Source organism: Rummeliibacillus sp. TYF-LIM-RU47 (genome assembly GCF_008638315.1).
GTDB lineage: Bacteria > Bacillota > Bacilli > Bacillales_A > Planococcaceae > Rummeliibacillus > Rummeliibacillus stabekisii.
In genome coordinates, this window is the sequence record NZ_VVIR01000001.1 from 1,609,837 (window position 1) to 1,667,507 (window position 57,671).

Sequence of the window (57,671 nt, forward strand, 5' to 3'; positions counted from 1 at the left end):
CTCTTTTATTAGTTTATTTTCTGCACGAAGTTTATCTACTTGTTTTAATAAACGTTCGATTGAAGAAATTTGTTTTCTCTTTTGAGTGTCCATTGCTTGAATATTTTCATGATAGGATTTTAATTTTCTTTCATTTTCTCTTTTTAGCTTTAAAATTTCTAGAGAAAGTTCCTTTTTTTGTTTTACTAATTGCATATTTTCTCTTTCTAATCTTAGTACTAATGAGTTATAATCACTATTCCTGAGTCTATTAGCTTCATTTTTATATTTCGCTAATTCGGCTTTTAAAAAGATTATCATTTGCTGCAATTGAATAGGATCTTTATTTTTCACTGCCTCATTATCCATTCTTGCATCTCCATTCACGATAACTTTTCAAGTAACCTAATCACTTCTTCAAACTGCTCCTTACTATCCCCTATAGCTTTATCCAGCTGCTTGATAATCTTTCTATCTATTTTTTTATGATTAATACTTAGAGGTTTTTTCTTCTCATCTGATATTAAATAGGCAATCAATAGATTCAATGTGCTTTTTTCAAGATAAGCAAAGCTATTATTATTCTCCTGAGAAATATTAGTAAGGTGTTCCCTCATAAGATCATGGACGTAATTCATTTTTTCAAACTCACTCATAAATATCCTCCTGTGCTGGACTAATTCCATTGAGATTAATAGGATTTAATACCGTTATACCTTCTTTAAACTGATCACAATATGTAACACCCATAATACTTCCTGAATAGGATAAATTATGTGCCCATTTTATCTGAAAGTTTGAGAATGACAGTGTTTCATTAGGCTCAATCGCTGTTTTCCCTACAGGTTTAAGCCAAAATTCATCTTTACTTGATTGATCATTGAATCGCTCCCAGCTACCGGTCGCTTTTAATTCTGTGGCGAAATGTTCATTAACATACCTTCCTGAGAAAGAGAATGGAGAATTTTCAGGGAGCTTAATTAGTATAGATGGGTTAGTTATAGGTTGATTACCTAAATTGCGAATATGATAAGTTCCCAAGCATATACTCTCATCATCGAGAATATAAGAAATATTGAATGAGGCTGTAAAATAACTAATGACGCTTACTTGATCAGGAACCATAATCTTTTCTACCTTTTGTTTGATTTCCTGAATATAAAAATCTGTTTGTTTTTTCAACTCATTAATCTTCTCTTCGACATGATTCATTTATGAGTACCCCCTTGCAAAAATTGATTGCTCATTTAAAACAAAAAAAAGAGAGGATTATCCTCTCTTTACAATATGATTTACTTCTATTGGTTAGCACTATTATTCTCTCTCTATTAGCACTTTTAAACTTCTGGGAAAATAAGTGGGCACTGCGCCGGACGAACCGGTCCAGGACATGCAAATGGCAAATCTGCTCTTGGTTCGCAGAAAGTTGCTAAGAACTCAACTGTAACCGGGAAAGTAGATTGAATACTTTGGCAAACAGATACAGTAATCGTTAATGCAGAGAACGTAATTGTACCTGCTGCAGCTGTTAGAGTTCCAGTAGTACATACGAAACAGTCTAGATCAGTGAATAAAATCTCTACATCTGTTCCATTCGGTGCGCATAGTGTAACTTGTTCGCAACGTGAAACTGGAATTGTGTTACTAGTGAATCTCGTGCCATTCGGTAATGTAACAACAATTGTCAAAACAAAGTTCTTTTGAATGTTTAATTGTTGAAGACATACCGTTGAACCGTCGATAGAGAATTCACGATTTTCACGGCTCAAAATAACAATTGGATTAGTTGCGGCTGGAACTACATTACATCTAACAATTGCACCTGTTAGATCAGTTGTTGGTGTTACGCCTGGGAAGGTAATTGTACCCGTAGGAGAAATATCAAATGACATTTCTTTTACGATCCAGTCATAAACCTTATCAACGTTAATACAAATTTGCTCCTGCAACTGGTTTGGAATCACATGCTTCATTTTGTCACCTCCGTAGATTTATTTGTCTTTCGTTTGTAGCATATGTTTTCAAGCTTTAAGTGCATAGGCAAAAAAATAGTTCAGCTTAATATTTATAAAAATTAGTAGGTTTTAATTTATGTTGACGGCTGTTTACATAAAAAATGGAATAAATTTATAGGTATTTCTCTATTAGTAACAGAAATCAAGTGATTTAAATAAAATATGAAATGAAGGGGGTGAAACGGTATGGAAGATTCAAAATTATACTCTAATCAAGATATTGAAAAGTTAAAACAAAGCATTCAATCTTATAGAGAGACATTAACTTCATTAAAAGTTGGCAAGCCAGTAGAAGATTACTTATATATGAAAAAAGAGTTTGATGACCTAAAAACTCAAATAGGAGAATTAAAAGGTATTACAGAAGAAACGGATGGAAATCAGAATGCTCGAATAAAAGGTAACGAAGAGCTTGTAAAACATGTTTCCACCCAAATAGAATCACTGAATCAAACAATTGTGGAAATGAATCAGGAAATACTAACAATTTTAAATAAATTATTAGCTGACAAGAATAATAAAAGACCGAAAGCAACTTATAAGGATACCTCCTCCCATAATTATTCAAATAGTAAATCTACATCTGATCAATCTACAATGAATTCCAAACAGCCTTCTTATAAAATGCTACAAAGCCTAGCAGGTAAAGCAATAAAGAACCAACTAGATGTAAACAAAGGAACGTCTTCTTCTCAGAATGAAAATCAATTTATTCGCTCTGATGAACGACATTTTAATCAACAATATTTTCAATCGTTCAACAGTTACCCTAGCGAAATATACAATGGTTTATATAGAAACACCACCAATGAATACACGATCCATTTTAAGAACACATCGAATTCGCAGGAGTTACCAAAGGATGTTTATGAACCGAATTCTTTGTCAAACGATGAAATTCAGCAAACTACAAAAAACGAACTTGATACGAATGATCTAATTGAAGATGAACAAACAGACATCATAAATATAGATAACAAAGTCATTACTGACGAAAAAAGTAACATTGAGACATTAAATAATAATGTTGGTGTTGAATTTTTTGAAAAGTCCTATGAAGAGTCTGAATTAGATATATCATCCTCTTTACAAGATACTGGTGTTGATATCTGCGAGCCTAAGATTGAAGAATTTGAAAATGAATCTCGACAAGAAATCAATCAGCAGTTTGAAATAATTGTTGACCCCATTGGTGAAGAGACTAAAAAAGAGAAGAATGCGTCGCTTTTTAATTTCTTTCGAAAATGGAGTTAATTTAAATCTAAGAGGTCGTAGTTAACTTTCAATAAAACTACAAGTGCATATGCTAATTGGTCCAATAAGTATGAAAATACATATTGGACTTTATTTATGTTGGAATGAAAGTACGATCGCTGATAGTTATCAACCCAAACAATTAAAATTACAAAATAAAAGTTCTAATATTCTCCTATATAAAATCTAGAAAGTAGATAACTGCCCTTGCCAGATAATCCTAGCTGAATAGAATAACGAAGAAAGGGGGTGAAAAAATGTGTATAAATAATTCAATGTGTGGCTGTTCTTCAAATAATAATATGGAATGTACTGCACAACTTGGTCCATTCGAAGCTATTGACGCAGCATGTATTACTACACCAGTAGCGACAGGCTCGATTATTCCATTTTCTTCAGGTATTACACCTGTTGTCCTAACAACGCTTGTAGGTGGTTTAGTTGGTACAGTAAGTTTGATTGGATTCGGTACGGCTATTCCAGGAGTGACATTAGCTGGGACAAATATTGACTTAACAGCTGTTACTGGAACAGAAGCATTCTCAGTTCCACGTGCAGGAACTATAACATCTATTTCTGCTTCTTTCACTGCAACAATAGCATTAGATTTATTGGGAACAGCTCAAGTTAGAGCGCAAATTTACCGTGCTCCAGCAGGAAGCAATGTCTTCAGTCCTACAACAGCATTTGTTGATTTAACTCCAGCTCTTTCAACAATTGCAGTAGGTACAATTGCGTCTGGAACAGCAAACGTAGCTCCAGTCCCAGTTGCGGCTGGTGATCGTTTATTAATGGTGTACTCAGTAACTACTACAGGTCTTGCAGTTGCTACGACACTTACTGGTAATGCAAGTGCTGGTATTAATATTGTATAAAAGATAGTTTCTTTAAATAAGAATCAATCTACCTTGCAGTATTAATATCCAGTTGTAAGAGATTCCAGATGACCAGGCTCACTAACAGTGAAAGCCTGGTCATTTGTTTAAAATAAATGAGATGTTAAAACTTTTTAGATAAAATCCATTAGCTAATATAATTCTTTCTTTTTTTCTCTCTATTCAAATTAGGATATTTATCTTAACTAACTTATTAAATTTAAATAGACATTACACTATAAAATGTTCGCCCATTAGACATTGCCTAGATAGCTTCGCGTTATGTTTTCGAGAGCAATCTTTCCTTTTTTACTATATTTTTCGAATAACTCTGTAAGTAGATAAACAAATCTTTCATACTCTTCATCATCTTTTTTCGGTGCATAGGATGCGGATAAATTCCTTCCCAAAAAACCTTCATAATCAAAAAGCATCTCACTTGAATACTTTTTAAACTCATATTTTCCTTCTTTAAAAAAGTCGCTAAATACTTCTGGCGTTTCCTCTATTCCACCGCTAAATCCTTTGAAATTTGAACATGTCTTTTGGCAAATCTCTTCATTTTCTTTAATAACCGGGCTAGTTAAATCTCTGCTGTTCCAAACAAGAGCGACATTTTCCTTTTGTTTCAATATCCGTTGACATTCAATTTTAAAGGCTTTTTTATCAAACCAATGAAAGGCCTGGGCAACCGTTATTAAATCTATACTGTTCCCTTTCAGCGTGGTATTTTCTGCAGTTGCTTTTACTGAACTAAAACGAGAATATTGGTTTAAGGATTGCTCTGCCACCTTTCTCATTTCATCATTTGGCTCTACTCCAATAACATGTAAACCTCTTTCAAGCAACTGGCGGCTAAATATTCCCGTACCTGAACCAATATCAGCCACTATCCGATCATCTTTCAGATGGTTAGTTGAAAACAAATAATCAATGTATTCTTTAGGATAACTTGGGCGATATTTCGCATATACATCAGCCTTGCCTGAGAAATTTCCAGATGTCTCCATAATACTACCTTCTTTCTTAAGACATTATGTACAAAATTCTTTTAAACCAGTTAGGGTAAGCTGGTTAATCATTAAAAACCCTCTTATCTAAGTATCTCTTTATCTTTACCCTTTCTCACTTTCGCCAGAAACCTTCCATCTGTTTCCGTACTATTGCGGGAGGTATCAGTTGGATATGTTCACCTTTATCATTGCAGGTGAAAATCCCTTTAAAAACATCAGGCATGGTATCGTACTGTTTCTCCAGCAGTGCATTAAAATTTTTGAAACAGTCATAAGAATACTTTTCCAGAAGGTAAGGCATTAAAAAATCTGATCGTAAGATTTCATATTCCTCATAATTATATGGTGTAGTTTCAGAACGCTTTTTTAAGATTTCTAACATCTTGTTCATTAAAACGGCCACTTCTTCTTCGCTTGCGAAGGCTGCGTATCCTCTAATGGCCGTAAGCCGCATATCCAAATATCGTTCTTTTTTGTATGCTTTTAGAAAAAAGTCCTTTCCCTGCTCTGGCAAGTCAAATACAATTTGCTTTAAAAGGGCATTTCGTTTGGCAATATCCTTTGTATTAAAATATGTTTCCATCCTTGTTTCTTCCATTTATCTCTCCTCCTTTTGAGTATTAAAAAGAAATTTCGAACTAATTCCCAGCCCTCTTATTATACCCATTTAAGGGGTTTGACTCTGTGTAACAGTATCTAAATGAGGTAAATAAATCATATACTTAAAATTCTTCATGCTAAAAAATCTACGATAGAACTTTTTCTCGCTCTGTCGCAGATTTTTTTGTTTTATGATTTTTAAAATTATAACCTCTTGTTAAATTTACATACTTGCCTCTAATTTTTCGATTGATATAACTTACCTTTATGCATTAACCTTCTGTTTTTCGGCAGTCTCGCTATTACTTCTGCACTGCAGCTTGCATCAACAAATACGAAACTAGCTTCTGTACCTACTTTCGGCCATTGTTGTTGTCCTTCTGTGCTTAAAGGAGTTACACCTTGTGTAATCAAGCTTAAACTATTGCGTAAAGCACGTTCGCTGGATTTACCCGTATATTGGCAAAAATTATGTACCTTCTCTAATATATCGCCTGAAAAATACGGACTCCATGAATCATAAAAGCCATCACAGCCTAAAGCAACTTTAACACCCTCTGTTTTCAAAATATCTATAGGTATTAACTGATGGTTAAGGGATATAGGGACTGTAGACATTACTTCCACATCATATTCACTTAACTTTTTCGCGAATTTCTTTTGTAAAGGTGACGATAATTTACTTAAGCCAAACGCATGACTGAAAGCTGTATGCCCTTTATAATTTTGTTCATTCACCATATCCAGCCATTTATCCATCGTATAAAAACCTACTTGTCCTCTATCGTGTAGATGCATATCCACATCTACATTGTAGTCCTTAGCAATATCCATGGTTACTTGTAATGACTTTTCAATATCTTGATCAATACCAGCTGGATCAAGCGCTCCTAAGATTGTGGCACCAGAATCTAGTGCTTGTCTTAATAAGTCAGGCATTTCATCATGAGCTAGCAAGCCATGTTGCGGAAATGCAACGATTTCATAGGTTAAATATTGCTCATAGGACTCCAGTGCTTTTTTAACGCCCTCTAGATTTTTTAGCTTTATAAAAGGGTCGATATTGACATGTGTTCGGATATGATTCACACCATTATTCAAATGTAATTCAATCATAGCAGAAGCTCTTTGCATCACTGTCTCAGAAAGGACTTCTAATTCTGCCGCTTCCAACTCTAATCTTTCAGACAAACTATTCACTGGACGACAAGCTTTCCATCCTACAGAAAGATATGTTTTATCCAAATGATTGTGCATTTCTTTAAATGCAGGAAGGGCTAGTTTTCCTTTCATATCGATGGAATTTGTTTCATATACATTCGATGAAGCAGGCATGATTTCTTGAATCAATCCTTCTGCTGATACTCTAATATGAAACAAACTAGTTTCGGTTTTAATACTGCCATCTTCATATGTTGTTTCCCCTGTTTCCAGTCGAACATTCCGTACCCATGTGCTCATCGAAATTCCTCCCTTAAATCTATCTCTTCTTCATGAATGACCTTCCCGTTTGAGATCACTGTGGAAATAGGACATTGTCTAGCAATTAGATGTGCGGAACTAACTGCATCCACAAGTAACGCATTCGCTGTATCTCCAACTTTAGGCCATTGCTGTTCTCCAGCATGATTTAAAGGTGTGATGCCTCCTGTCGCATATTTAAAGGATTGTCCTATATGCCATTCATCTATATAACCAAAGCGCTCTATAAATTGATTTAATTTTTGAATAGTATCTCCACTTCCGAAAGGCGACCAATGATCCACAAGGCTATCATGACCAAATGATACTTTTACGCCTTGATCGTACAAATATTTCACAGGGATTGTAATGGGACCTGGACCAATTGGAATGGTTGTCGTTAAGCCAACTTGATTAGCAGCCATTCGGCTTATTAACTGATCTAAAGATTTTTCAGGTAAGTCTGCTAAAGCGAACGCATGACTAATTGTTACATCCTTTTTAAAAGAGCGTTGTTCCATTTCGTTTAGAATTTGTTGAATGTCAAATTCACCTAATGTATTTTGCTCATGTAAATGAATGTCTATGCCTACCTCATATTTTTCAGCTAAATCAAAAGTTGTTTTTATCACTTCTCTACTATTCCGATCTACTAAAGCTGGGTCTACCCCTCCGATATGAGTCGCCCCTAATTGTAATGCTTTCTCGAGAATTGATAAAAAGTAAGAACCATTACGTAATAGACCATGTTGTGGGAATGCCACTATTTCATACGTAATTTGATCTTGATAGCTTTCTAATACATGCTTAACTATCTCTATATGTTTCGTTTCAATTTGTGGATCAACATTCACATGTGTTCGAATATGTGTATGTCCTTTTTTAATATAGTGCTGGACCATCGCGTGTGCCCTATCTTCTGCTACATGCAATTGCTTCGGTAATAATAATGCTTCTTCCTTTAAACGAGAAAAAATCCCTTCTGTAGGTACAGTGGGTGCCTTCCATTCGCCACTGAAGTAGGTTTTATCAATATGTGTATGCATTTCTTTAAACGATGGGACTAGTAGCTGCTTCTTGGTATCTATTACAACTGCATTGCTTACTTCTATCTTGGGAGCAATTTCAATAAATACTCCATTTTCAATCAAAACATCAAATATATTCGTTTTTGTCGCTGTGACAAATGTTTGGTCATAGAGATATCCTGTTTCCAAACGTACATTTTTTAATAATAATCGCAAAAAACCACTCCCCTTTATTTCTCAGTAAGTTTGTGTTAAATCAAATAAAGGCTATTGCAAGCCCTCAACACTTTACTTCACTTTTAGTGGCATAAAGCATCAAATTAATCCCTATAAATTCCCCTAGTATTCATGCTGTCTATGTATAGATTATCTTTCCGTTTAAAAGTAAATATAAGTTTGTCTATGAATACTTGTATGTTGCCAAGTATTCATAGACAAAAAGATCCTTCACAAACTTAGAACATTACACCCCTTATGCACTTAGTATGCTTCGAGTGAACCTGCAGTCATTTCACCATTAAAAAACGTAGCTACTCGTTTAGATCTGCGAGCGACAGCTTCTGCAGAACACGATGCTTCTACCAAAACAAGATTTGCCTCATCGCCAACCTTTGGCCATACTTGTTTACCTTCTTGATTCAAAGGTGTCTTACCGCCCGTAATATAATAAAGTGCTTGTGAAAGTGAACGTTCATCCACCCAATGAGAAATCTCAGCCAAACGTCCAACCCGTTCTAATATATCTCCATTGCCGAAAGGTGACCAAACATCAAAAATGTTATCACACCCTACTGCAACCGGTACGCCATGCTCGCGCAATAAGCCCATCGGAGGGAATTTACGATCAATCGGTACACTAGAGATAATGGTGATTCCGCCATCAGCTAGTAATCCGGCCATTTCTTCTGCTTGTGATATCGGAATATCTCCGAGACCAAACGCATGGCTAATCGCTACTTTCCCTTGCAAACCTGCTTCTTTTGTTAACTGAGCTAGTTTTTTCATTGTGTAAATCCCCAAGTGATCTGGGTCATGCAAATGTAAGTCGATTCCAGCGTTACCTTCTACGGCTAACTCCACCATGGTTTTTAGGGAAACATCTATATCCCCGTCCACTGTAGCCGGGTCAACACCACCTACAAAACTCGCTCCGTTTTTTAATGCTTCTCTAATTAAGTCTCTTGAATCTGTACGTAGCAGCCCATGCTGAGGAAAGGCTACAATTTCATATGTTAATTTCCCCTCAAATTTTCGTAATGCCTTTTGGACATTTTCTAAATTCTTTAAACCTACCTCAGGATAGATATCTACATGTGTACGCACATGAGTAATGCCAAATTCCACATATTTTTTAAGCAACATTTCTGCACGTTCTTGTGTAGTAGTCTCTAGAGAAGGAAGAACTTCTTTTTCAATTTCCAAACGTTCAAAAATATTTCGAACTGGTCTCACAGGTCGCCAACGGTCGCCAAGTAAGGTTTTGTCCAAATGACAATGTTTTTCAATAAAAGAAGGTAGAGCAAGTAGTTGTTTCGCATCTTTTTGCGGTAGATTGTCTGTGATCTCTTCAGAAGCAGCAATTATCTTTGTTATTTTCTTATCTTTAATCAATAAATTGAAATTTTCCGAATTCGTTCCTGTTACCTTACCTTCATTGACTAGATAACTTGTCTCTAGACGTGTATTTGTTAACCAATAAGTAGAATTCACAGACACCGATCCTTTCACCTTTTATTATGAGTTTAACTCGTTCCAACGTTGATACACTTTAATACTATCTTCATTCGCCTGTTGAACCATAGGTAATCGGCGTTCTTCAATAGGTTTACTATATTCATCATAAAATGTTTCCAATTCAAAGTACTTGCGATCATCCTTATAATATGGAGCGTAATCCTCACGAGTCGTTATATAAATTACTTTTCTAGGGCTGCAATAATACATTGCACCTAAGCACATAGGACATGGTGTAGTTAGGATGTAAATATCACAATCTGTTAAATGTTCAGTTTGCAGCTTTTTACACGCTTCTCTAATAGCGACTATTTCAGCATGTGCAGTCGGATCATTCGTTTGTGCCACTAAGTTTGGACTCTCAGCAATAATCTCACCGTCTCGAACTATTACTGTAGCGAATGGGCGTCCACCTGCTTCCACATTTTCACGCGCTAAATCGATTGTTCGTTGTACAAAATCCATTTGAATTCACCTCATCTTAAATTGTCTAACCATTAACGGCAGTAATGACTCTGTTTTAGGAGTGCCTTCGCCGATATAAATATGTTATCACGCGCCTAAATATATGAAAAATATTAATAAAATTAGTTTTACTTATGTTTTTCATATATTATTTAACTATAAGGAGGGAATATAATTGATTGATATAAGACAATTGCGCTATTTTATTGCCATGGTAGAGGAAAGGAAAATTTCCGCTGCTGCTAAAAGGCTTCATATGTCTCAACCCCCATTAAGCCAGCAATTGAAAGCAATGGAAGATGAACTGGGCTCAAAATTATTCGAGAGAAGCGGGAAATTTTTAGAAATGACTGAGGCAGGAAAAGCATTATATAAAAATGCTTTGCAAATAACTCAATTAATGGAGGAAACCAAAACCGAGGTAAAAGAGGTTGGTGAGGGGGTAAATGGAAGGCTTACTATAGGTGTTAACACATTTTCTGTTAGTGGGTTGCCTAAGCTGCTGGAACAATTTCAGAACCGATTCCCAAAGATTACATATAAAATTCAACAGAATGAATCGTCCCACCTTTGTCAGTTAGTCAGAGACAGGGTGGTGGAGCTAGCTATTATTCGATTGCCCCTAAATCTGGACGATTTTTCTGTACTTCATTTATGTAATGAGCCATTTTATTTCATCACATCCAAGAAGCAAACTTTAACAGATCAAGAAGTATCACTTGTTGAAATAGAACAATATCCTCTTCTATTTCCAAGTACAGAGGGATTAGGTGTACACTACTTAATTGTAGAAGCTTTTTCTCGCGCGAAGCTACAGCCGCATATTGTTGGTGAATGTTCAGATATTAGTTTGTTGATGGATCTCATCGCATCTGACTTTGCAGCCTCTATCGTTCCAGAAACCCTTCTTGAAAGATATGACGGATATCCGGTTAATGCTTACCGAATATCACATACTCCAGAGTTAACAGGATCAGTTGGATTAATATGGCTCAAGGATCATAGCTTATCGCAGGCAGCAGAGAATTTTATTGACATGTTACAAAAAACTTAATATATTGCCACCAACCAAACGAGAACATTTGTTCTTTGGAGATTATTTTTGCCAAATTGGACATTGGATAAATAGTTTAAAATGATAATATTATTGTTATTTAAATATTAAAAGAGCATTTTTTTAATAAAAATGCTCTTTTATAGTACATGGAACAAATGTTCTTTTTATAACTTCATCTATTAGTTTTCCATAAAAAAGAATCCCAACTTTTCTTGTATTTTAAATCGAGTATTTCACAAAATTCATAGGCGAAATAATCAGTGGTATCAATTTCAAATTCTACGGTTTGAATCCCTTCTGCTTCTAGATCTATTAATTGTTTCTTCAATAATCCAGGCAAAATATCAACATGCCTTCGTTTTCCCATCCAACCAACTTCATAATGATAATCTTCCGTTTTATGTAAGAACATATAAGCTGATATTTGATTATCGTTCACAATAATATAACTTAAATCAAGATCTGGATTATCGTTTAAAAGTTTTTCTCGCCAAAGCTCCCATGAAACATCCTTTGCCTCATTAGCCAAATGTGTTTGTTCGTAATTATGTTTCAATAAACGAAATAAATCTTCAGTTAATCGGGCGTCTTTCAATACTTCTCGTAATGAATAACCTGTATGCGGTATTGGAGTGGCTTGTAGTCTATTCATAATATACTTGATTGAATACCTTTCCATATAAGTTTTCCTAAAAACTGAAAAACCAGATTCCTTTGCGATTCCAATTTTATCTATCTCATCTTCCCAACATGAAAGTATAACTTTATTATGCGGTGCTGTATATTTCAATAATCTTTCCATAAGCTGAGGTATAGGAATAGCAAAACAGAAATCTATATATTTTGCAGTGGGATGGTTTGAGTTAGTCCAACTAATACCAATACCTTCAATACTTGAGTCTTTTAACGCTACAAAGAGCTCTTCGTAATTATTAGAGTTAATTCGCCCATTCATCTTTTGTAGGCCTTCAATTATTCTTTGATTTAAATACTGAGCTTCTATTTTGTCAACTTGAATTATTTTATACATGTTTAAACCTCTCTTTAGGAGTATTAATACGAAATCTAATTCAACATATTAGTAAATATCTCCTCTAAATTAACCTCTATTAGTAATTGAACTTCTTTGCCATTCCCTATTCTTACTCCAACCTTTATAATGAAGCTATCTACATAAGGAAAGGTTGATGAAATTGGGCAATGTTGAAAAGATGGTAGAGCATGCGTTGAAGTTGCAAAATGAGGGTCAATACGATCAGGCATTGAATATGTATACAGCAGCCATCAAAGAACAACCTTCAAACAGCGACTTATACCGAGGCATTGGAAAAGTTGCCTATTTAATGGAGCAGAATAAGTTAGCTGTTGCAGCTTATTTATCTGCATTACATATTGAAATAGCAAAGATTGAGCATTTTGGCCTTAATGAGGAAACGCAAAAAATGTACGATTCACTCCCGGAATCATTGGTAAAAGATTTACCGGTAAAAGGAGCGTTTATACTCTATTACGATACAAATACACTCCGCCACTTAGCACATGCCATAGCAGATTTCGATGAAGCAGCACTAAGTCAGGAACCTGAGCTATTGGCTTATAAAGAAATCTACACAGCTCATTTAAAAGGGCAAGATCTGCAAGAAATTTTATCTATTTATAACCGCAAAGAAAGTGATTATACTGAGCAAGAATCTACTTTTTATATTCAAATTGGTATGGAATTAGCTCTTGCTTGGATTAAGTGGGATCGACTTGGTAGTCTCGATGTGGGACATTTATATTTTTAGTTAGGAATGAATGTGGCTGTCTTTAAAATGATAGCTTCATTTTTTCTAGATTAGTTTACATAATATAATTATTTGTAACAATATAAAAACCCCTCTAGATTTCTCTAAAGAGGTCTCTTTTAAAGCTGCTCTACTTTCAGGTCAGTGAAGAATTTCAGCATATAATGCAGATATCTTCTAATAGTTGTAATACGTTCTTGCAAATTCATAGCGATCGTTTTGTAAAATGATGCCCCTTCATCTGTACTCCTCAGGTTACGTACTGTTCGCTTCTCATCCGGCCAAGAACCAACCAAGTATCCTTTTTCTTCTAGTTCCCAGGCAATTTGGTAGAGATATCCATTGGAAGGACACCAGCCAAAGAGATCTTCTAGTTGCTGACCTACCTCCGCCATATAAAAACTCGAACGTGTTTGGCTTAACTTTAAGGCTAAATAACGTACCGCGTCTTTCACCGAAATCAGCTTTGAAAAATAGCTTCGAAATTCTTCGGGTAATGGATGAGCTGGCCTTGGAGGCTTTTCGCCATTTCGGGTTAATTCGTAATAAAAGCGATCTAGGACTAAAACAATTTCATGGAAACGACCGTAATATAATTCGTTATAACGTGTTAAACGCTTTCGACCAAGCTCTGTAATACTATAAAGAATTTTTTTATGTTCTTGCCTTGATGACAATGCCCCTTCTGCTTCAAGCCTTTTAGCAATACGAGCTACATATTCATACCCTACTTTACGACCAGGGAACTCATTTTCAAATTCTTGATGGATTTCAACTGAATATTTTGCTTTAGATTGTGTGGCATAGAGCCAATAAAGTGCCAATGTGTCCTTCACACTAAAGCCCACTGTTTGTTGAAAATTCTTTTCTTTCATAAAGGAACCTCCTTTTGGGCCTTTAACAATATTATACCAATATTTTTCTAAATAGTGGTAATATTTAAGGCTTGCGAGGTCTTACTTTTTTGTTGGAATTTTCGGTAATTGTGCCAATCCATAACCATATTTACTGTCTTTCCCTTTTGCTCCTAAATCCAATGCGCTTTTCTTTAATTTGTTGATAATAGTGGTTGATGAGCTATTTGGATATCTTTCTATTAAAAGTGCCACGAGTCCCGTCACATGAGGTGCAGCAAATGAGGTGCCTGATGTGACAATTTTTTCTCCAACCACGTTCAACGTTGCGACATCATCGCCTGGTGCCGCGAAGTCCACTGAAGCACCTCTGTTTGAGAAAGGACTGCTTTTTTTATCTTTACCAATAGATGCAACCCCTATCACATTTTCATAACGAGCCGGATAGGTAGGCGCATCATGCGGGCCATCATTACCGGCGGATGCTACAATAATAATTCCTTTTTTAGCAGCTTGGTTAATTGCCTTTTTTAGGCCTGGATGGTCTGTATAGATACTAGATGAAATATTAATAATCTGCATATGATGCTTTATGGACCATTGAATAGCTTCAATCATATCGCCGATTTGTCCATTGGATGTTCCATCTGCATATTTTAAAGAATAGATTCGTATATTAGGAGCAACTCCTGCTACATTCAGATGACTAGAACTTTGTGTTTTTTTATCGAGCTGTGAACCAAGAATAGCCGCTACGCTTGTTCCATGTCCATCGCCATAATTTCCACGGTCATATGGGTCTGATTCATCTATATCTTTTGTTGCTGGATTATCTTTCGCAAAGGATATTCGCTTAACCACATTTCCTAATCCCTCTACTTCGTTTACTCCAGTATCAATAATGGCCACTTTAACACCTTTTCCGAGATATCCCTTTTTCCAATAGGTAGGTGCTTTGACATAATTCATATTCCATTTTGGTTTGTAATTCGGCGCTACTGATTTAATGGTTGAAGTGGAAGCAATATGCATCTTATCTGTACTGGTTTTGACCCATTCTATATGGGGGTTATTTTTTAATAGACGATATTGTTTTGTATTTACATTAGCTCTAACCATCTTCATATCACCTAAGTGTTTCTCTACATGCTCTACATGTTGTTCCGCATACTGTTTACCTTGATGATCTTTATAGGAAATAAGTACATCCTGTAGATGAGTTGACGTTTCTTTTGCTTGGGTAGTAGCTGTTTGTATTAAGAAACAGCAGCCAGTGGCACAAGCAGCTGATATCAATTTTTGTTTGAATTTCATATGTATCCTCTCCATTCGGATGCTGTAATTATACTAAAAAAATTAAAAGTATATTATACTATGCCCGTTTCAAGAGAATTTAGAACCTATTTCCACAAAAAAACCAAGCTTCTAAGAAGAAGCTTGGCAAAATATTAAATGATATGCTGTTTTTGATTCACTTTATGACGTGTGAATATACTAATAACGACATAGGTAATCAACGCAAATAAAATTGGCAATGTAACAGGATGCATGCCCAATATGTCTGGAATGTTTTTCTTCAGTGTAATATCGTAAAGCGTAGTGTAACTTATTAAACCGACAATCATAGAGGCTATCGCACCGTATTTATTTCCCGTCTTCCAATATAGGCCAAACACAACTGGCCATACAAAAACAGCTTCTAAACCACCGAATGAGAATAGATTTAGCCATACAAGTAAACTTGGAGGCTTTAACGCAACAAATATAACAGCAATCCCGATGACAGCTGTCACTAGGAAACTGATTCTTTTGATTTCAGGATCAGTCGCCTTTGGTTTAATAAAATTAAGATATATATCTTTTACAATTGTTGAGCTCACAAGCATAAGCAATGCATTGACCGTCGACATGATCGCTGCCATTGGCGCAGCCAGCACGATACCTGCTAAATATGGCGGAAGAACTTTTAATGTTAAAAGAGGCATTACTTTATCGCCTATTTCAATGCCAGGTAGGACTGGACGAGCTAAAACGCCTGTTAAGTGCATACCGAACATAACAGTACCAAGAGCAATAGTTCCAATGATGATTGCCGCATGCATGCTTTTTGTATCACGATATGACATAGCCCGAACAGCAATCTGTGGTAAACCGATAACGCCAATCCCAATTAAAATCCAAAATGTTGAAACATATAGGGGGGTAAGACTGTTATCTGCACCGAATGGTGATACTAATTTCGGATTTTCAGCAACTAAATCATGCATGATATTAGAAACGCCACCACCTGCGATAATCGTTCCTACAAGTAAAATGATACTACCAACCAGCATGACAGAACCTTGGACAGCATCTGTTAATGCCACAGCACGGAAACCGCCGATAATGACATACACGAGTACTACAGCGGCAAAAATAAAGAGAGCAGTTGTATAATGTAAGCCAGTCAACGATTCAATAAGCCGTGCACCACCCACCCATTGGGCCGCCATGGAAGAAAATAAAAAGATAATAATACTTAATGCAGACACCACTACAACAAAATTGCTTTGGTAGCGTTCTCGCAAAAAGTCAATCAACGTAATCGCTTTGTATTTCCTTGCGATAATAGCAAACTTTTTCCCTAAAATCATCAGTACAAAGTAGCCTGCAGGCAGTTGAGCCATTGAAAGTAATACCCATCCAAGACCCGTATTATAAGCGACACCTGGACCACCTATAAAACTAGAAGCACTACCGTAAGTGGCCATCATGGTCATCGCCAGTAAGAAACCACCCATATCTCTCCCGCCTAAGAAATATTCCTGCAAGAAAGAATTCGAATTCATTACATGTTTATTTGCCCATATACCTATTAAAAAGATGATAACCAGAAAAATAAAGAGCGGGAAAATTACCTGCCAGTGCATCATGACTTATCACCGCCTTCATCGTCAAAAGGCATATCTCTGAAAAATACCTTGATGACAAAAATAATTAGTAAAATCATAAAGATTGTTCCTGCAATGCAACTATAGAAAAACCAAGCCGGAAAACCGAAAACATATGTATATTCTTTCGGGTCCGCTGATCCAAGCCCATATGCAAAGCCAAACCATATTGCAAAATTGATGAGCACGAGCAAGACACCAATTACTGCTTCTCGGTGAGCAATCTTAAAACGCGGATCATTCATAGAAACTCCCCTTTTATATCAATAGAATTCCTTACTATTTTACTTTTTTAAAGTGAAAAATGAAAGTTTAGAGGACAAATAATGTTATAATAGAGAGACAATAGTATAGGATTTCTCAAGGGTGGTCGGCTCACTCCCCGTTAGAAAGGGGGTGGTGCCGTATGACAGTTTTCGAAGCGCTTATGTTTGCTGTAGCTTTTTCTAGCTTAATTGTTGCAATGCTGTCATTTAACCAAAAAAAATAATCCACCCTTGAGTTAGCAGCTCGGTGGATTATTCCCTCTACTAGCTGACCCCTTTGATGGAGCCTGCTATTGTTATACCGTTAGTGTACCCGCACTACCGGTATTTTTAATATATGCATCTATGCCTATATTATAGCTGAAACAAAGCGAAAAGGAAAATAAATCGGATCTTTATAACATTTATCTTTGAACCCATTTAGTTTGAGAGGATAAAAATGCCTCCACAATGTGAAATCGGATAAAATTCAAAGAGATTTTTGAAGGACTGTTTTAATTCCTCATATACAAAATAATATTCATCAGGATCCCAATAAGCTAAGTTTTCTTGGCGACATTTCTCCAATTGCTCTCTCGTTTCAAAGGCAATATCACCAATTAACACTTTACCACCTTTTTTTAAAAGAGGTAGCAAACTATTGATGAATGTTACCTTTTCTTCATCTGTCAAATGGTGCAGCGTATACGTACTAATAATATAATCGTACTGGTTTGTTAAGATTTCAGCGGGCAAGCCTTTAGATATATCCCACTCCATGAGGTTTGCTTTAGGCATCTTATCTTGGGCAATGGAAAGCATTTCAGTTGAAAAATCAATGCCATTTATTAGATGACCATTCACATACAATTTCTTCGTCAGAGTGCCTGTTCCAAAACCGATATCTAGAACTTTTGAATTCTCTTTTTGCATCACTTCATTATAAATGTCATTTAGAATCTCTTTGTAGCCTGCAAACGGATACAAGTTATTTTCCTCACTTACTTGTACCGTTCCATCATAATGGTCTGCCCACAGATCAAAACCTTTTTTATTTAACATGAATGCTCCTCCAGTAATTTAAAAATTTGCGAGCATTCTGATTGAATGTTGAATTACTCGCAGTTCACCTTATCCATACAAATTTGTTTATAGAAGTTAGCACATTTCATATCAATCACACCTTTCTATTAATAGAGTTCAATTATACCATAATATTTTAAAAATTCAGTAATTCTTTCAACGAAACTTAAAGAGGTCTAAGATCAAGCAACTTAGCAGTACAGTAAATACTAGAAAGACATATTATGTATACCATGAGAATTGCTATTCCAGGACTCTAATACCACTGAAACTTTTATAATGCAACGTCTCATAACGGTCAATGGTTATCGGCCGGCTTACATGATTTCCTCATGGAATTATTAAAAAATACTCAAATCATATGTCTTTGAAAGTTTTTCAATACTTTTCATCCCTGCTACACTATTCCCTATCTCATCAATTCCAGGACTAAAAACACCAATCCCTATTTTCCCTTTAAGTTGCTCCACTTTTCCATCGGGTACTGAACATAAGACTCCGCCAGATACACCGCTTTTCATTGGAATTCCAATAGAAGCAGCATACTTGCCTGAAGCATTATACAGTCCACAAGTTGTCATTAATGCTTTAGTGACTTTAGCAGTTTGGCGAGTGATTATTTCTTCTTTTGTTAATGGATAAATACCATTTCCTGCCAACATTAATCCTATTTTTGCTAGATCTCTAGTTGACACTTCCAAGGAGCATAAGTAGATATAAGTCTCTAGCGCTTTTTCTACATCATCAAGTAAATAATTATTTGCCTTTAGATAGTAAGCAATTGCACGATTTCGGTGGCTTGTTTCAATTTCGGAACTATAGATTTCTTCATTTACTTTATGAATACTGCCAGTAGTCCGGCTTAAAAAGTTTGCAACATAAGCGACGCGTTCCTCGGGCGTTTTTCCGGGTAACATGGAAGCGATTGTAATAGCTCCTGCATTAATCATCGGATTGAAAGGCTTTCCAGGAATAGAGCTCTCTAATCGCATTATCGAATTAAAAGGATCACCAGTTGGCTCTACATCAACTTTATCCAGAACAAAATCTAAACCATGATACTCACAAGCAACCATAAAATTGATTACTTTTGAAATACTTTGCAATGTGAAAAGAGTATCTGTTCCTCCGCTTTCAAAATAATTTCCATATTCATCTATTAAAGATATACCAAATTGATCTACAGATTGGTGCGCTAGGGCTGGAATATAAGATGCCGGTTTTCCTTCTTTAGTATGTAATTTGGCTTCGTTTATAATTTGTTCTAACATCACTTCTACCTCTTTCTCTATCTATAGCTAGAAGGAGATGTTCTAAAAAAGTACATCTCTTTCACGTTTCATTATTTACTTGGAATTAGTGAAACATACGCATTTCCTTTTAGACAGGCTATTCTTCTTTTCTTATTATTATATTTTCCAAATAATATCGTAGTTCTGCTATGATATCACCTGCAAAAAATCAAATGTATTTAGGTAAGAATTATCTTTAGGACACTTTTCATATGTGTTTTTCCTAGTACCAAGTAGGAGATTGCGCATTACTAGTAAAGCACTTTATAATTCTACCCTAACGGTATTGAACCAAGTATGCAACTATAATATTAGTCACTTGAAATACATATTATATATAACATAGAGAATTAATATTCCCATAATTATCATTCCGCCAATGGCGGGAGTACCTATAAAAGATCGATTAAATACATCATTGCTTTCTTTCTTTGTTTTTTCAAAATCCTCTTTGTTTTTTATATCATCTTTTTTCATATTAACCTCCTTTTCTACGTAATTAAATTTAGAAGCAATATCCTATACAACCGGTCATTTTCGTTATCCATTTAAAACTAAAATGATAGTAAGAAAAACTTCTATGTTTCGCTGGTCCTGCTTCTTCCATTTCCTTCTTAGCTATTAATTCAGAAAGCAATAAGTACCCTCTCATTTAGAAGATTCTGTTAAAATAGTTTATCATAGGTCGTGCTAACAAGAATAGATCCACATTAGTCAGATGGAAGGTAGCCTTCTAAAAGTATATGTTTCTTACCAAACTAAAAGGCAACCTCATCACCTAAGATTGCTTAAACAATAAACAATACTATTTTTCAGTTTTACCGGTGAATAATAATTCTGCTCCTCCTGCAAGAATAGCTTTCTTGCCTCTTGCTTTGATCAATATCTTCAGCCATCAGGAACCAAGACGTTTACACTGTCAAAAACCTCCCATAAAAGGAGATTTAACCCGGTGGAAATATTAAATTTTTTGCTTCAACAAAACAAAAAGATTGAACCTCTATATTGAGATTCAATCTTTTCTAATAACTTCGTCATGTTAATACATTAAATGGTAGATTAGCGTATATCCAAGGACAATTAAGACAATTCCTAAAACGACGAATCCGATTGTCCGTATTGCTTTTGGTTGTCTTTCCGGCGGATTAGGACCTGTTTCAGATTCCGGTTGGCCAATTGTAACTCCTTCATCTACTAATGACTCATCTTCTTGTTGATTGTTCTGTTTTTCAGAAGCCATTTCTTTCACTCCACTTCTGGTTATGTTTGCTGTACAGCTTATCTATTCCCTTTTTTAAGTAAAATAAACGATATAGAATGTGAAGTGATCTAATATTTTACATAATTAAATTATTTTAAAAATAAATCTAAAGATTTTTTTCAATCCTCTCCTGACTCTCTAATCAATCATTACACTTGACAAATCATGTTAGTTATGAATAATTTTCAACTGAGGATTTACCTCAATAGAAGTATAAAAACGACTAATATGATTGAGGAAATTCTAAATCGTATATAGAAATTACTCATGTCTTTTTTGCTATCATTCCTAAGACATTATAAAATCAATAATATGCTAGGCATATAAAGTTGAAAAAAGTAAATTATTAGGAGTGGGTCCGTGTGAAGTTATTAAGGATAATCTTCTTTTGCTTGATTCTCCTCGGAGTATATTTCATTATTCAAAAGAATCAAATTAATACTAAGGATCTGTCATCTGTTTCAAATACCTTTAGAGAAGGTTTTGATTTTATAACAGCAAAGGTACACGACTTAAAATTAACATCAAAAAAGCAGGATACGCTTGAGAACGTCGAAAAGCCTGACCTAAAAATACCTAATCATCAAGCCCTCTCTGTACACAATATAGAAATTGGGAACACAAAAGAAAGCGTCGAAAAACAGATGGGAAAAGCGCAGCGTTCTACCTATAATGAATATGGCGCTAAATGGTACACGTATCATAAAAACTATCAAAATTTTTTTATGGTCGCCTATGATTCCAATCACCTTGTGGCTGGATTATACACAAATCAAAATTTGGTATCTTCAAAACAAGGGATACAAATCGGTAATTCTAAACAATCTGTCGAAAAGAAACTTGGCACTCCCTTAAAAGGTATTAAAAAAGGTTTTGTCCTTTATCAAATGCAAAATAACGGAGAGTATGACATATACGAAATGGACAGTAGCTACGTGACAGTATTTTTCGATAAGCATAATAAGAATACATTAACCGCAGTACAAATTATTGGTAAAAACTTAGAAGAGAACAAGAAAAACTTTTACCCTCAAAGCAGTAAACGCCTTACAAAAGGCTTTGAATATCAATTATTTGACCTTACAAATGCAGCACGCGTAAAAAATGACCTGCCTCCTCTATCATGGAATGCTCAGGTCAAAGTGACGGCTCAAAAACATAGTGATGATATGGCTTCTCACCAATATTTCAGCCATACAGATTTAAATGGTGGATCACCCTTTGATCGGATGAAGAATGATGGAATTGCTTTTATGACAGCTGGAGAAAATATAGCTGAAGGGCAAATCAGCAGTGTCTATGCACATGAAGGATTAATGAATTCACTTGGCCATCGTAAAAACATTTTAAATAATAAATTTGACGCGCTTGGTGTAGGCGTGGCATTTGATCAAGCATCGAGGCCATTTTTTACTGAAAATTTTTTAGGGAATTGAGTGATAAAAATACATCCATTAAATCAATCTTTTTTATGATAATGGTGTAGTCACAAAAAAGTTAAGACAAAAACACTTTTAAACCTTACTTGTTTAAGTTTAATAAGAAGCATCCATTTTGACAAAAAGATAATCAAAATGGATGCTTTTTTTAGTATTTTTCATTTTGTTTTTAATAAAAAACCTTTAGTTAAATTAAAAAACATATCAAATATTATGCTCCATATCATTTACTTATTATTAATTCGAATTCTTCCTCATCATCCCAGTCATAGAATTTTAAAAGTTGTTTCATTTGAATTCAGACCAAAGACTATACGTGGTAAACTGATTCTATGATGCAATTTTGAAAGTAGGTTTTTCAATGGAATTTATCATCTTTTTTATGATTGGAATTATAGGTAATATAGTCGGTACATTGGTCGGAGGAGGGGGACTGATTAGCTTACCCACTATGTTACTTATGGGGTTACCCGTACATTCAGCAATTGGTGCAAACAAGGTTTCCAATACTATCAGTTCACTCTCAAGCTTTCTTGTCATATTAAAGAAAAAAGAAGTTTCCACAAAAGAAGCATTATTAGTCCTAATATTTTGTCTTGGAGGAGGTATATTAGGTGGTCTCATTGCTTCCTTTTTAAGCGGAAGTGCCCTAACGCTTATTGCAATCATTTTATTAAGCATTGCATTTGTAACCTCCTTCATGAATACGGGTAATTTTGATGGAACTGAACAGTTTCATGCAAGTAAAAAATCAGGAACTGCACTAATTGGTATAGGAATGTATGACGGAATGTTTGGACCAGGAAGCAGTACACTTGCGTTATATTTATATGCAAGCCAAAAAATCGCCTATATCCGAGCAATTGGCTTAGCAAGAGTTGGGGTTTTTGCAAGTTGCTTTGGATCTGCCATCACTTACATATCAACGGGTAAAATTTTATGGCCACTTACCATAGCATTAATGCTTGGATCCATTGTTGGTGCACAGTTCGGAGTTAGATTAGCTCGTAAATTAAAAACGAAACATGTAAAACCACTTCTTAGATTAGTAACAGTTCTTTTAGTTGTACAAATGATTGTAGATTATTTTGATTTTTAAGAGTAGATTTTTTGAAGATTCTAATTGAAATACAAATCTAACTACACAAATAAGACATCCATAACACTTTTGGATTGACGCCTCCACGTTGTTTTAACGATAAGATTTATTGGACTTCTTTTAAAAGAATTAATATTCTATTCACTTGTACTTAAACTATACGGCCTCATTAGTTTAAGTACATTTTTGATTTAATATTACCTATAATACCTTTTGTATTTACATATAACTACAATAAAAAAGGTTCAACATCTATTAGTTTGATCATAATATTTAACGCTAAATAAAGAGTTTTAACGGTGGTTTTTAATATTATTAAATATAAGATTAATATTTCAGCGCGTTACTATCGATTTTAGCTAAATTTAGTTTTCAATTATAGAGCGTAAAACAAAATGAATACTATTATGGTCTCGCTGTTTATCGGTAGTCATAACTTAACCGTTTATATAATGTCTCTGTTTATTTGTTTACATAATATTATTATTTATAAAATATTTAGAGGATTGTTTTCAATTACTCGTTGGATCTCTTCATTCTCCACATGTGTATAAATTTGAGTCGTTGATACGTTAGAGTGGCCTAGAATTTGTTGCAGGCTTCTAATATCTGCTCCACTTTTATACATCATCGTAGCAGATGTATGGCGTAATTTATGTGGCGAAAGCTTCTTTTTTTCTAACCCTGATGATAAATTGATTGCTTTTACAATCTTTGCAATTCGCTGCCTAGTTAAACGTGTTCCTTTTTGAGAAAGAAATAAAGCCTCATTTTTATCAGCATTCTTCATTTTGTTCCTTTCATGCTCTAAATAAGTTTTCAGCGCTTTAAGGCATGCATCATTGAGATAAACAGACCTTTCTTTATCGCCTTTCCCTCTCACAGTCAGTGTACGCTCATGGATAGAGTCCATATTTAGATTACATAATTCAGATACACGAATACCTAAATTCAAAAAGAATGTCATCATGCAATAATCTCTATCATAATGTGCGCTGTATTGGATGCCGCCAATAAATGTCTTCGCTTCATCTAAACTGAGATAAATCGGCTGCTTTTTTCCTATTTTAGGTGTTTCCAAATCATCTGCCGGGTTTTCTTCTATTATATGGCGCTTGGATTTCAAGTATTTAAAGAATGAGCGCAATGTCGCTACCTTCCTTGCCCGGGTATGTGCGCTATTTTTTCGTCTCTCCTCGCAGTATTCTAAAAAAAGATACATATCTTCGAGTGTTATTTCCTTTAAGAACGAGGCATCAATTGAATGTATATCTATTGTATCAATTTGCTCTAATTTATCTTGTTGTACGCTAAGAGTAAATCGCAGAAATAAGGTCAAATCGTATTCATATTCATCTCGAGTGCGTTTTGACTTTCCTTTAATAGCTGTTAAATAAATTAAAAAATCTCTAAGTATTTTTGGTTTTTTTTGATCCATCTCACGTCACCTCAATATCTTCTATTCTATCATAAATAACTTTCCCAAATATACATTTGGGAACCTTTTTAATGAAAGAAGATAATAAAAAGTCGAATCCTCTACTCAGAAGACTCGACTTTGTCGAAATGTAATGGTTAACTATTCTACTAATAAAAATTAATTCTCTTAGGAAGCGTAATTAAAACAATCGAGAATAATTTAATTTTTAAGTAGAAATTATAAGTATAAACGAGAATAAATAGACTATTTAATTGGAATCATAATCTTAGTCACATAATTCTCTGCACCATTGACAGCAACCTCATCTAAAATATATTCTTCATACGCAAAATTTTTAATTGCTAATTGATGCTCTTTTACAAATTCAAATATTCGGTGATAGGATGGAGCAATTTCCTTATCGTTTCCTTTATGATAGGCAATAATATACTGTCCTGCTGGTCGAACAATTGTGGAGACCTTTTCAATACTCGAAGGCATTTCGGTATAAAGATAACTATAATTTCCAAAGTTCTCAGCCAATATTTCTTCCTCTGCTAAAATGGCTCCGATTGGATGCCCCGTATATAATTCATGCTTATTGCACAAATCAATAAAATCAGTCACAGCATTCAAGTATTGACGATTTGTTGCATGACGTAGATGCTGGCTTATGAGCAATGTTCTCTCAGGAAGATTTTCAACGGTAATACTTTCCCAATCCACTTCTAATGCTTCTTTGATAATTTTGATAGTCGTTTCGGCTATTGTTCTAATATGCTGAAGCTTACTAATCTTATTGTCAATTTCGTCCAATTGGCTAGTAAGTAATTGAATAGCTTCAATTGGCGTTTTGTTATTTAAAAAATTACGAATTTCTTTAAGAGGCATGCCTAAATCTTTCAGCAGTTCAATTACTATATAAACTTCGTACTGTGAATAGGTATAATAACGGTATCCATTGTCCTCTTTAATATAGGGTGAAAGTAAACCGATTTCATCGTAATAAAATAAGGTCTGTTTTGATATATGGCAAAGTTTAGCAAACTCTCCAGTAGTAAAATATTTGTGTGATTGTTCTGACATAACATTCCACCTCTCCATTAAGTGCATACGTATTGACTATATAGTAACTATATACTTTAAAATCATATTAGAAAAGGAAAAGAAACGTTCTATCTAGAAAGGAAGTGCTCCATTTTACGGAGGCATCTATGAGTGATACATCAATCAAATTAACGCAAACCCCAATTCACAAACTATTTTTATCGTATTTATTCCCCTCACTACTCGGTATGATTTTAATGTCTGTCAATATTCTTGTTGATGGCATTTTTGTCAGCAACGGAGTCGGACCGCTTGCCTTAGCGGGAGTCAATATAGCAGTTCCTATTTTCTCTATATTGTTATCCATTTCTCTATGGATTGGAATGGGAGGTGCAACCCTTTACTCTATCGAAATGGGCAAGGATAACATACAGCAAGCTCGCTCCATTTTTATGCAGAGCCTATTAATGACCGTGAGCATTGTTGGTGTACTTGTTATTATTTGTCTTTGGAAACAAAAAGAGATTGCACTGCTATTCGGCGCAAGTACTAAAGTTCTTCCCTATGTTGAAGACTATCTTCACGTCATTCTTCTTTTCGGTCTCATATATGTATTAGAAAATGTTTTAAGCATTTTTATACGAAACGATGGAAATCCGAAACTAGCTATGATTGGTTTAATCACCACATCAGTCTTAAATATCATCCTGAACTATATCTTTATCTTTCAGATGAACATGGGCGTTAGTGGAGCTGCATATGCAACAGCCCTTTCAACAGTCGTAGGTTTATGTGTACTTCTTTTGCATTTTTTACGAAGTGATAGCCATTTACGTTTTAATTTGAAAACATTCCACTTTAACTTTAGTAATATGAAAGAAATTTTAAAAATTGGCTCACCAAGCTTTATTACAGAAGGTTCTACCGCTATTGTAGTCGTAGGCTATAATATTGCCTTTAGTCATTTCGTTGGTGAAATTGGAGTCACCTCTTATGCTGTAATCAATTATTTACATGCCGTATTTATCATGCTTTTCTTTGGTATAAGTGCAGCCATACAACCAATTGTAAGCTTTAGCTATGGGGCAAAATTAACAGAACGACTCAAAGCTGTCTTGAAATTGGGGCTTCTAGCTGGGATTATTGCCGGTATACTCATTATTCTTGTTGGATGGCTCCTTGATGATCAGTTAATCCAAGCATTTAGCGTGCATGACCCTGCAATTATAGAGTTTACAAAGCAAGGCATACATCTTTTCTTTATTGGCTATTTGTTTCTTAGTTATAACTTGCTGTATGCAGAATTTTATCAATCGATTAAGAAAATACGTTTATCGATGATTATCATTCTTATGCGTTCCCTCATACTATTCCTCCCATTGCTCTATTTATTGCCTGCAGCATTTACGGGTAAAGCACTTTGGCTAGCCTTTCCTATTGCAGAAGGAATGACTGCCATTGGTATACTGTTATATCAGTTTAAAAATAATCGAAGCAAAACGGTACATGAATAAGTTTCTTCTATTATATAGGTAGCCACTATTTCTTCTTTAGAAATAGTGGTTTTTACTTATTTTCCAAAAATAATTAATTTTCTAAAAAATGTTGCTATTTTTGTCAAATTTGCATATGATTATTTCAAGGGATTGGAAGCACTTCCAACTTCATATTTTTAAAGGGGGATTTTGTATGAGTCAAAACTTAGCTCACTCGTTAGAAGAAAAACAAGTTGTGAGCGATCATTTGGGGGATGAACCAAATGTTTTAAAAGGCCTGACAGAAGAAAAGTATGTATCTATTTCAGAAAGTTCTGAATTTAAAACTCTAGTAAAAAAGAAAAACAGGTTTATTGGATCCATTTCAATTCTATTTTTAGGTCTCTACATTCTATTGCCTATCTTAACCTCTTTCACAACAATTTTGGATGGAAAATCCTTTGGTGACATTACATGGGTATGGATTTATTCTTTAGGATTATTTATTATGACGTGGGTACTCTGTATGCTTTATGTCAAAAAAGCAAATGTATTTGATCAAGACAGTCAAAAAATTATTGAAAAAGCGAAGGATGGTGGCTATTAATGGGAGCTATTGGGATCTTATTCTTCGTGGCAATTGTAGTGCTCACTTTGATTGTTACGTATATTGCATCGAAAAGAACAAATTCAGCTAGCGAGTTCTACACTGCAGGCGGTGGCTTAACGGGTTGGCAAAACGGTATTGCGATTGCTGGTGACTATTTATCTGCTGCTTCATTTTTAGGAATTGCAGGTGCTATTGCTTTATTTGGTTTTGATGGTTTCTTTTATAGTATTGGCTATTTAGTCGCCTATTTAGTTGTTTTATATATTGTAGCTGAACCTTTACGAAATCTGGGGCGCTACACATTGGCGGATATGATTACTGCACGTTTTAATCAAAAGAAAGTTCGTGGTACTGCTGCTATAAGTACAATAGTAATTGTGTTATTTTACATGATTGCACAATTAGTTGGAGCTGGTGCACTTATACAGCTTTTGCTTGGAATTGACTATTGGATAGCTGTATTGTTAGTTGGCGTCATGATGACGATTTACGTTCTATGGGGCGGGATGGCCGCTACAAGTTGGGTACAAATTATTAAAGCTGTACTTTTAATGATCGGTACTGTTATTATCTCATTCCTTGTACTCTTAAAATTCCATTTTAATATTCTTGAAATGTTCCAAACTGTTAAAACATCAACATCACATGGTGAAGCTTATCTCAACGCTGGTGTAAAATATACTAACGGCTTTGATACATTATCCGTGATGATTGCTTTGGTTTTAGGTACAGCGGGTTTACCTCACATACTAATGCGATTCTTTACTGTAAAAGATGCAAAAACAGCCCGGAGCTCAGTTGTCAGCGCAACATGGATTGTTGGTATCTTTTATGTCCTCACTATTTTCCTTGGTTTTGGAGCAGCTGCATTTGTAGGCTCTGAAAAAATTGTTTCAGCCAATGCAGCCGGAAATATGGCCGCACCACTTCTTGCTCAAGCTTTAGGCGGAGACTTGTTAATGTCATTTGTTTGTGCAGTTGCTTTCGCGACTATTTTAGCAGTTGTTGCTGGATTGGTATTATCAGGTGCTTCTGCTTTCGCACATGATATTTATGGCCAAATTATTCGTAAAGGCAAAGCAACAGAAAAAGAACAAATGAAAGCTGCACGTTATGCTTCTATAGGGGTTGCGTTAATTTCTATCCTTCTTGCATTAGGCGCTCAAACACTAAATGTAGCTTTCTTAGTATCGCTAGCATTTTGTATAGCAGCAAGTGCAAACTTGCCAGTTATTATTTACACTATCTATTATAAGAAATTCAACACAACAGGTGCTGTCTCAGCAATGGTAACTGGACTAGTTGTAGCATTGATTCTTGTAGCATTAAGCCCTAACATTTGGAGTCCAGAAGGAACGGCAATTCTAAAAGGGACTGCATTGTTCCCTCTTACAAATCCAGCAATCATTTCAGTTCCGTGCGGTTTCTTAGCAGGTTGGATTGGTTCACTAGTAGGTCAAAAATCAGATGTTCGCAAGTATGCAGAAGTAACTGTGAAAGCCAATACTGGACTTAAAAATAGCTAATAGCTAATAAAAAAGAGATTGGAGGTTGATTCCCCTAATCTCTTTTTTATTTTCAAAATTACTTAGTCATTATTCTATCTCTAATGAAAAAACATAAGCCGCATCCCCATGGTATTGTTTCTCTTTTTCATCGGTATCCCACCATACACTATATACATAATAATATACACCCTTTTTAGTTGGGGTTTTGAATTGCCCGTTATCTTTTAACTGTATTTTCTTTTCGTCATCACCTTCCATTAAATACAAGTGAACTTCTGTTGGCTGTGGCTTATAATCCATTTTAATCTGGGCTATTGCCTTAGATGTACTCCTGATTGGCTTTTTATTTTGTAATAATTCTGGAGGACCTACCTTGTCAACACACATATTTGTCCAGCAGTATGAACCTTGAGTGGTGCTATACTTATCCCCATTCAATTCCACAAAAACAGACGGAGGACGGTCACCTGGTAATCCCTTCTCATTGGATGTATTGCAGCTGCTAAGTATACAACTCAATAAAATACAAACCAATATCAATCCTTTTTTGATAAAAATACACCCCCCAAAGTTATCTATATACTAGACCTAAAAGACCAAAGACAATATAAAAAAACATCCGCCCAATGTTTTCACTGAACGGATTTTCATACTCTTTCTTGGTATTAGTATAACATAAGGAAATTTTAGAAAACTTAATTTAATCCTTATTTTTTAATTCATGGTGGTCTTCATCAATTTTTTATTCGGTACATTATGTTTAAAGCCAATTGTATTTAGCTGTCTGATCAATTGCGTCTCTGTCATACGTGTACTGTTTTTTTGAATATATTCAACCGGAAAACTTGAGGGATGAAATACTTTTGCACCTTCAAATAACCATTTAATTCGATAACTATCATGGAATTCCTGGATCCTTTTTCTTGCTTGGCTGGATTGGTCATCATAACCAAATTGAAATCCACAGCACTGGCAAATTTCACCAGATCCACTAAGGTTACTATCATACGGTTTCTTTGCTAAACCCATAAAACCACATACAGGGCATCTAAACTTTTTCATATTCCTCACCTCATTTTGGTTTTTTAACGTTAACCAAACTTTAACCTAAAAAATTACAAAAATCAACACGAGGTGACGTTGAGAAGTATTTTCAGATTTCCTTCCATAGGTAAAAGGTTCTTTTTACAATCATCAACTTGTACCAAAAGTATGCATTAAATTCCCTCAAATAGTTCTTATGAATATAAAACCTTTATTAACCATAAGGTAAATAGACATTAAAAAAGAAGAAAAAATTTTTTTTGGTTCTTTTTTCCTCTTTTTTAAAAGTTTTAAATTTTAATAATATTCCCTATTATCATAGTGTTTAAACGTTATTGATTTGAAGAATTCTTTTTAAAAAACTGTATCACTTCTTCTTGGATATATGGAGGTACTCCATGACCATCTTCGAATCCCTTAAAAGTTACTTCTGCATCATAGCTTAAGAAGAAGCCTTTGCTTTCTTCCCCCCATTGATATGGAAGAACGTAATCCATAGTGCCATGTGCAATATAAATTGGAAGGCTTTCAACGGATTGCTTTTTATAATCTGTCTTTACAAAGTCTGGAATATACCCACTTAATGCTACAACTCCCGCTAGTTTTTGATTTCCCATTACAAATGCTAAAGAATTGGCAAGCACGGCACCTTGGCTAAAGCCCAAAATATACAGCTCTTTTAAGTTAAGCGGGAACTCAGTAGCTGCTTCTTCAATAAATTTTGCAATATGGATAACAACTTGATCAAATACATGGCGATCCGGTATTCCGAATTCTTTGTCATGATAGAAAGCATATCCTGGTTCTTGAAGGATTGGACCCTGCAAGCTAAATATAAAGTAATTTTCTTTTAATTCTTGCACTAGCTGTGGCAAGTCTTCTTCATTGCTTCCCATTCCGTGCAGTAAAAATATTGCAGGATATTTCTTTCCTTCTACGATAGTTGTTGGAGCAGAATAAATAAATGTAAATGGTGATTTCATAATCATCTTCCTTTCAAGGATAATATACTACTATCATAGCATAATTTTTATATTCGACTTTTGACTATATCCTAATAGAATTTCTATAGATTTCACCAGATATCTTTTGAAACGCGTATACGGAAGTAAAAATAGCGTGACTATGTTTGCCACGCTACTCATTGTTCGCTTTATATTCTTTTTCCTCTATCTCTAGCTGCCATTCGTTTTTGCGGCCAACAAAACCTAGACAAAATGAAATGAGATGAACTAGCAAAAAGGAATTTTCATTAAAATACCAATTCACTGTAAAATAATTAAAATAGCTTTGATGTTTCAAAACAGACATTATGGTTTTCCCTTTTTTTTCAAATCCATTGATTGTCTCTTGAATTGTCTGATATTCACCTGTAATGCCAATAACCAAAATAATGATTATAGCAATGAGTAATATCCCCGGTCTTCGCAACGGTCTAATAGCAAAGTACTTTCTTCCGACTGTCCAGGTTATAAATAAACTTAATAACAAAAAAGGAATTAATAATACTATTGGTACAACAGCTGTATTGGCATGGTTGATTGACTGCGTAGGCTTTCCTGTGAAGAAAAACTCGATCGCAAGACAGCCAAAAAACGAGATGGCCAGTGAAATATACCAGGCTAGATTGCGCACTGCCATCTTCCTTTCTAATCTTTATATTTTTTATCGCATATCATTTAGAATTTCAGGAATCCCTTCTATTATAGCATTTGGAGTTACACTGTAATGGGATAATTTCTCTGCTTTCACTTCCGCAGCTCTAGCATGTAAAAATGTAGCGCATACTAACGCTTGTTCAGGGCTTGCATGTTGACATATAAAGGACAGAATAAGGCCGGTTAATACATCACCGCTTCCTCCCCGTGCTAGCGCATCATGTCCATGGGGATTTACCCATGTATTACCATCTGGAACTTCAACAATAGAGCGATGACCTTTCAATAATACGTATACACCATGCTCTTTTGCAAATTGCTTTGCTACCCCTAATCTATTACTTTCAATTTCTTCGACACTACACTCTAAAAGCGCCGCCATTTCACCCGGATGGGGTGTAATAATAACAGGACCCTTGTATTCCTTCACTAAATGGAGATAATCCTTAAGATAGAATAGGCCATCCGCGTCTATAATAATAGGCTGATCATGGCATTTACTAAATAAGATCTCCAATATTTTTCCACCATGTTTAAAACGACTTAGTCCAGGGCCAATAGCAATTGCCTTATATGTAGAAAATGAAATATCAGAAAGCGATGCTGGAGATATGTGATCATCTTTATTTGAAAGCTTTATATATAATGCTTCTGGCAACTGAGATGCTGAAATTGTATAATTTTCTTCCGGCACAGCTAATGTCACAAGCCCAATTCCTGAGTGAAATGCAGCTTTGGCGGAATAAATAGGCGCCCCTACATATGAACTAGAGCCCCCTATCACAATACCATGGCCAAATGTTCCTTTGTGACTGTTAGATGGTCTTTTTGGCAATTGTGCATAGACATCTCCGTTTGTAATTAGCCTTGGCAGAGATTGAGTGGATTTTTCTGCAAGCTGATAAGGTACTGAGATATCTGCAATTTCCCATTCACCAATATACATTGGTCCGTCTTGCAAGAAGAATCCTTTTTTTGGCATCACAAAAGTAACAGTACGATCAGCCTTGATGGCCATTTCTGTAACTAGTCCGGTATCAGCCTCCAAGCCTGAAGGAATATCTACCGCTAAAACATAAGCAGTAGACTCATTTACCATTTCAATGACTGAACGAAATGGGTCTTTAATTATGCCCTGCATCCCTGAACCTATCATTGCATCTATAATAATAGTAGCACAGTTTATTTTTGTCTGAAGCTTATCCTTATCCATTGTTGCCATTGTTGAATAGGGAAGACCTCTATTTTTATAGACTAAAAAGTGGGTAAGTGCATCTCCTTTTAGCGTCTCCTCTTTAGGCAGAAGGCACAATTCCACATTATATCCATGATCACATAACTTTCTGGCAGCTACAAATCCATCGCCGCCGTTGTTACCGTTACCTGCTAACACAAGAATGCGTGCGTCTAGGTCATGGTACGATGACAAAACTGCAGACACGATAGCAGAACCTGCATTCTCCATTAATACAGCACCTGGAAGCCCGACCTGTTCTATTGTAAATTGGTCAAGTGCAGCTAAATCTTGCCGACCGCCTATGTACATGATAATCACTTCTTCCCTTTTTTGTATATGTACTATGTATATGTACTTTATATATTATAATAAGAAAATCTTAATGTTGCCAATGCACTTATCAGAATATTTAAACCTCTAAACTCTTTTCATTCATTTGAAGAAAGAAGTCAAAAAACCAATTAACACTAGCTACATTTTATCTAAATATTCTATATCTACTCAATAGATATCTATACTTTAATTAGCCCTATAGCTATTATACCTAAATTTTAATCTTTCGCCTACTTAGTTTAGGGACTAAAGACCTTATATATTTTACTTTATGATTCTAAAACAAAATAAAGAGGAAGTTAAAAACTTCCTCTATATTCAAATTCCTATTTTTTAGCTATTCTTTTTTATATTTTTAAGTAATCCTCCATCATCCTTATAAGTAATTTGAGCAATCTTACCTTCTTCAGGTAAAGTAGCAATCCCTTTAATCTGATACTTCTTTATTGCATGATCTCCCTTCTTATAGTTAACACTCACAACAAAATGATAGTTGTGATTTTTATCCGTTTTTTCTATCTCCATATCTTTCACATTTATTTTTATATCCTTAGATTTCAGCGTATAGTTAAATGCTGATGTTACAAAAAAAGAGGAGAATCCAGTTTTTGTGAAGTATGGCTTGTATAATCCCTCAACATAATTATGCAGTTCACTACCGTATGAAGCTTTCAGCATTTTCTTTCCTTCTATTATTGTAAAGTTTTCAGGATTATGAAGGATTTTATTATACTCCTGCTTAGGGCTTGTAAATTCTGTTTTTAATACATGCTTTATTGATTGTACATTTTTATCGACGATGTTCTCATTTTCTTCTACCATAACTCCCGCTTGTACTTTTTTTCCTTCTATCAATTTAGCGCTCGAACATCCTGCTGCTATTGATCCTACAATGGCAATCCCAAAACACATACCCATTAAACGTAAGTAACTCAAAGATTTTCTAATCATCATACATCACCTTTCTTTTTTTAAAATGTACCTATGAAGAAGACTTCTAAATCTGTAGTCTATTATGCTTTTTTGTTTGCTATACATCTTACGTAGCGATAAAAGCATTTAGCATTACAGGAATTTTAAAAATCAGGCTATGCTGACATCTAAATGTAATAAATAAGATCCTTTTTTAATTCATAATTTGTATGTTTTAGTTGAACAAAGCAATATGTATAGGAAGACTTAGATATTAAATTAACCATAAACCAAATTTCCTGTTCGCATTTTCTTGCATATATTAAAGTGAATTAACAATTTAGCAAGCATAGACGGACGACCTTCAATAGTACCCCCTTTTATTCTTTTTTAATCATTTAGACTGAATTGTAACCAATAAAGATAGAAAGAACCTCATGTCATAAAATGAAAGCTTCAACACTTTTAGACCATTTCATACTATAGTGTTATTGCAGTATAAAATAGGGTATGATAATAGAAATAATTGTTGAAAGAAGGACCAATAAAATGAAGAAATGGCCAGTGTTATGTTCGTTATTTTTAGCTGCTTCAGTTCTTACAGCTTGTGGTAACGATGCGAATCAAAAAAGTCAGGATCAAAAAGAAGATGCTTTCTTAACGGAAAAATCGAAGGATGCTATATCTAAAGCTGATAAGCACCAAACTAAAGATATAATTGAAACCAAAGTAACAGGTCAAAAAATGTCAAAAGCAGAACAAGAAAAATTAACTCAGTTTATTTCTGACTATCCTGTTATGCGTTCCGAAGCTATTGCCTCAGGCAACTTTGAACCGCTTGCAAACGAAGCAATCATGCATGACACAAAGTTATATGAAAATTTATCAAACCAAATTCCAAAAAAACATAAGCAAGGCGATCAAGAGGAAGTCAATAAACTAGAGATTGTTTCTATTGACCGTAAAAGTGATACAGATTTTGTTGTGAAAACCAAAGAATATATTAACGAAACGAAAAATGGAAATAAATCTCTAAATACCTATGACAGAACATATTCTGTATATTACGATTATGTGGATGGCGATGAAAATAACAGCTTCTTCAAAATTTCCGATATAAAAGAAACTAAATTTTAAAAGGAGTAAGCATTTGCTTACTCCTTTTTTTATTACTTATAACTCCCTATTATCTTTACTGCTTCTTCTGTTAGTGAAGTATCAATTGCCTTATCAAATTCAAATGTTCCCTTTGTTGCCCCATTTTCTTTATACATATTATATTGATTCTGAATATCCTCCATACGCATTTCACCATTCGGATCTAATCCCGTTACATTTACCTTATCCCATATGGCTGGATCTTTTAGAGCTGTATATTTTGTCATAATACTGACAATCTCCGCTTTTCCTTTTCCTTTCGTAAAGGCATCATTATAATCACGGACACCTTTTAGATAAGCAAGCATAAAGCGAAGTGACACATCACGGTCTGTGCTCACGAATTTCGGTGAAGCCAAAACTAAAGCAATCTGCGAATCTGGAGCAAAATCAGTTGCATCCTTAAAACGATGGATAATCCCTTTTTCAACACCTTGTGCAATCAGGGGCTCTATGCTAAGTGCAGCGTCAATAGAGCCGTTTTGTAACGCTCCTAGCATACTACCAAAGTCAGACATAACAACTGTTTCTACATCTTTCTCAGTAAGTCCCGCATGGCGAAGCATTAATTCATAGATATAACCATCAATTGAGTTTCTAGAAGAAATCGCAATTTTTTTACCTTTCATATCTGTATAATCCTTAATTACATTTTTCATTTTATCGCTTACAACGAATGTAAAATAGGATTTACCTGGCATATTATGCCCCTTATCCCCTACTATTTTTACATCAATTCCTTGAGCAATAGCATTAAAGAATGATGCTGTAGAAATGCCGCCCGCCATTTCAACTTCTCCAGCAGCAAGTGCTGGCAACATATCATCACTATTTGCAAATTGAGCAAATTCTACCTCTATGTTGTAATCTTTGAAATACCCTTTTTCATTGGCAATATAAAATCCTGCACCAGATGCCGCTCCATCTTCAGCAATTTTTACTTTCACCTTTTTCTTTAACGGTGCAAGATCGCCTGATGGATTTTCTTTACTCACAGTATTATCTACTGATTTTTTTGTATCACTTCCTTTTTCTGTGCAACCTGCAATCAATATTGCTAGAAGTAGAAGTGGTAGTACCAGCCCTCTTTTAAGCCATTTCTTCAATTTATTCCCTCCATCCTAGCTTCTAGACTTTTGAACTTCCTCATGCAGATGGTTTAATATCTCTATAAAATGTTCTGCAGTTTTTTGATTTGCGCGCATCTGTTCCATCTTCCTCGGTCTCGGGCTATCATTTTTTATTTCTTTTATTATCTTACCGGGTTGTGCACTCATTAATAGAATTCTGTCACTCAGCAGGAGCGCTTCATCTATACTATGTGTAATAAAAATAACTGTCTTCTTTGTCTCTTCCCAAATCGAAAGTAATTCTTCCTGCAAGATGAATTTATTCTGTTCATCAAGAGCCGCGAAGGGTTCATCCATTAGTAAAATTTCCGGATCATTGGCAAAGGCTCGAGCAATACTAACTCTTTGCTTCATACCACCAGACAGTTCTTTTGGATAGAGCTTTTTAAACTGATCAAGGCCCACTTTTTGCAAATAATAATCTGTTCGTTCTTTTACTTGCTGTATGGGCAGATGCCGCATTTTTAAACCAAAGGAAACATTCTCTTCTACTGTCAGCCATGGGATAATACCTCTTTCTTGAAAAACCATTGATTGAAGAGGACGATCTTTCTTATCTTGTTTAATTTCAATTTTCCCCGCGCTTAATGTTTCCAAATCTGCCAGTATTCGAAGCAAAGTTGTTTTCCCACAACCGCTTGGCCCTACAATACAGACAAACTCTCCTTCTGTAATATTCATCGATACCTCATCTAAAGCTGTAACACTTGCATTTTTTTTATAAAATACTTTAGTTAAATTCTCAATAGAAATTTTGGTGTCCACTTACTCACCTCCAAGGTAATATCTTCTTTTGGATAAAACGAAGCAGCAAAGAAAATAAATAGCCAAAAAATGAGATGAGAATAAGCCCTACAAACATTTCCTGTAGCATAAATGCTTTGTAAGAAGTCCATATCAAATAGCCTATGCCAGATGTGGCACCCATCATTTCAGCTGCTACGATTGTTAATAACGCAATTGCCTGCCCCATCTGAATACCTTCCATCATAACCGGGAGCGATCCAGGAAGCGCAATCTTAAAGAAGAAGTCCTTAGAGCTCGCGCCATAATTTTTTGCAACATCTAAGTAAATGGAGTCAATGTTTATAACTCCTGCAGTCGTGTTGATTACTACTGGGAAGAATACACTACCTGCAATCGTCACCACTTTGGAGAAATCGCCAATTCCAAAAAGAATAATAATAATTGGCAAAAGCGCCAATGTTGGTATTGGCATCAACGCCATGACAATTGGTGATATAAAATGTCGAATGGGAGAGTATAGGCCCATTAATAAGCCAATGACAATACCTGGTATTGCCCCGAGTAAGAAGCCATAGAATATCCTGTAGAGAGAAACCCACATATGGTGAAATAATTCACCACTATAAATCATTGAAAAAAGAGTTCCAATAATCTTAGTTGGAGGCGGAAAAAATCGAACATCAATCAAATTGGTTCGGGAAAGGCATTCCCACACCAACAAGAGAATAATTGGTGAAGCAATCGTAAGCATCTGCTTCATGCGTTCTTTTAACCGTCTCTTCTTCCATTCTTGTTGTTCAACTTCAACCGCTTTATGAGAAATTTTCATATTTTCTCCTGGTTTCATCCTTCACCACCTCTTCACTTAAAGGATATGTCACTATTTAAAAAAGTGTGTCGCTAGCCTATAAAAAGAAAAAACATGATCAGTATAAACTGATCATGTTTTTTGGTGGTGATTGCACAATATCTACATGGATTAAAAATGTCTTGCCTTTGCAAGGGTTCTCAAAATTCGATTAGACAAGGTTACTTCTGTCTGACCGTTAACTTGAGATTTTTGATGTTTAATCCTACTCCAGAGCTGATGAACTTTTTGAGATTTTGGATCAAGCTGTTGTTGTTTACTCATTATGTTCTTCCTCCCGACATGTAGTTTTAAAATTGTGAATCCTAGATAGTATTGATATCTCTCATGATTTTATTCAAAAAAGTACATAAAAAGCCCGGGAAATAAATTCCCCGAGCTTGATTTCACTTATCCTCTTCGGCGATTAAATTATGCAAGCTTCATTTTTGACCTTTTAATCTAGCCCACAGTAGCTGAACTTCCGCAAACAGTGGAACAATCGTTCTACATGCTCATCGGACTTCACTCTCCTGATCATATGGTTTACGATGATTAAAAATAACTGACAAGTCTACACCACGAGTCTTCACTCCGTTTCAACTTGATCATTACTATTTAATCTGGTCTAGAGATTTTGAATTCTTGTTTGTTAGCGCTTTTTTGGCGGCATACTCATGGAATTCTTCCTCCTCATCATCGAAATGACGATTAAATGGTTAAAGAATCGCTATGTTGCCCAAGACTACTCCACGGGTCTTCACTCCGTTTCCTTTCTTTGGCATGGTACATTTTAATCTGCGGTCGAGCTTTACTACTCACCTGGACTTGGTTCACCCATTGGTTAACCCCTCCTACCAGAAAAGGATTTATAAGTGAAATCATTAATAGTATACCTTCTATACATTTTTTTAAACCAATTATTTAATTTTATTTCGAAAAAATTAATTCTATCTTTGGTTAAATTATTTATTCAAATAGGATTTTTAAGGTTATTTTAATCATTAAATAACCTTTTGTGCTTCTTCATATCTCGTAACAAGTACTTGCTTTTGATGATCTTGGCGTTTTATTAGAATACTTATCATTTGATACCATTGATTACATGCTTTAAAAGCATCTTTATATTCGTCTGAATCAGGGTCAACAGGTTCTTCACTTTCAAAAAAGATAAATTCAAAAATAGGATGTGCTAGGTTGTCCAATACTAATTTTAGGCTTACTTTCGAAATGCCATCTTCTATATCATCTTGCTCTTCTTCACTAAATTCTTCATCATTTAAATCATCGTCTTCTTTCTGGGTATCGAAAACTTCGATATGGTCTACGTTCTTCAATAAAGAGCCCCCAAGTATTCCGCCTCTTGCTATAAAAGCAAGTTGGTTCCCATCTTCTTCAATCGCCGCTTCATACACTTCAGGAAATAGATATTCTTTCACATCAAAAGATTCCCCCGTATCCTTTCTTATGGCAGTGAAAAGGGTTTGGGAAGCCTCATCTATAAATAATGCTTGCAGATAATCATCTGATATCGTTTTATGTGTAAAAGGAAGATGTTGTAATAATTCCTCTACTTCCTGTTCTAATTCGGCAGTTCTTTCTTTTTCAGATTGATTTATCATATAAATTCCTAATCTAAATAATAACAATGAACCAATTAAACATAGAAATTTCGCTTCAAGTGTAGGAACAATGAAAGTGAAAACAAAAGCGGCAATACTGGTTAGAAATAGTAGTATAAATTTCATATGCTGACCCCTTTTTATTTTATTAAGCAAAGGTTGTCTATTGCTTACACATTATTCCTATGCACTGTTCCTATTCAATATGTCGAATGTATAAAAAATATGCTATTAATGTTCATTGCTCTCTTCCCGAGAAAGGTTGCTTACTTTTTTCCTTTTTCTACTGTTTTTACCCGGTACCCTTCTTTTAGCTGTTCAATACTTATACCAAATGTCATCTGAAAATGTGGATCATCTTTAAAGCTCGGCCAATCACCGCCCCATTCCAAGCCTAATTTTTTTCCAAGATCAGCTACTTCGTACCAATCTGCTTTGCCGTTTTGGTTACCGTCATATTGCGTATTCCATATAATATTGCCAGAATGATCAACCAACGCAAAATCAAATGCAAGTCCATAATTATGGTATGACTCCCCGGCTTTTGTATAAGTAACAATTCGCCCTGGTCTAGAGCGTCCTTGTTGATAGATTTGATCTTGCTTTGCAAATGATCGAATTCCTTCTGTGATAACTATATCGATTTTCTTTTTTGCTGCCTGATTAATTAATGTATTTTTCTTTTCTTCTACAATTGGGTTTAGTTCCGTTGGAAGGGGCGCATTCTTCCCTAAATAAGTGTATGATTTTTCTTCCTGCTGATGAATTGATGTGAAAAGCTTGGGATAAAAAATTAAAATAAGCAAACTAATAATAATCATAATGGGCAATAGAAGAAGTGCATAGTAGTATGCCTTCAATTTTATCGACTCTCCTTTGAATTTGAAATAGCTGTGTCCTTTTACTCTTATGTTATATGTAAATAGGAAGTTTAGTAAAAATTTCATTTACTTTTTCACGTCTATTCTTATCATTTTTTTAGGTTATATACGGTTTTGTTGGATTTTGCTCTTTAGTGCTTTGTTTTGTTTTTATTATATAGACTAGCGAGGTATATAAAATTAATAAAAATATAGTAAATTCGTTTTTTTAAACCTTAATTAATATTATGTAAACTAATAATTATTAAAAAGAACAAAAAAAGAAGCTTTTTATGTCTTTTTGACATAAAAGCTTCTCTCACTATTAAGCTTCGTTTCTCTTTACCAGTTGCTTTTTAACTATTTTTTTTATGCTTGTTTGATATTCATCTATTAATTGAGCAACTAGCTCTGAAACTGGCAAAATTTCTTTTATGCTTCCAACTCCCTGGCCCGCACTCCAAATATCCTTCCAGGCTTTTGCCTCATCAGCTTTGTGTACAATCTCTAGTTGTTGAGGCTTTTGTAAATCAGTTGGTTCTAACCCAGCATTGACAATACTCTGTACAATAAAGTTTGCATTTACCCCACTAATTTTATCCGTGTAAATGATATCACTGGCGCTTGCTTCAACAGTCATTTCTTTATATTTTCCGCTTGCCATCGATTCAGCAGTAGCAATTAGCCTTGTCCCCATATAGGCAAAATCAGCACCTATCACTTGAGCAGCAAGTATATCTTCACCACATGATATAGATCCCGCTAAAATAATAATGCCGTTAAAGAATTTTTTCACTTCATGCACGAAGGCCATAGGATGTAATGTACCTCCGTGACCACCTGCTCCAGCACATACTAATATAAGTCCGTCAACTCCTGCTTCCATTGCCTTTTTCGCATGTTCTATACTGATGACATCCGAAAAAACAAGTCCTCCATACTCATGTACGGTGGTTGCAATATCTGTTGGTTTTCCCAAAGATGTAATAACCAGCGGAGGCTGATATTTTTTTACCAGTTCCACATCTTCGTGATAACGTGTATTTGTATGATGTACAATCAAATTGACTCCCCACGGTGCAACAAGACTTCCTTTGTTTTCTGCATCCTCTAACTGTGAAGTGATTTCTTTCATCCACTTCTCTAGCTCTTCATTCGTTCTTGCATTTAATAAAGGAAAAGTGGTCGCTATACCCGATTTGCATCCTTCAACAACTAACTCAATTCCAGACACTAAAAACATAGGTGCAGCAATGACAGGCAATTCCATAGAATTTAGGCGTTCCTTTACACTATTATGATTATACGACATTTTACTTAATAGCCTCCTTTATCCAATTTTACTCTACTATAATATTACACAATTCTGAATTTTTGTACAGAAAACTATTTAATTATCATAATGAGGATTGTAAAACCAATTATAAGGGAATAGTTTAAAAAGCTCATGCATATGATAGCGAGTATGCTTTTAAAAGGGGTTAATTACTCTCTAGGCTTATTAGCCGTGATGCTTCTTTTACAAATAAAAATGTATAAACAGAATTTGGAGGTCATACAATGATTGTCAAACAAAAATATGTAAATAAGCATGATGTTATTTTTTGCAAGGAAAGTGATTCAATTTCATCTGTGTTAAAAAAGCTTTACTCCTCGGGTTATCGTTGTATTCCAATTTTAGATGATAAAGAAGAAAAGTTTGTTGGTAATGCCTTTAAGGTCGCGATTTTAGAGTATAAGTTAGAACATGGTAATGATGAAGATATTCCTATCCGTGATTTAGCGGCGGATCCTGATGGTACTATCGGAATGGAAAGCTCATTTTATGAAGTGTTTTTTACAATCAAGCGATTACCATATTTAACCGTACTAGATGAAAACGATAATTTTGCTGGTATTCTTACTCATTCTCGTGTCTTTGAACTATTAGAAGAAGCATGGGGGTATAAGACAGGAAGCTGTGCGTTAACGATTGCTTTGCCAGATCAAGAAGGTATCCTTGCAAAAACCTTATCAGTGATCCGCAAAAAATGGCCTGTCCATTGCGTGTTCTCTATTGATGATGATGATTGGTACTTAAGGAGAGTTATCGTGACACTCGCCAAAGGAGCAACAGATCAAACAGTCAAGGAAATTGAGGGGATATTGCATAAAGCTGGTGCCCGCCTTGTAGATGTTGAGGTATTTAAAAAAGATAAGATTGAGCATCACTAGTACAGTATCAATATAACCAAGTTTGCCTCTTGACTTTATAAGAATACGGCGTTACACTATATATGTCATTAAGGCAAACGGGCGTATGGCGCAATTGGCAGCGCACCTGACTCTTAATCAGGGGGTTGTGGGTTCGACTCCCACTACGCCCATAAAAATTTTCATGATATCTAAACTGTAGATAGACACTAGTTTTGTGTTTGTCTGCAGTCTTTTTTTATAAATGAATGAATTATTACTTATTACCTTCCTAATAGAATTTCTTCTATTGTATAGATGTAGCATGATCTAATATTTCTTGAAAAAGAATATTCCATTCGCTATGATACGCTGAAACCTCCTCAGGATTTATAAATATTCGTTGTGTAGATTCATACTTTCCTTCAAACGGAAGTAGACGTGTTATTTCCATTTTGTAAAATACCTGAAATCCTATTTGGGGATATGGGCTGTCATCTGTCCATGCAGGATTTTCACTATGGTCAACAATAATGTATCCTAACAAAGTACACTCCCCTTCAATATAAGCTTCTTCCCTCGCCTCCCGCTTAAAGCATTCCTCTGGTGTTTCACCAGCTTCAATATGTCCACCAGGAATATCCCATCCTCTATGTTTTAAATCAACCAACAAAAAATTATCATCGTAAAAACAAAAACCATGTACACTTGTTATTTCATTAATTAGGGGAAGTAAGTATTCTTTTTTCCAAGTTAATTTAACTCTAGATTCTCCCCATTTTACATAGGTAGTTGTCATATTTCACCTCCAAAAAACAACTTCAATTAACGTTTTTAAAATATACTGAATATTATAATTTATATATTATCATATACTATTATAAAAAGTATTATGTATTTCTATTTTGAGAAAAAACAAGGAAACCTTAGCTAAGGTTTCCTTTTCAATTATAACTTTGTGTTTTACTTTAATCTACGCTTGACGATTTCATCGATCATTTTTTCAAGCAATGCATGTTTTGCTCTGCTTCTTCCCAAGGAACAGCATACCCCTTGCCTCTCGCGCAAAAAATGCTGGATGATGAATATTCCGGATCAGCGTCTTTTCGATAATTAATTCTTTCAATGGTGTCTTCAGGATTATGACATTGATCAAACCCACAAAAATTCAATGTTATTGCACCTTTGCCATTTGTATATGCAGCAAATACAGTACTATACTCCATAAAGGTAGAGACAGGTACTCTTCCTTCCAAAATAGCTTGATTGCCATTCATAATCGGCGCTTCAAAAGTACCGCTTGCCTGCTGAACATCTGTCATCATTCGTCCGATATGAACTTGGTCCGCCTTCATTTTAAAGTAATAGTATGGTTCTAATAATTGGATACTCGCTTTTTCGAGTCCCTGCCGTATTGCACGAAAAGTGGCCTCACGAAAATCCCCACCCTCTGTATGTTTTTCATGTGCACGGCCCGTCAGTAATGTAAATTTGACATCTGTTAGAGGGAAGCCTGTTAAAAGTCCATTATGCGGCCTCTCAAAAATATGGTGTTCGATTAAACGCTGATGCCCGGTAGATAAATCATCATCATGACATCTATTTTCAAATAATATGCCTGCACCTCTTTCGGCTGCCTCCATCAGAAGATGTACTTCTGCATAATGTTTTAACGGCTCAAAATGGCCGTACCCAGTTACAGTATTACTGATGGTTTCCATGTATAAAACTTGGGGGCTTTCAAAATGGATATCGAGAGAAAAACGCTGTTTTGCTACTTCTTTCAGTACTTCAAGTTGAATAGCTCCCATGACATGAACACGGATTTCTTGAAATCTCTCTATCCATCTCACTTCTAAAGAAGGATCTTCTGCTTCTAATAATCTAAAGCATGCTAATACGTCCTTAATATGATCAGTCCCATCATTCACAACAGTAGATTGCAATGTTGGTATGAGTTCAAAAGGCATTTGCGCATTGCTCTTTGTTCCAACGACATCTCCAATATTTGCATTTAAAATGCCAGTCACTGCAAATATTTCTCCTGCTTGGACTTCTTTAACTACCTTATAATTATTCCCATTGTAAAGCCTAATTTCGGTTACTTTTTCAGGGGTTCCACCTAGTTCAAGTACATCTCGAACCGATAACTTTCCTGCTTGTGCTTTCATAAATGTAATTCTTTGCTTTTTATCATCATGGCGGATTTTAAACACATTCGCTGAAAATGGCAGTGCCTCATCATAGCTGGTTCTCGCTAAAAGCATAATTTGCTCAAAGAATTCGGTAATTCCTTCATCTTTTAAGGCAGAGCCAAAAGCACAGGGAAAAGCCTTTCCTTCTATCATCATCTTTTGAAAAGCTTTCTTTACATCCCCTTCAAGCAGAGATTGGTTGAAATATTTTTCAAGTATTTCTTCATCTCTCTCTGCTACCCATTCAATCAGTTGATCTGATACTCTACCATTTGTAAATTCGTTTGTTATTGGAACAAAGTTCTTTGACAAGTTTTGCCGCAACTCATGTAAAACTGCCTCACCATTTGCTGTATCTGCATCCATTTTATTAATAAAAATAAAGGTGGGGACGTCATGTTTTCTAAGTAAAGACCAAACTGTTTCTGTATGTCCCTGTACACCATCTAAAGCGCTAACAACAAGTATGGCATAATCCATTACAGCAATTGCTCTCTCCATTTCTGGAGAAAAATCGACGTGCCCTGGCGTATCGATAATGGTATATGTATCGTCTTCCATTTCAAGCCTTCCTTGTTCTGCAAAAATCGTAATGCCCCGTTCTCTTTCAATGGCATGATGGTCTAGAAAAGCATTTTGGTGGTCCACCCGCCCTCGTTCTTTTATGCTATTAAATTGATATAATAAATTTTCGGATAAGGTGGTTTTTCCAGCATCCACATGCGCTAAAATACCAATAGTCACAAACACATATAATCCTCTTTTCTTGTATCTTCTTTCGTCTATTATAACAAATAGAAAGATAAGCAATAGAGAATGAGAGTTAACCTATGCCCATTCATAAGGTGTTTCTTGATAAACATAGTAGTTAAGCCAGTTTGAGAACAAAAGATGTGTATGCGAACGCCAGGTATTTAACGGCTGATTATTAGGGTTATCGTCTGGATAGTAATTACTCGGTATAGCTATGTCATTACCCCTAGCCAAATCGCGTTTGAATTCTTCACTTAAAGTTTCAGCATCATATTCTAAATGACCTGTTACCATAATCATTTTTTCGTCGTTTGATATAGCAATAAACAAACCTGCTTCTTCTGATTTAGAGAGTACAGATAAATTAGGATGTTCCTCCACTGCGTGAACCGAAACAGAAGTATGGCGTGAATGTGGTGCTACAAACACATCATTAAACCCTCGTATTAGTTTTGCTGTTGACTCTTGAACAGTATGCTGAAAAACACCAAAACATTTTTGATCTAATGAGTATTTATCAATTCCATAATGATAATAAAGCGCTGCTTGCGCTCCCCAGCATATATGAAGTGTTGTCGTGACATTAGTTTTGGACCACTCAAGAATTTCTTTCATCTCTTCCCAGTAATCCACCTCTTCAAAGGCCAACGTCTCAACTGGAGCACCTGTAATAATTAATCCGTCAAAACGAAACTCTTTTACTTCATTAAATGTTTTATAGAATGTATCTAAATGAGATTTGCTAACATTTTTAGAGATATGCGTAGCGGTATGTAAAAATGTAACAGTAACCTGTAATGGTGTATTGCCTAAAAGTCGAAGAAGCTGCAGTTCGGTTTTTTCTTTCTCGGGCATTAGGTTTAAAATAGCAATGTTAAGCGGTCGGATATCCTGTTGATTTGATCTACTTTCATCCATGACAAAAATCTTTTCTTTTTTTAATAATTCCGTTGCCGGCAAATCTTTCGGAATATTAATTGGCATTAAATAACCCCCTTTTCTTTATAAAACAAAAACCCCTTTTCCTTACAAGAAGAAAAGGGGCATTGATATGCGTGCACTCTTATCTTCCAAGATTTAATCTTGCAGGATGTAGCACCTTTCTGCATACACAGAGGTTGCTGAAGCGTCATAGGGCCTTCCCCTCAGCTTCTCTTGATAAGAAATATAAAATTATATTGATCGTAACATAATTATTATAAAAATTCAAATAATTAAAAACTATAAATTAAACTTTTGGATTGATTCAGAAAGTTTGTTATTCAAGTGTGAAAGCTTCTCTGCCGAATTTAAAACTGCTTCAATTGCTGCCAATTGTTCGGAAGAAGAGGCACTTACTTCCTCACAAGCTGCAGCTGATTCTTCAGAAGTGGCTGTCATCTCTTGAATCATGTCTATTACTTCATCTTTATAGCTTGTGATCTTAAATGTGTCATTTGAAATATTATCAATAGCCTCTTCTAACTGTAAAACTAAAGAAGAGATATTGTTAAACAATTCACTAGTAGAATCTACCACAACCAACTGATCTTGAAATTTGTCTTTCGTAGAATGCATTTGTTCAGTGACTATTTTGGATTCTCTTTGCAGAGCCTGTACTGTTTCTCTTACTTCTTCTGTGGCTTTAGCTGTTTGCTCAGCTAATTTTCTTACTTCTTCTGCTACAACTGCAAACCCTTTCCCTTGATCACCAGCTCGAGCCGCTTCGATGCTTGCATTTAAAGCCAACAAATTCGTTTGATTTGAAATATTTCGTATGGTTTCCATTACTGTATCAATAGAGAGTATTTGTTTTTCCAAAGATGCAATTTTTTCCGCCATACTAATTAGATTACTTTCCCAGCTAGAAAAGGCAGCCTGAAATTGTTCCATTTGAGATTGACCTTCTTTGTTAACTCCTTGTGCTTGTTCAGCAATGTCTTGCATTGATATTGTCTTATTCTTTATTTGGTTAATTTGATTACTTAAAGCATTAGCATGTTCAAATGCAAGATCTGACTTTTCAGCTGAGTTACTCACTCCTTTAGCAATCTCTCCAATTGCAGCAGTCACTTCTTCGCTCGAAGCTGTTGTTTCTTCGACAAGCTTGTTAAGTTGCTGAGAGTGGTGGCCTACTTCTTGCGATGTTCCATTTACCACTTGAACAATGGATTTCATGCTGTTTATCATGGAGTTAAAATCATTCGATAGCTGTCCTACTTCATTAGAACCATTATAGGTTGCAGCAACATTTAAATCTCCGCCAGATGCCTTGTCCATTAACTTTCTTAAAACAGCAATAGGTCTAGTAATTGAAGAAATAATAAGAATTAAGACAATAAATAAAAGGGCTAATAATATAATAGAAAAAATAAGAAAGAAGTTTCTTATATCGTGTGCTGCCTGTTCTACTTTTTCCTTTTCATAAACAGCAGCGACCTTCCAATTCAAGTTAGGTAATGTGTTATACACCGTAATCATTTTTTTGCCTTGATTTGATGCTTCCACCACACCAACCTTCTCTTTGTTTACCATCATTTTTTTCACATAGCTGTATCGGCTTAAGCTTTTGCCTTCTTTTGAAGGGTGAACAATAGCTGTCCCATCCTCTGCAATTAATACTGGATAACCGTCAAAACCAAGTTTTCTTTTTGACAATTCTTTCGATAAATCTGAGAGTAGGATATCTGCACCTACAACACCAATTAACTTACCGTTCTTCTCTATTGCTTTAGCTGCAGTAATGGTATATGTTTTGGTGGCTTCATCTAAATAAGGCTTTGTCCAAAAAACATTTTTGGGGTCATTCACAGCATTTGTATACCATTCTCTCGTTGTAGGATCAAAATCATCTCCTAATTCTACAGAAGGCTGGATTTCAAGTTGCTTATCAGGTTTTGCGAAATAAACAGAGGTAGCTCCGCCATAATTATCTAAAAATTCTGAAAGTTTTAGGTTGATTTGTTTCGTATTTCCCTCAAGCTCTTGATTTGCTGAAAATTGAACAACACCTTTTTCATATCCTTGTAAAAAGTAATCAATAGATGCCGACATCTCTGTTACTATTGCTTTGCTTTGTGAAATAAGATTGTTGTTAGTTTTCTCATTAACAATATATGTACTAAATAGATTCAAAACCACTAGACTAATTAGTACCAATACCATAACTGCACTAATAATTTTCCACTTTATCGTTTTCCCCATCACACTAACTCCTTTCATACTTATTAATTAGAGCAAAGGCTTCTTTTTATAAAGTTTGAAATTAACCTCTATGCGTTAAAAGTAAATAGTTTTTAATAAAGCCGATTAATAAAAAGCTGCTCTATCATAAAAACTCTACCTTCACTAACAAAACTATAATGATAGTTATTTAGACACATAGACTAACTTCCCCATTAGTATATCAAAAATTATGCAAATATACCTCGCTATTTGTAAAAATTTTTCGAATAAATTAAATTTACTAAAAATAGTAAAACTCATTCATCTGTATCATACTAATTTCATCTGTATTATAGCAGCTTATCGTGATAAAATTATATGAAAAATAAACGGAGCTTAACTAATGAGATTTCTATTATTTCTCTCTAGTTTTAGCCTCGTTCTATAATCTTTATGGGTGTAAATATAGTAAGCTCATAGAGAGTTAATAAGATTAGGAGTGAATTCAATGAAAATCGAACGTTCATCAAAAATGGCTATGTTTAAAAGAGCCATATTCGGAGATTTAAAAGCTGCCGCAAATAAAAAGGCAGCGATGGGAACGTCTTTAATCGATTTAAGCATCGGCAGTCCTGACCTGCCACCTGACGAAAGAATTCGCCAAGAGCTATCAAAACAAGCAGCTAAATCAGATTCGTATGGCTATACATTAAGCGGCACAGCGAAGTTTACACAATCTGTTGCTGATTATTATAAACGCAGATCAAATGTGGAATTGAATCCTCAAACGGAGATCCTTCAAACAATGGGGTCGCAAGAGGGCTTAATCCATCTACCGATAGCATTTTGCAACCCAGGAGACTATGTACTCACAACAAATCCTGCATATGTAGCATATGATGCAGGAATACATTTGGCTGGAGCAACCCCTTATTATATGCCTCTTTTAGAAGAAAATCAGTTCCTACCGGATTTCTCCGCAGTACCAGAAGAAATCGCATCTAAGGCAAAATTGCTTATTTTAAACTTGCCAGGTAATCCTGTCCCAGCAAATCCTTCGGATGAATTTTTCTTGGAAGTGGTTGAATTTGCCAAAAAGCACAATATTATAGTTATTCATGATGCTGCTTATTCTGAGTTTTACTTTGAAGGAGATCGCCCGATAAGCTTTTTGGCTACGCAGGGCGCAAAAGAAGTAGGTATTGAAATTAACTCGCTATCAAAAAGCTTTAGCCTTGCAGGGGCGCGAATCGCATATATCGTAGGGAATGCTGAGATTATCTCTATTTTCCATGAGTTAAAATCAAATCTCGATTTTGGCACATTCCAACCAATACAAGACGCAGCATGTGTAGCATTAGATCATGCTGAAGAGATTACTGAAAGATTACGCCTTATCTTTAAAAAACGTCATCAAATCCTAGTTGAAGGACTAGAGGCGCTTGGCTGGAACGTTACGCCTTCAAATGGTGGGATGTTTATTTGGGCTAAATATCCTAATCAAGAGCTAAATGATATTGACTTTGTATTTGATACGATAGAGCAAACTGGAGTTGTTCTAGTACCTGGCTCTGTCTTTGGAGAAGCTGGTAAGAATTATGTTCGAATTGCACTTGTGCAAGATGAATCATTGCTTCAAGATGCAATTGGACGGCTTGCAACACTCAATAAAGTGCACGCATAAAAAACATCCTGCAGATGAAAACGTATCATCTGCAGGATGTTTTTATTTTTCACTTCATTTCTCTTCTTCTCTAAGTTTTGCCCAATCATCCAGTTCATAATTCAGTGAAGGCTGATCGTTATATTTATTGTAACGTCTTTTGAATAGATAGAATAGATGCGATACGAGTACCTTAAGGACTGCATACCCTGGGATTCCCAAAACCACTCCTGGTACGCCAAATAGCGATCCAGATGTCAGTAATACAAAGATAATTGTTATTGGATGCACATGTAGGGATTTCCCCATTATTTGAGGTGAAATAAATTTACCTTCCACTAATTGGACAATTGTCCATACAACAGCCAACTTCAGTAACATGATAGGAGCGTTGACGACTGCAATGATTGCTGCAGGCGTAATGGCAATAACAGGACCTAAATATGGCACTACGCTTGTCATCATCGCTAATACCCCTAATATAACAGCATACGGTAAGCCAATGATTAGAAATCCAATTGTCACCATTATACCGATGCAAATGGCCACTAGGATTTGTCCTTGTATATAGCTACTAATTTGATGGTCAGCTTCGTGCAAAACATGAGCAGTATCTTTTCTCATGCGTGGAGGCAAAAGCTTCAATAGATAATTCGGTAGATTTTCGCCATCCTTTAAAAGATAGAACAAAATAAATGGAACAGTAACAATTGCCAAGATAATTCCTGTTAAGGTTGAAATAAATCCGGTGACGCCGCTAGCTAGACCTGTCCCAATCTCACTACTCGCATCTTTTACCATTTCATTGAGCTGATTCGAGATATTATTCAACACAGAATTCAAATCAAAATTATATTTTGCAAGTGTTTCACTTAATCTTGAGTCTTCCAAAAGGTGTTGTACAGAATGTACTACCTGCATAAAGTAGCTTGGGAATTCTTGAATCAAATTCATAAATTGTTCTTTTAAAAATGGAAAGATGAGCGTTACAAAGAGAGAAATTAATCCAATTCCTACAATATAAATCAAGAAGATACCGCCCACTTTTGGAACCTTCCACTTTATAAGAATTTTAAGAATCGGCCTCAATAAATAGTAAGCAATCACCGCTAATATAACCGGCAGGACGACTGTTCTTAGAAAAACAACGATCGGATAAAAGATGAAGGATATTCTATCATAAATCCAAATAATACATCCTGCTAATAATAAAGTAATCAAACCAAATAACAAATTTTTACCACCCATAAATTGGATGAAGCGAGTGGTAAAAAATGATTTTTTCTCTGTCTGCAATCAAGATCCCCCTCTTTGCGAGCTTACAATGTCTACAACCATTATAACCCTTTCTAATTACTAAGAATCAAGAAATTTATCTAAGGCTTGCTGGTTTTGCTCAATATTAATATTGAGGACTGAGCCTGCTTGAGGATAATATCCATACTCATAACTATGCTGCACTGGAATAGTCAATCGCGTAATATCTGGATTGCCTCCTTTTATGATAGAAAGCATTAATGCAAGTTCTTGCTGATCTGTTAAATCTGACTGCACATATCCTTGAATAGCGCCTAATAGTTTTGGGTAATTTTTAAAGTTTCTTGGTGACATTGCTTCTTTTTTTAGTGCTTCTAAAGCTTTTTGCTGGCGATCAACACGACCGAAATCACCTTTATTATCATGGCGGAAACGAGAAAACCCTAGCAATTCCTTACCATTTAACGTTTGTTCACCTTTCTTCAATGAAACACCAATGTTTTCAGACATATCATGATCAACATATACATTTACACCATTCGGAGCGACTATATCCACTAACTTTTCAAAACTTTTAAAGTCAATTAATGCATAATGGTTAATCTCTACATCGAACATATTTTGAATCGTCTTTTTTAATAAGTCTACTTTTCCTAGATAGTATGCTGTATTTAACTTGTACGATTGATATCCTGGAATGCTTGCATATATATCACGCATAAATGAGACCATTTTAATTTTGTTTGTATCTTTATTCACTGAAACCAATATCATTGAATCGGTTCTTGAGTTAGCCTCGCCTCTTGAGTCCACGCCAAGCAATAAAATATTTTCTACATTTTTTTTAGTTTGTGGATCTCCGTTAAATTTAGCGATTTTCTGCATATCCCCTGATGTTTTCGCTAAATTCAATCCTGCTTTATATTGAGTAAACGCAAATGCTCCTGCTGCTATGAACACTACAACGATAAGTAAGAAAAAGACTCTACCTTTTCTTAATTTCCGTTTCTTGCGTATGTGCTTATGTCTTGTTTCTTTCATAACGCTTCTCCTTTCATTGCTACTTACTTTTGAAAAAGTTATTATATTAACTACATACTAAAGATAGAAAACAATCAAGTATGAATACTATTATTATAGGGGGCCACAATTATGACACATACAAACCTTTCCACTGCAACTTTTGCTGGGGGTTGTTTCTGGTGTATGGTAAAACCTTTTGTTGAATGGGATGGCATAGAAAGTGTTGTTTCAGGCTATATGGGCGGCCATTTAGAAAATCCAACATACGAGGACGTAAAAAAAGGCACTTCTGGTCATCTAGAAGTTGTACAAATTGTATTTGACGAAAGCATCTTCCCGTATGAAAAATTACTTGAAATTTATTGGCAACAGATTGATCCCACTGATGATGGAGGCCAATTTCAAGATCGCGGAAGCAGTTACCGTACAGCAATCTTTTATCATAAGCCAGAACATAAAGAATCAGCCGAAAAATCAAAAATTGATTTAGCAAACAGCGGCCGCTTCCAAAAACCTATTGTTACTGAAATAAAGGCAGCTGAGACATTCTATCCTGCTGAAGATTACCACCAAGATTTTTATAAAAAGAATCCAGATCATTATCAACAAGATCGCGCTGAATCGGGTCGAGATGAATTTATTAAATCCAACTGGTAATCCCCCTATATAAACGAATAAACACACAGAAAGGTTCTACTTAAATGTAGGCCTTTCTTATTTTAGTTACATAGTCAGCATTTTATAAGACTTCCCCTATTTATTCTCTCTTAATCCGAGAAATCCTTTAATTTTACGTTTAGAAACTTCTCAATAGGTTATAGAAAAGTATTAACCTAAATCTTACGTCATTATTTGTAGAATGAATACATATAGATGATTGAGGAGGAATGAACATGAAAAGAAAATTACTACTATCGATGGCTCTATTCTCTACATTTACATTCGGGACATATTCTATTGCAGCACAGCCAGCACAATCCAATGCATCTGCGGTCTCTAAAACAACCCAGAATCCATATACAACCGCTTCTCTCAAATCGTTTAAATTAGCAACAACAAATACAAAGATATACGAGAAACCTTCAGCCAACAGCTCTGTCATTCAAAAATTAAAAAAAGGGCAAGGTATTGCGGTATTACAAGGATCAAAAAAAGGATGGACAAAGGTTTCTCTTTATTTTGGTAAAGGCTATGTTAAAACAAGTGATCTCGATTCATTAGCTCCCCATAAAAATACGCACTATGCACGCAATATTAACAAGACATATGAATATCGAACACCTTTTAATAAAGGGTCGGAATTCAAAGAAACACATAAATCAACATTCCAAAAAGCGTATGCCGACAATCGTACAGTTACAAACTTTTGGCTACATAAAGCTGAACCGGACAACTATGGCATGATGGAATATGAAACAACAAAAGGGCTATTTACAGGTTACAAAGAGGATGGTATTGCAACTTTAGCCATTAAATACCCTATAAAAAAACAACAAACATGGCAAGGTTCCGATGGCCAAGTGATGAAAGTTCTTGGTACCAACCAAACAGTTAAAACGAAAGCCGGCAACTTCAAACACGTAGTTATGGTGAAAAACGGAAAAGGAAAAAATTATTCTTACTATGCTCCTAATATTGGTCTTATAAAAGAGGTAGCAAACGGAAAAACAATTACCGAAATTTCAGCTTTCAAGTAAAAGACGATCGGTCATTCTTTTAGAGAATGACCGACTTTTTTTTCTGCTTCAAATAATGCTATAATGAGAGCTATGTTTTGAAAGAAAGGCGTGAAAAGTATTGAATTTTAAAAAATTGCCTAAAAAACTGCATAATTATGAACATATTCATCTTATCACTCATACAGATTTAGATGGAGTAGGTCCATCCATTGTCCTCCGTGCCTATGGAATCCCACATACCCCTTATTATGTAGAAACCCGAAAAGTTGATGAAACTGTACAAGCTAAATTAAATGAACTGAATGATCAGGAATTACTGATTATTACAGACCTTAGCGTAAATGATGAAACCGCGAAAATGATTGATCAAATAAACAAACATCCAGACGGACGTTATATTGTGTTAATTGATCATCACCAATCAGCTATTGCTTTAAATGATTATGAATGGGCTTCGGTAATCCCTACATTAAATGATGTAAAAATGTCTGCTACTACTCTCATTTTCAAGGCCTTACACCAAGCGGATTATGAAGTATCTCCTCTCCTTCAAATGGAAGAAGATGAATCTCTTGAAAGCTCAATTACTACTAATGAATATACCGTTAAAGAAAAAGAAACATACTATAACCGGTTAGTTCAATTAGTTGAAAAAATCCGTTTATATGATACATGGGACTGGCATATTTTATCAATACAAGAAGCAGCAGACTTAAATACAATTTTTTACGCAAGGCGGAGACACGAATTTATTAAAGCCCGTTTAGATTATATTATACACGGCGAATTGTTTACACCTGAGGACTCAGCTTATTTAGAATTTTCTAAGGAAGAGCTTCAAAAAGTTTTGAAGAAAAAGTCAAAACAAATGGTGATCGTAAAAGAGTATAATTTGAAAGGCCATGAAGGAACACTAAATATTGGGGTTGTGGAAACGGATTCCTATTATAGTGAATTAGGAAACTTTTTGGCAGAAAAATATTGCGAAGAAATTGATGCTGTTTTTATCATCAGCCTTGTTAAAAATCGGGTATCTTTACGTTCAATCGGCAATAAAGTCAATCTTTCAAACATCGCCAAAGCTTATCAAGGCGGTGGCCATCCAAATGCCTCTGGCTGTGACCTTTCAGAATTAGGCATTGATTTTTTACAAGCTGTATTAAAAGCTAATTCAGAACGATAAATAATCCTATATCATCTTGCCCTCTTTAGCATTTCGAATGTTTAAGGAGGGCTTTAATTTTTTTACACTTAAAAATTAAAAACTCATCAAAATAATCTATTTCTAAAATTTCATGTCACCCAGAAAAATATTTTCAAAAATAATTTTAATATAATTTAATATAAATCTAATCATTTGCTAATTTTAGACGCCTTTCGATAGCACGCTCAAATATAAGCTTCTAATTTCCATGAATTTTCTATTATTTGCAACAAAATTCTAAATAGCACTTTAATCTTCTAAATCAATCAAATTAATATAGTATAAAATATATTACTTTAAAATTCACATTTTGTAATAAATACCTTTTTTAAATAAATAATAAATTTATTCCATTATTCTAATATCATTTATTAGTTTAATCTCTTTATTTACAAAGGTTTTATTCTTTTTTTGGGATTATAAAATTGGAAATTAAAATGCAAATTTAAAAGAAAAAAAGATGATTAAATGAATTTAAATAACTGAATTTTATAAATAATTTTTATTGTCTAAAAAAATTTTAGAAAAAAATAGTGGATAAAAAGATTAGCATATGTAAAAATATATACAGAAACCGATTTCATTTATTGTTCAGAATGTTATAAATGATTCAGCCTACATTTCAATTTACATAGACTCATATATATCATATTAGCATTCAAACTCAACTTGAATTAATATATTATCATAACAAGTTGGAAGAACAATACACTTAGGAGGTAATGAAAAATGGAAGCAACATTTGAAAATCGTATTGGAATGAAAGAATTAGCTGGCAAAGTTATGTCAGCAAAAGAAGCTGCTGCTCTCATTTCAGATGGCGATGTAGTAGGCATGAGCGGTTTTACTCGTGCAGGTGATGCGAAAGTAGTGCCAGCTGCCTTAGTTGAACGCGCTAAAAATGAGAAATTCAAAATTGATGTATACACTGGCGCTTCATTGGGACCAGAAGTTGACCACGACTTAGCTATAGCTGGTGGGATTCGCAAACGCGGCCCATTCCAAGCGGATAAGGGTATTCGAACTTTAATCAACAATGGTGAAATTCTTTTTGCTGATATGCACTTATCTCATGGCGCTGAGCAATATCGTCAAAATATTTTTGGTACTTTCAAATATGCTATTATTGAGGCTACTGCAATCACAGAGGATGGCTATTTAATCCCTACTACTTCTGTCGGTAACAATCCTATTCTTGCGGAAGTTGCTGAAAATATTATTATTGAACTGAATGTAGCACAGCCCGAATCTTTAATTGGTGTGCATGATATTTATGTACCAGGAGAACAAGGCAACCGTGAACCAATCCCATTGACAAAAACTTCTGACCGCCTAGGTGTGAAAGGCATTAAGCTCGATCCATCTAAAGTAAAAGCAATTGTAATCTCTGAAAACCTCGATGCACCATCTACAATTGTTCCACCAGACGAAGAAACACAAATTATGGCTAACCATATTTTAGATTTCTTACGTTCTGAGATTAAAGCTGGCCGTTTAACAAA

The 57,671-nt window shown here is 35.1% G+C and carries 56 protein-coding genes, 1 tRNA gene and 1 riboswitch (2 of these 58 only partly in view); of the genes, 17 read left to right on the forward strand and 40 right to left on the reverse strand.

Translation table 11 applies throughout. From position 1 onward, the window contains the following. From F0527_RS08105 to F0527_RS08120, 4 genes are all read right to left on the reverse strand, one after another. Window positions 1-348, reverse strand: partial view of a hypothetical protein gene (locus F0527_RS08105; protein WP_150284443.1) — the beginning only. Its footprint begins 438 nt before the window's first position; 348 of the gene's 786 nt are visible here — the first part of the coding sequence; it begins with the start codon at window positions 346-348; its stop codon lies off the left edge, out of view. Window positions 349-362: 14 nt separating this feature from the next. Beyond that, window positions 363-635, reverse strand: a complete 273-nt coding sequence (locus F0527_RS08110) for a hypothetical protein (protein WP_150284444.1) — start codon at window positions 633-635, stop codon at window positions 363-365. Beyond that, on the reverse strand, window positions 628-1,191 hold the full coding sequence (locus F0527_RS08115) for a hypothetical protein (protein ID WP_150284445.1): 564 nt from the start codon (window positions 1,189-1,191) through the stop codon (window positions 628-630). The genes F0527_RS08110 and F0527_RS08115 overlap by 8 nt, the downstream gene beginning before the upstream one ends. A 125-nt stretch (window positions 1,192-1,316) precedes the next feature. Continuing rightward, window positions 1,317-1,952: a BMQ_0737 family morphogenetic spore coat protein gene (locus F0527_RS08120; protein ID WP_150284446.1), complete on the reverse strand. Its 636-nt coding sequence runs from the start codon at window positions 1,950-1,952 to the stop codon at window positions 1,317-1,319. A gap of 228 nt (window positions 1,953-2,180) precedes the next feature. Between F0527_RS08120 and F0527_RS08125 the strand changes: the two genes are divergently transcribed. Both F0527_RS08125 and F0527_RS08130 read left to right on the forward strand, forming a co-directional pair. Continuing rightward, the gene (locus F0527_RS08125) at window positions 2,181-3,248 is read left to right on the forward strand and encodes a hypothetical protein (protein WP_150284447.1); all 1,068 of its coding nucleotides are present in this window, start codon (window positions 2,181-2,183) and stop codon (window positions 3,246-3,248) included. 257 nt (window positions 3,249-3,505) lie between these two features. Then, window positions 3,506-4,123: an exosporium glycoprotein BclB-related protein gene (locus F0527_RS08130; RefSeq protein ID WP_150284448.1), complete on the forward strand. Its 618-nt coding sequence runs from the start codon at window positions 3,506-3,508 to the stop codon at window positions 4,121-4,123. Window positions 4,124-4,377: 254 nt separating this feature from the next. Here F0527_RS08130 and F0527_RS08135 read toward each other — a convergent pair whose 3' ends face one another. From F0527_RS08135 to F0527_RS08160, 6 genes are all read right to left on the reverse strand, one after another. Next, the gene (locus F0527_RS08135) at window positions 4,378-5,133 is read right to left on the reverse strand and encodes a class I SAM-dependent methyltransferase (protein ID WP_150284449.1); all 756 of its coding nucleotides are present in this window, start codon (window positions 5,131-5,133) and stop codon (window positions 4,378-4,380) included. 115 nt (window positions 5,134-5,248) lie between these two features. Continuing rightward, window positions 5,249-5,734 (reverse strand): hypothetical protein, encoded by a 486-nt coding sequence (locus F0527_RS08140; RefSeq protein WP_150284450.1) that lies wholly within the window; start codon window positions 5,732-5,734, stop codon window positions 5,249-5,251. Window positions 5,735-5,973: 239 nt separating this feature from the next. Further along, on the reverse strand, window positions 5,974-7,197 hold the full coding sequence (locus F0527_RS08145; protein ID WP_150284451.1) for an amidohydrolase: 1,224 nt from the start codon (window positions 7,195-7,197) through the stop codon (window positions 5,974-5,976). Further along, window positions 7,194-8,441, reverse strand: a complete 1,248-nt coding sequence (locus tag F0527_RS08150) for an amidohydrolase (protein ID WP_150284452.1) — start codon at window positions 8,439-8,441, stop codon at window positions 7,194-7,196. Before F0527_RS08150 ends, F0527_RS08145 begins: the two co-directional genes overlap by 4 nt. 264 nt (window positions 8,442-8,705) lie before the next feature. Next, on the reverse strand, window positions 8,706-9,935 hold the full coding sequence (locus F0527_RS08155; RefSeq protein ID WP_150284939.1) for an amidohydrolase: 1,230 nt from the start codon (window positions 9,933-9,935) through the stop codon (window positions 8,706-8,708). A 24-nt stretch (window positions 9,936-9,959) separates the two neighbouring features. Further along, on the reverse strand, window positions 9,960-10,424 hold the full coding sequence (locus F0527_RS08160) for a nucleoside deaminase (RefSeq protein ID WP_150284453.1): 465 nt from the start codon (window positions 10,422-10,424) through the stop codon (window positions 9,960-9,962). Between the two features lie 178 nt (window positions 10,425-10,602). Here F0527_RS08160 and F0527_RS08165 point away from each other — a divergent pair, with 178 nt between their 5' ends. Next, a complete protein-coding gene (locus tag F0527_RS08165; RefSeq protein ID WP_150284940.1) occupies window positions 10,603-11,478 on the forward strand; it encodes a LysR family transcriptional regulator in 876 nt (291 codons plus the stop codon). A 175-nt stretch (window positions 11,479-11,653) separates the two neighbouring features. Here the strand turns inward: F0527_RS08165 and F0527_RS08170 are convergent, their stop codons facing one another. Beyond that, a complete protein-coding gene (locus F0527_RS08170) occupies window positions 11,654-12,511 on the reverse strand; it encodes a hypothetical protein (RefSeq protein WP_150284454.1) in 858 nt (285 codons plus the stop codon). Between the two features lie 157 nt (window positions 12,512-12,668). Here F0527_RS08170 and F0527_RS08175 point away from each other — a divergent pair, with 157 nt between their 5' ends. Next, window positions 12,669-13,268, forward strand: a complete 600-nt coding sequence (locus F0527_RS08175) for a tetratricopeptide repeat protein (RefSeq protein ID WP_150284455.1) — start codon at window positions 12,669-12,671, stop codon at window positions 13,266-13,268. Between the two features lie 119 nt (window positions 13,269-13,387). Here the strand turns inward: F0527_RS08175 and F0527_RS08180 are convergent, their stop codons facing one another. The 8 genes from F0527_RS08180 to F0527_RS08210 form a co-directional block, all read right to left on the reverse strand. Next, on the reverse strand, window positions 13,388-14,143 hold the full coding sequence (locus F0527_RS08180) for a helix-turn-helix transcriptional regulator (protein ID WP_150284456.1): 756 nt from the start codon (window positions 14,141-14,143) through the stop codon (window positions 13,388-13,390). Window positions 14,144-14,224: 81 nt separating this feature from the next. Then, window positions 14,225-15,436 (reverse strand): S8 family peptidase, encoded by a 1,212-nt coding sequence (locus F0527_RS08185; RefSeq protein ID WP_190323413.1) that lies wholly within the window; start codon window positions 15,434-15,436, stop codon window positions 14,225-14,227. A 134-nt stretch (window positions 15,437-15,570) separates the two neighbouring features. Further along, on the reverse strand, window positions 15,571-17,031 hold the full coding sequence (gene panF / locus F0527_RS08190; RefSeq protein ID WP_150284941.1) for a sodium/pantothenate symporter: 1,461 nt from the start codon (window positions 17,029-17,031) through the stop codon (window positions 15,571-15,573). Beyond that, complete coding sequence (locus F0527_RS08195; protein ID WP_150284458.1) at window positions 17,031-17,297, reverse strand: YhdT family protein; 267 nt, start codon at window positions 17,295-17,297, stop codon at window positions 17,031-17,033. The genes panF and F0527_RS08195 overlap by 1 nt, the downstream gene beginning before the upstream one ends. 441 nt (window positions 17,298-17,738) lie before the next feature. Then, on the reverse strand, window positions 17,739-18,359 hold the full coding sequence (locus F0527_RS08200) for a class I SAM-dependent methyltransferase (protein WP_150284459.1): 621 nt from the start codon (window positions 18,357-18,359) through the stop codon (window positions 17,739-17,741). A 362-nt stretch (window positions 18,360-18,721) separates the two neighbouring features. Continuing rightward, window positions 18,722-19,651 (reverse strand): glutaminase A, encoded by a 930-nt coding sequence (gene glsA, locus F0527_RS08205; RefSeq protein ID WP_150284460.1) that lies wholly within the window; start codon window positions 19,649-19,651, stop codon window positions 18,722-18,724. A gap of 336 nt (window positions 19,652-19,987) precedes the next feature. Next, the gene (locus F0527_RS17030) at window positions 19,988-20,149 is read right to left on the reverse strand and encodes a hypothetical protein (protein ID WP_158512571.1); all 162 of its coding nucleotides are present in this window, start codon (window positions 20,147-20,149) and stop codon (window positions 19,988-19,990) included. Window positions 20,150-20,711: 562 nt separating this feature from the next. Beyond that, entirely contained in the window at window positions 20,712-20,912 is a 201-nt protein-coding gene (locus F0527_RS08210) for a hypothetical protein (RefSeq protein WP_066787299.1), read from the reverse strand. Window positions 20,913-21,295: 383 nt separating this feature from the next. Here F0527_RS08210 and F0527_RS08215 point away from each other — a divergent pair, with 383 nt between their 5' ends. After that, complete coding sequence (locus tag F0527_RS08215; protein ID WP_150284461.1) at window positions 21,296-22,369, forward strand: CAP domain-containing protein; 1,074 nt, start codon at window positions 21,296-21,298, stop codon at window positions 22,367-22,369. Window positions 22,370-22,733: 364 nt separating this feature from the next. Beyond that, window positions 22,734-23,471, forward strand: a complete 738-nt coding sequence (locus tag F0527_RS08220; protein ID WP_150284462.1) for a sulfite exporter TauE/SafE family protein — start codon at window positions 22,734-22,736, stop codon at window positions 23,469-23,471. Between the two features lie 487 nt (window positions 23,472-23,958). On the opposite strand, the gene F0527_RS08225 is transcribed toward F0527_RS08220, so the two are convergent. Beyond that, window positions 23,959-24,909: a tyrosine recombinase XerC gene (locus F0527_RS08225; RefSeq protein ID WP_150284463.1), complete on the reverse strand. Its 951-nt coding sequence runs from the start codon at window positions 24,907-24,909 to the stop codon at window positions 23,959-23,961. A gap of 246 nt (window positions 24,910-25,155) precedes the next feature. Continuing rightward, a complete protein-coding gene (locus F0527_RS08230; RefSeq protein ID WP_066787311.1) occupies window positions 25,156-25,977 on the reverse strand; it encodes a MerR family transcriptional regulator in 822 nt (273 codons plus the stop codon). 128 nt (window positions 25,978-26,105) lie between these two features. Here F0527_RS08230 and F0527_RS08235 point away from each other — a divergent pair, with 128 nt between their 5' ends. The 3 genes from F0527_RS08235 to F0527_RS08245 all read left to right on the forward strand — a co-directional run bounded on the left by F0527_RS08235 (window position 26,106) and on the right by F0527_RS08245 (window position 29,549). Continuing rightward, complete coding sequence (locus F0527_RS08235) at window positions 26,106-27,452, forward strand: MATE family efflux transporter (protein ID WP_150284464.1); 1,347 nt, start codon at window positions 26,106-26,108, stop codon at window positions 27,450-27,452. Between the two features lie 175 nt (window positions 27,453-27,627). Then, window positions 27,628-28,020, forward strand: coding sequence for a DUF485 domain-containing protein (locus F0527_RS08240; protein ID WP_150284465.1), 393 nt, complete (start codon window positions 27,628-27,630; stop codon window positions 28,018-28,020). Beyond that, window positions 28,020-29,549 carry a solute symporter family protein gene (locus F0527_RS08245; RefSeq protein ID WP_150284466.1) on the forward strand — a complete coding sequence of 510 codons (1,530 nt, stop codon included), beginning with the start codon at window positions 28,020-28,022 and terminating at the stop codon, window positions 29,547-29,549. The genes F0527_RS08240 and F0527_RS08245 overlap by 1 nt, the downstream gene beginning before the upstream one ends. 69 nt (window positions 29,550-29,618) lie before the next feature. Here F0527_RS08245 and F0527_RS08250 read toward each other — a convergent pair whose 3' ends face one another. The 6 genes from F0527_RS08250 to F0527_RS08275 form a co-directional block, all read right to left on the reverse strand. Further along, a complete protein-coding gene (locus tag F0527_RS08250) occupies window positions 29,619-30,050 on the reverse strand; it encodes a hypothetical protein (RefSeq protein WP_150284467.1) in 432 nt (143 codons plus the stop codon). A 195-nt stretch (window positions 30,051-30,245) separates the two neighbouring features. After that, window positions 30,246-30,593, reverse strand: a complete 348-nt coding sequence (locus F0527_RS17035; RefSeq protein ID WP_066787322.1) for a hypothetical protein — start codon at window positions 30,591-30,593, stop codon at window positions 30,246-30,248. A 314-nt stretch (window positions 30,594-30,907) separates the two neighbouring features. After that, window positions 30,908-31,558: an alpha/beta hydrolase gene (locus tag F0527_RS08260; protein WP_150284468.1), complete on the reverse strand. Its 651-nt coding sequence runs from the start codon at window positions 31,556-31,558 to the stop codon at window positions 30,908-30,910. A gap of 154 nt (window positions 31,559-31,712) precedes the next feature. Further along, window positions 31,713-32,210, reverse strand: coding sequence for a hypothetical protein (locus F0527_RS08265; RefSeq protein WP_150284469.1), 498 nt, complete (start codon window positions 32,208-32,210; stop codon window positions 31,713-31,715). 30 nt (window positions 32,211-32,240) lie between these two features. Then, window positions 32,241-33,779 (reverse strand): NAD(P)H-hydrate dehydratase, encoded by a 1,539-nt coding sequence (locus tag F0527_RS08270; protein ID WP_150284470.1) that lies wholly within the window; start codon window positions 33,777-33,779, stop codon window positions 32,241-32,243. 357 nt (window positions 33,780-34,136) lie between these two features. Next, window positions 34,137-34,754 (reverse strand): hypothetical protein, encoded by a 618-nt coding sequence (locus tag F0527_RS08275; protein ID WP_150284471.1) that lies wholly within the window; start codon window positions 34,752-34,754, stop codon window positions 34,137-34,139. Between the two features lie 510 nt (window positions 34,755-35,264). Here F0527_RS08275 and F0527_RS08280 point away from each other — a divergent pair. Then, a complete protein-coding gene (locus tag F0527_RS08280) occupies window positions 35,265-35,852 on the forward strand; it encodes a TcaA NTF2-like domain-containing protein (RefSeq protein WP_150284472.1) in 588 nt (195 codons plus the stop codon). Between the two features lie 32 nt (window positions 35,853-35,884). Here F0527_RS08280 and F0527_RS08285 read toward each other — a convergent pair whose 3' ends face one another. From F0527_RS08285 to F0527_RS08315, 7 genes are all read right to left on the reverse strand, one after another. Further along, the gene (locus tag F0527_RS08285; RefSeq protein WP_150284473.1) at window positions 35,885-36,979 is read right to left on the reverse strand and encodes an ABC transporter substrate-binding protein; all 1,095 of its coding nucleotides are present in this window, start codon (window positions 36,977-36,979) and stop codon (window positions 35,885-35,887) included. Window positions 36,980-36,994: 15 nt separating this feature from the next. Further along, window positions 36,995-37,768, reverse strand: coding sequence for an ABC transporter ATP-binding protein (locus F0527_RS08290; protein ID WP_066787341.1), 774 nt, complete (start codon window positions 37,766-37,768; stop codon window positions 36,995-36,997). 4 nt (window positions 37,769-37,772) lie between these two features. Further along, window positions 37,773-38,579 (reverse strand): ABC transporter permease, encoded by an 807-nt coding sequence (locus tag F0527_RS08295; protein ID WP_150284942.1) that lies wholly within the window; start codon window positions 38,577-38,579, stop codon window positions 37,773-37,775. Between the two features lie 150 nt (window positions 38,580-38,729). Continuing rightward, window positions 38,730-38,882 (reverse strand): YpzG family protein, encoded by a 153-nt coding sequence (locus tag F0527_RS08300; RefSeq protein WP_084246889.1) that lies wholly within the window; start codon window positions 38,880-38,882, stop codon window positions 38,730-38,732. A 719-nt stretch (window positions 38,883-39,601) separates the two neighbouring features. After that, window positions 39,602-40,345: a hypothetical protein gene (locus F0527_RS08305; RefSeq protein ID WP_150284474.1), complete on the reverse strand. Its 744-nt coding sequence runs from the start codon at window positions 40,343-40,345 to the stop codon at window positions 39,602-39,604. A gap of 140 nt (window positions 40,346-40,485) precedes the next feature. After that, window positions 40,486-41,079: a M15 family metallopeptidase gene (locus F0527_RS08310; protein ID WP_223823543.1), complete on the reverse strand. Its 594-nt coding sequence runs from the start codon at window positions 41,077-41,079 to the stop codon at window positions 40,486-40,488. Window positions 41,080-41,404: 325 nt separating this feature from the next. After that, on the reverse strand, window positions 41,405-42,391 hold the full coding sequence (locus F0527_RS08315; RefSeq protein WP_150284475.1) for an NAD(P)H-dependent flavin oxidoreductase: 987 nt from the start codon (window positions 42,389-42,391) through the stop codon (window positions 41,405-41,407). Window positions 42,392-42,639: 248 nt separating this feature from the next. Between F0527_RS08315 and cbpA the strand changes: the two genes are divergently transcribed. Continuing rightward, a complete protein-coding gene (cbpA, locus tag F0527_RS08320) occupies window positions 42,640-43,293 on the forward strand; it encodes a cyclic di-AMP binding protein CbpA (protein ID WP_150284476.1) in 654 nt (217 codons plus the stop codon). Window positions 43,294-43,372: 79 nt separating this feature from the next. After that, a tRNA-Lys gene (locus tag F0527_RS08325) sits at window positions 43,373-43,445 on the forward strand. A gap of 113 nt (window positions 43,446-43,558) precedes the next feature. Here the strand turns inward: F0527_RS08325 and F0527_RS08330 are convergent. The 4 genes from F0527_RS08330 to F0527_RS08345 form a co-directional block, all read right to left on the reverse strand. Next, entirely contained in the window at window positions 43,559-44,050 is a 492-nt protein-coding gene (locus F0527_RS08330) for an NUDIX hydrolase (RefSeq protein WP_150284477.1), read from the reverse strand. Window positions 44,051-44,246: 196 nt separating this feature from the next. After that, a complete protein-coding gene (locus F0527_RS08335) occupies window positions 44,247-46,196 on the reverse strand; it encodes a GTP-binding protein (protein WP_150284478.1) in 1,950 nt (649 codons plus the stop codon). Window positions 46,197-46,274: 78 nt separating this feature from the next. Continuing rightward, window positions 46,275-47,183 carry a homoserine O-acetyltransferase MetA gene (gene metA, locus F0527_RS08340; protein ID WP_150284479.1) on the reverse strand — a complete coding sequence of 303 codons (909 nt, stop codon included), beginning with the start codon at window positions 47,181-47,183 and terminating at the stop codon, window positions 46,275-46,277. A gap of 76 nt (window positions 47,184-47,259) precedes the next feature. Further along, a riboswitch (SAM riboswitch) is annotated at window positions 47,260-47,364 on the reverse strand. A gap of 56 nt (window positions 47,365-47,420) precedes the next feature. Then, on the reverse strand, window positions 47,421-49,382 hold the full coding sequence (locus F0527_RS08345) for a methyl-accepting chemotaxis protein (RefSeq protein WP_190323414.1): 1,962 nt from the start codon (window positions 49,380-49,382) through the stop codon (window positions 47,421-47,423). Between the two features lie 469 nt (window positions 49,383-49,851). On the opposite strand from F0527_RS08345, the gene F0527_RS08350 reads away from it, so the two are divergent. Then, window positions 49,852-51,027 carry an aminotransferase class I/II-fold pyridoxal phosphate-dependent enzyme gene (locus tag F0527_RS08350; protein WP_150284481.1) on the forward strand — a complete coding sequence of 392 codons (1,176 nt, stop codon included), beginning with the start codon at window positions 49,852-49,854 and terminating at the stop codon, window positions 51,025-51,027. Between the two features lie 54 nt (window positions 51,028-51,081). Here F0527_RS08350 and F0527_RS08355 read toward each other — a convergent pair whose 3' ends face one another. Further along, window positions 51,082-52,302, reverse strand: a complete 1,221-nt coding sequence (locus F0527_RS08355; protein ID WP_066787364.1) for an AI-2E family transporter — start codon at window positions 52,300-52,302, stop codon at window positions 51,082-51,084. A 60-nt stretch (window positions 52,303-52,362) separates the two neighbouring features. Next, window positions 52,363-53,304, reverse strand: coding sequence for an LCP family protein (locus F0527_RS08360; protein WP_150284482.1), 942 nt, complete (start codon window positions 53,302-53,304; stop codon window positions 52,363-52,365). Window positions 53,305-53,415: 111 nt separating this feature from the next. Here F0527_RS08360 and msrA point away from each other — a divergent pair, with 111 nt between their 5' ends. From msrA to F0527_RS08380, 4 genes are all read left to right on the forward strand, one after another. After that, window positions 53,416-53,943, forward strand: a complete 528-nt coding sequence (msrA, locus tag F0527_RS08365; protein ID WP_150284483.1) for a peptide-methionine (S)-S-oxide reductase MsrA — start codon at window positions 53,416-53,418, stop codon at window positions 53,941-53,943. A 236-nt stretch (window positions 53,944-54,179) separates the two neighbouring features. Continuing rightward, complete coding sequence (locus F0527_RS08370) at window positions 54,180-54,983, forward strand: SH3 domain-containing protein (protein WP_190323415.1); 804 nt, start codon at window positions 54,180-54,182, stop codon at window positions 54,981-54,983. Between the two features lie 100 nt (window positions 54,984-55,083). After that, entirely contained in the window at window positions 55,084-56,148 is a 1,065-nt protein-coding gene (locus F0527_RS08375; protein ID WP_150284485.1) for a DHH family phosphoesterase, read from the forward strand. Window positions 56,149-56,898: 750 nt separating this feature from the next. Next, a protein-coding gene (locus F0527_RS08380) for a succinyl-CoA:acetate CoA-transferase ScpC (RefSeq protein ID WP_147193386.1) crosses the window boundary here: on the forward strand, window positions 56,899-57,671 show its 5' portion. 733 nt of this gene lie beyond the right edge of the window; the window shows 773 of its 1,506 coding nt (coding positions 1-773); the start codon lies at window positions 56,899-56,901; its stop codon lies beyond the right edge, outside the window.

Excerpts from the sequence above, each read along its gene's own strand:
- F0527_RS08110 (WP_150284444.1), bottom strand. The coding sequence starts at position 635 with ATGAGTGAGTTTGAAAAAATGAATTACGTCCATGATCTTATGAGGGAA.
- F0527_RS08115 (WP_150284445.1), bottom strand. The coding sequence starts at position 1,191 with ATGAATCATGTCGAAGAGAAGATTAATGAGTTGAAAAAACAAACAGAT.
- F0527_RS08120 (WP_150284446.1), bottom strand. The coding sequence starts at position 1,952 with ATGAAGCATGTGATTCCAAACCAGTTGCAGGAGCAAATTTGTATTAAC.
- F0527_RS08125 (WP_150284447.1), top strand. The coding sequence starts at position 2,181 with ATGGAAGATTCAAAATTATACTCTAATCAAGATATTGAAAAGTTAAAA.
- F0527_RS08130 (WP_150284448.1), top strand. The coding sequence starts at position 3,506 with ATGTGTATAAATAATTCAATGTGTGGCTGTTCTTCAAATAATAATATG.
- F0527_RS08135 (WP_150284449.1), bottom strand. The coding sequence starts at position 5,133 with ATGGAGACATCTGGAAATTTCTCAGGCAAGGCTGATGTATATGCGAAA.
- F0527_RS08140 (WP_150284450.1), bottom strand. The coding sequence starts at position 5,734 with ATGGAAGAAACAAGGATGGAAACATATTTTAATACAAAGGATATTGCC.
- F0527_RS08145 (WP_150284451.1), bottom strand. The coding sequence starts at position 7,197 with ATGAGCACATGGGTACGGAATGTTCGACTGGAAACAGGGGAAACAACA.
- F0527_RS08160 (WP_150284453.1), bottom strand. The coding sequence starts at position 10,424 with ATGGATTTTGTACAACGAACAATCGATTTAGCGCGTGAAAATGTGGAA.
- F0527_RS08170 (WP_150284454.1), bottom strand. The coding sequence starts at position 12,511 with ATGTATAAAATAATTCAAGTTGACAAAATAGAAGCTCAGTATTTAAAT.
- F0527_RS08175 (WP_150284455.1), top strand. The coding sequence starts at position 12,669 with ATGAAATTGGGCAATGTTGAAAAGATGGTAGAGCATGCGTTGAAGTTG.
- F0527_RS08180 (WP_150284456.1), bottom strand. The coding sequence starts at position 14,143 with ATGAAAGAAAAGAATTTTCAACAAACAGTGGGCTTTAGTGTGAAGGAC.
- F0527_RS08185 (WP_190323413.1), bottom strand. The coding sequence starts at position 15,436 with ATGAAATTCAAACAAAAATTGATATCAGCTGCTTGTGCCACTGGCTGC.
- panF (WP_150284941.1), bottom strand. The coding sequence starts at position 17,031 with ATGCACTGGCAGGTAATTTTCCCGCTCTTTATTTTTCTGGTTATCATC.
- F0527_RS08195 (WP_150284458.1), bottom strand. The coding sequence starts at position 17,297 with ATGAATGATCCGCGTTTTAAGATTGCTCACCGAGAAGCAGTAATTGGT.
- F0527_RS08200 (WP_150284459.1), bottom strand. The coding sequence starts at position 18,359 with ATGTTAAATAAAAAAGGTTTTGATCTGTGGGCAGACCATTATGATGGA.
- glsA (WP_150284460.1), bottom strand. The coding sequence starts at position 19,651 with ATGTTAGAACAAATTATAAACGAAGCCAAATTACATACTAAAGAAGGA.
- F0527_RS17030 (WP_158512571.1), bottom strand. The coding sequence starts at position 20,149 with ATGAAAAAAGATGATATAAAAAACAAAGAGGATTTTGAAAAAACAAAG.
- F0527_RS08210 (WP_066787299.1), bottom strand. The coding sequence starts at position 20,912 with ATGGCTTCTGAAAAACAGAACAATCAACAAGAAGATGAGTCATTAGTA.
- F0527_RS08220 (WP_150284462.1), top strand. The coding sequence starts at position 22,734 with ATGGAATTTATCATCTTTTTTATGATTGGAATTATAGGTAATATAGTC.
- F0527_RS08225 (WP_150284463.1), bottom strand. The coding sequence starts at position 24,909 with ATGGATCAAAAAAAACCAAAAATACTTAGAGATTTTTTAATTTATTTA.
- F0527_RS08230 (WP_066787311.1), bottom strand. The coding sequence starts at position 25,977 with ATGTCAGAACAATCACACAAATATTTTACTACTGGAGAGTTTGCTAAA.
- F0527_RS08235 (WP_150284464.1), top strand. The coding sequence starts at position 26,106 with ATGAGTGATACATCAATCAAATTAACGCAAACCCCAATTCACAAACTA.
- F0527_RS08240 (WP_150284465.1), top strand. The coding sequence starts at position 27,628 with ATGAGTCAAAACTTAGCTCACTCGTTAGAAGAAAAACAAGTTGTGAGC.
- F0527_RS08245 (WP_150284466.1), top strand. The coding sequence starts at position 28,020 with ATGGGAGCTATTGGGATCTTATTCTTCGTGGCAATTGTAGTGCTCACT.
- F0527_RS17035 (WP_066787322.1), bottom strand. The coding sequence starts at position 30,593 with ATGAAAAAGTTTAGATGCCCTGTATGTGGTTTTATGGGTTTAGCAAAG.
- F0527_RS08260 (WP_150284468.1), bottom strand. The coding sequence starts at position 31,558 with ATGAAATCACCATTTACATTTATTTATTCTGCTCCAACAACTATCGTA.
- F0527_RS08270 (WP_150284470.1), bottom strand. The coding sequence starts at position 33,779 with ATGTACATAGGCGGTCGGCAAGATTTAGCTGCACTTGACCAATTTACA.
- F0527_RS08275 (WP_150284471.1), bottom strand. The coding sequence starts at position 34,754 with ATGATTAGAAAATCTTTGAGTTACTTACGTTTAATGGGTATGTGTTTT.
- F0527_RS08280 (WP_150284472.1), top strand. The coding sequence starts at position 35,265 with ATGAAGAAATGGCCAGTGTTATGTTCGTTATTTTTAGCTGCTTCAGTT.
- F0527_RS08295 (WP_150284942.1), bottom strand. The coding sequence starts at position 38,579 with ATGAAAATTTCTCATAAAGCGGTTGAAGTTGAACAACAAGAATGGAAG.
- F0527_RS08300 (WP_084246889.1), bottom strand. The coding sequence starts at position 38,882 with ATGAGTAAACAACAACAGCTTGATCCAAAATCTCAAAAAGTTCATCAG.
- F0527_RS08305 (WP_150284474.1), bottom strand. The coding sequence starts at position 40,345 with ATGAAATTTATACTACTATTTCTAACCAGTATTGCCGCTTTTGTTTTC.
- F0527_RS08315 (WP_150284475.1), bottom strand. The coding sequence starts at position 42,391 with ATGTCGTATAATCATAATAGTGTAAAGGAACGCCTAAATTCTATGGAA.
- cbpA (WP_150284476.1), top strand. The coding sequence starts at position 42,640 with ATGATTGTCAAACAAAAATATGTAAATAAGCATGATGTTATTTTTTGC.
- F0527_RS08330 (WP_150284477.1), bottom strand. The coding sequence starts at position 44,050 with ATGACAACTACCTATGTAAAATGGGGAGAATCTAGAGTTAAATTAACT.
- metA (WP_150284479.1), bottom strand. The coding sequence starts at position 47,183 with ATGCCAATTAATATTCCGAAAGATTTGCCGGCAACGGAATTATTAAAA.
- F0527_RS08345 (WP_190323414.1), bottom strand. The coding sequence starts at position 49,382 with ATGGGGAAAACGATAAAGTGGAAAATTATTAGTGCAGTTATGGTATTG.
- F0527_RS08350 (WP_150284481.1), top strand. The coding sequence starts at position 49,852 with ATGAAAATCGAACGTTCATCAAAAATGGCTATGTTTAAAAGAGCCATA.
- F0527_RS08360 (WP_150284482.1), bottom strand. The coding sequence starts at position 53,304 with ATGAAAGAAACAAGACATAAGCACATACGCAAGAAACGGAAATTAAGA.
- msrA (WP_150284483.1), top strand. The coding sequence starts at position 53,416 with ATGACACATACAAACCTTTCCACTGCAACTTTTGCTGGGGGTTGTTTC.
- F0527_RS08370 (WP_190323415.1), top strand. The coding sequence starts at position 54,180 with ATGAAAAGAAAATTACTACTATCGATGGCTCTATTCTCTACATTTACA.